We start from the raw sequence: 57671 nt of genomic DNA, 5'->3' as shown, positions 1-57671 counted from the left end.
ACTCCGGGAAGCGCGTGTGATAGGCCGTGGTGAACGGGAAGTCGTTGCGCAGGGCCCATTTGCGCGCGGCCATGCCGAGCGGGCCTTCGGTGGCGATGTGCAGGGCGTCCGGTGCGAAGTCTTCGATGCGCCGTGTCACGCGTGCGCCGGCGAAGAACGCGAGACGGATTTCCGGGTAGGTCGGGCACGGCATCGTGCGGAATTCCTGCGGCGTGAGCAGCTCGACACGATGGCCGGCCGCCTCCAACTGAGCGCGCGTGTTCTTCAACGTGCGGACCACGCCGTTGATCTGCGGATCCCAGGCGTCGGTGACGATCATGATTTTCATCGGGCGCTCCTTCGCGCACATGGCGCGCTTCGGTGACACGCGCGAACTCGCGCGTGAGGGCGCACGTACGACAGCACAGTGCCGTGCGTGCGCGGGGTAAGCGGGGTGAATTCGGGCAAGTGTCTTGGGCCAGCGTCTCGGACTGGCGTCTCCCGAGGTGTGGCGATCATGGCGGCGCGAGGCCGGCCAGGTTCACGGTGCGGGCTCAAGTGCTGACCGTCGCGGTTTTCGCGCGGGCGCGCACGTTGCGTTTTTGCGTCCAGTGGATGATGCGCAGCTCGCCCTCGGTCGTCTCGACCAGCGCTGAGAGGCTCTCCACCCAGTCGCCGTCGTTGCAGTAGAGCAAGCCGTCGATCTCGCGAATCTCGGGCTTGTGGATGTGTCCGCACACCACGCCATCGCAGCCACGGCGGCGCGCTTCGTCGGCCATCACATGCTCGAAGGCCGAAATGAAGTTCACGGCGTTTTTCACCTGGTGTTTCAGATACTGCGACAGCGACCAGTACGGGAAGCCGAAGCGCGTGCGCACACGATTGAACCAGCGGTTGAGCAGCAGGGTGAGGGTGTAGAGCGAGTCGCCCAGATACGCGAGCCACTTGGCGTGCTGAATCACGCCGTCGAACAGATCGCCGTGGGTAACCCACAGACGTTTGCCCGACAGTGTGGTGTGGAACGCCTCGTCGCGCACCGCAATGTCGCCGAACGCCAACCCGCAGAACTGACGTGCCGCTTCGTCGTGATTGCCGGGTACGTAGATCACCTGCGTACCCTTGCGTGCGCGGCGCAGCATTTTCTGCACAACGTCGTTGTGCGCCTGCGGCCAGTGCCAGCCGCGCCGCAGATGCCAGCCGTCGATGATGTCGCCGACCAGGTACAGGTAGTCGGACTCGTGATGACGCAGGAAGTCGAGCAGGTAGTCTGCCTGACACCCTTGGGTGCCGAGGTGGATGTCCGAGAGCCAGATCGTACGGAAGCGGGTGATGCCGTCGGGGGGCGGGTCGAAGGGATCGGGCGTGTCGGGCGGCAGTTCGATCGTGTCGGGCGGGCTGATGGGCGGGGCGGCGGGGCGGCCTGGCGGGGTGTCTGCGAAGTGACCGGCGCGAGCCGCAGACGTTGGGATCGGCAACTCAAAGGTGGGGGTCGTCGTCATACCGGCTCGCACGTCGCGTTGAACATGCGTGCATTGCGCCACGATTTCGTGAAGCGACGATGACAGTCACGATCATGTCGCGAAAGTGGCGTCCAACGTCGCGACGACGCGACAGCGGGACCCGCGCCAGCCAGGGACGCCTCGGATCAGACGGCGCGTGGCAATCCCTGGGCCACGCGCTCGAGCGTCTCGAGCACATGGGCGCGCGCGCGTGGATGCGTGCCCAGCGACACATGTCCGAGCCGGTCGAGCGCGATGTTGTGGGCACCGGGCAGCACGCAAGTGCGCACCGGATAGACGACGTTGTCGTGAAACGTGTAAATCGACGTGATGCGCGCGCGTTGCGTTTGCGTTTCGCGACTGGCGAGCGCCTCGAGCCATTCGCTGCCGACGCCCATCTGGCGAGCGTTGGTGCCGAGGCCATGGCGCGCATGCAGGGTGCCGAAGTGCGGCGAGCCGAGCGTGATGGTGTGAGCGACCGGCAGGGTGGGCGCGTGGCGCAGGCAGGCACGCGCCGCGAGTCCGCCCATGCTGTGGCCGATGATGACGACGGGCAGCCGGGTGCGTTCGGCAAGGGCGCGCGTGGCATTGGCAATCGTGGGGGCGTAATCGTCGATGTCGCCGAACATTGGGCCAAGATTGACGGCGTCGCAGTCGTAGCCCGCGTCGGCGAGATGGCGCGAGAAACGCAGCCAGAACGCGCGATTGCAGCCGTAACCATGCAACAGCAATACCGAGACGGGGCGCGCCGGGCCACGCGGCAGCGGCAGCCGGGCGGTGCTGAACCACGGTTGGCAGAGATCGAGCAGGAAGATCGACGCCGCGCATTCGTAGGCCCATACGGCCGCATGGGTGCCGGCGGTGGCGCGCCGCTCCGGCGACGGGTCGCCCTGGGCGGCCATGACGAAGCCGGCCGCAAGGCCGATGGCGTGGGCGACGGGCAACCATAGCACCGTCCATAACAAAGTCGTCCAGGGGCTATGCCAAACGGTCCACGTGGCGACGGCGACGATGAGCGATAGCCCGATTTCGATGCCGCCGTAGATCAGGTGGGCGCGCGAGGCGCGCGGGGCAGGGCGGGCAGCGGGGGGCGCTGTGGTCATTTGCCCAGCACGCTCACGAGACGCGTGCCGGCGAGCCGGTCATGAATGAACTGGTGATCCGGCATCACGCGCATGGCCAAGGCCCAGAGCACGATCCAGCCGGTGAGCAACGCCACGCTGCCCCAGCCCGTGATTCCGAGTCCCCAGTCGAGCGCCATGGCCGGCAGCACCCACAACCATACGAGCGCGTAACGCGCGACAGCGCGGGCAGTGCGCACCGGTTGTCCATGCGCGTCGACCAGACGGATTTTCCACGTCTTCATCGCGAGCGTCTGGCCACCGTGGGTCCAGAACCAGACGAAGTACGCGCCAAGTACAAGAAACAGCCAGGCTTGCATGGCATGCCGGTGCATCAGGCCGCTGCGCTGCTGGGTGAGGGCGCTGAACAGGTAGCCGGCAAGGAACAGCACGCCGAAGAGCAGCAGCGATTCGTAGAGCATCGAGAGCAGGCGGCGGCGTAGCGTCGGCACAGCGTAGCCATCCGGTTCGATGCCGGACGGCACGTCTGGCGAGGGTGGGGTGTCGGGCGAGCGGTGCGGCGTGGCGGGCTGGGTGGCGGAGTCGGTCATCGCGGCGTGGTCTGGGATTTTTGTCGGGTGCCTGGCGCCCGTGCCGGCATGGGGCAGTGGCGGCGGGCATGTCGCGTCCTGTGCCGCACATTATGCGCAAGAATGTGCCGGCGAGCCAGCCAGTCGGCGGGGGCGTTCGAACGCATAAAGACAAACGGCCGCCCGGGGGGGCGGCCGTTGCGGCATGACAATGGCCAGGGGCGGCTGGCGTCAGGCGTCAGTTGTGATGATAAATCTCGGCGTTGAAGACGGCGTCGCCATTCTTGTCGCCGTTTGCCGTGCCCGCGCTCGCCGGCGTCGCTCCTGGCGACGGTGCGGCAGAAGTCGGCATCGATTGCCCGGTCGCCGGTGCTGCCGCGCCCGATGCCACCGGCGCCGGCAACGCGCCATTCTTGCCCGGGGTGCCGGCCTCCTTGCGATGCACTGCAGCGTACGGATTTTTCACGCCTGGGCGGCCCGACGGCGGTGCGCTGACCACGTTCGGACGGTTGGCCTGCTTTCGGTCGTCCGCGGCAAGGCGCTTTTTCTGTTCTTCGGTGAGCTGCTGATACTGCTGCCACATCTGCGCTTTTCGCTCGGGCGGCAGCGTCTTGGCATTCTGATAACTCTCTCGCGCCAGCTTGCGTTGCTCGGGCGTCAGGCGCACCCAGTCCGCCATGCGGTCATGCAGGCGCTTGCGGCTTTCCGGTGACAGCGTATGAAAGCGCTTGGCAATCTCGATCCACTTCTCGCGCTGACGCTCGCTCATGCGATTCCAGTCCTGGGCGAGCGGCGCGAGCGCCTCTCGCTGGCCGGCCGTGAGCTTGGCCCAGTAACCGCCGGGCGATGCAATAGACGTCGCCGCAGCGCCGCTCGCGGTCGCACCGCTGGCCGTCAGATTGCCGACCGGCCCATTGGTGGGGGTGGCGCCGTCGGGGGCAGATGCGCCGGCCATGACCGGAGGCACGTCGGACACCGCTTCAGGCGCGTGCGTGTGGCGCAGCGCGGCCGTGCCGGCGATCGCGGCCGCGATCAGCGCGGCGAGCAGAAGAAATACATTGCGTCGCGTCACGGGAGGGGCTTGGGTAGGGGGGCTACTGGGCACGCTTCACATAGGCGTTGAAGCCATGGTCGGCATAGGCCGACAACGGGAGTTCGTCGCTCAATACGGCGGCATCGATGTCTGCCAAGTCCTGAATGTGTTGCTGATGCTCCCAGTACGCGAGTCCCGCCAGGCCGATCACCAATGCGGCAAGCGGCCAGAGCAGCCCGAGACGGCGCAGCTTGTCGAACGTGCGGCGCGGGCCGCCGGCTTCCGACGATGGCATGGCGCCGACACCGGCGAGCACCAGCGCCGGTTGCACGATGGCCACCGGTTCGGGCTTTTTGCGCGCGAGCGCCTCCTGACGAGCGGCGGCCAGCCGGGCCGCGATATTCGGCGACGGCGCATCGGACGCTTCGTCCAGCGCACGTCGCACGCGATGTGCGAAGCGGAGTTCCCTCGTTTCCAGATCGTGACTCATAACCTGATCCCTTTTGCCTTCAACGCCTGCGCCAACGCATGGGTGGCGCGCGAGCAGTGCGTCTTGACGCTGCCCTCCGAGCACCCCATCGTGGCGGCCGTCTCGGCAACGTCCATATCTTCCCAGTAACGCATGAGGAAGGCTTCTCGTTGACGTGTCGGCAGTTTCTGTATTTCCGCGTCGATGAGCGAGAGGATTTCGGCGCGCGAAACGGTCTCTTCGCTGCTCTCGGTCTGCACAGACCCATCCTCGGCCAATAAGGTTTCCAGAGGATCGAAGTCGTCGCGTTCGTCGTCGCCCGGGCCCGCGAGATTTGAGAATAGCGTGACCCAGGTGTTACGCACCTTTTGCCGACGGAAATAGTCGTGAATGGCGTTCTGGAGAATGCGCGTGAACAGCAGCGGCAGGTCGGCCGGCGGCTTGTCGCCGTATTTTTCGGCCAGGCGGATCATCGCATCCTGAACGATATCGAGGGCGGCCTCGTCGTCGCGTACGGCATAGACGGCCTGCTTGAAGGCGCGCCGTTCGATGCCCGCGAGAAAATCCGCCAGTTCCTTGTCAGATGCCATCCGGTGGGGTGCACGCAGCGTTGCGCGCTGCGCCTTTGAAATGCCATGTAAGCGTAAAGGCCACGTAAAGATTCATGTAGCCGGTGCGGATGCTACCAAAAACGCGCTGTGCTGTAACCGCTTTTGCTTCCGGTGGTGCCGGTTTGCGACGGCGCCGGGCTCGCCAGCTTCCTATCGTGTGAAGATTGTGCACCGGCTTGGGGCGGCGTGGGGCATGGCGTGGGGATTCTGCGAGGCCGACTTTGCAGTCATGCTGCAAATGCATAAACCTGCTTGACCATTTTGCTGCAAACCGGTAATGTTGCCAGTTCGCAATATCTGTGATTGTCTCAATATCGGCACGCCTATCCGGGGTGTCCATCATTCAGACGCGCAGCTTGAGCCCGAACCACAAGTTCGCGGGGAGAGCACCCGATCAAAATTTTTGCCGAAACTTTGAAAGGTCGACGATGAATATGCCAAGCGCGGAATTCTCCGAGGCGGAAGCTACACGCCACCAAAATACTTCCGAAGACATGATTGGCGCCGAGATTCTCGTGCGCTCGCTTCAGGAAGAAGGGGTCGAACATCTGTGGGGTTATCCCGGCGGTTCGGTTCTCTACATCTACGACGAACTCTACAAGCAGGACAAGATCCAGCACATCCTGGTGCGCCATGAGCAAGCCGCCGTGCATGCGGCCGACGCTTATTCGCGCTCCACCGACAAGGTCGGCGTGTGTCTCGTGACGTCCGGCCCCGGCGTGACCAATGCGGTCACCGGGATTGCCACGGCGTACATGGATTCGATCCCGCTCGTCATCATCACCGGGCAGGTGCCCACGGCCGCCATCGGCCAGGACGCCTTCCAGGAATGCGACACGGTCGGCATTACCCGCCCGTGCGTCAAGCACAACTTCCTCGTGAAGGATGTGCGCGACCTCGCCGCAACCATCAAGAAAGCCTTCTATATCGCCAAGACGGGCCGTCCGGGTCCGGTGCTGGTTGATATTCCGAAGGACGTGTCCAAGGCGCGCTGCCGCTTCGACTATCCGAAGTCGGTGTCGCTGCGCTCGTACAATCCGGTCACGAAGGGGCACTCGGGCCAGATCCGCAAGGCGATGAGCCTGCTGCTCTCGGCCAAGCGTCCCTATATCTATACGGGCGGCGGCATCATTCTGGCCGACGCGTCGAAGGAACTGAACCAGTTCTGCGACCTGCTCGGCTATCCGGTGACCAACACGCTCATGGGCCTCGGCGGGTATCGTGCGAGCGATCCCAAGTTCCTCGGCATGCTGGGCATGCACGGCACCTACGAAGCGAACATGGCCATGCAGCACTGCGACGTGCTCATCGCCATCGGCGCGCGCTTCGACGACCGTGTGATCGGCAATCCGGAACACTTCTCCGAGCGTGCGCGCAAGATCATTCACGTCGATATCGACCCGTCGTCGATTTCCAAGCGTGTGAAGGTCGATATCCCGATCGTCGGCGACGTGAAGGAAGTGCTGCGCGAGATGATCGAAAACCTGCAAACCGCGGAGCAGGGCCCGGACACCGGGGCGCTGGCCGACTGGTGGAAGCAGATCGAGGAATGGCGCTCGCGCGATTGCCTCGCGTTCGATCGCCAGAGCGAAATCATCAAGCCGCAACATGTGGTCGAGACGTACTGGAAGCTCACCGACGGCGAAGCCTTCGTGTGCTCGGACGTCGGCCAGCACCAGATGTGGGCGGCGCAGTATTACCGCTTCAACAAGCCGCGCCGCTGGATCAACTCGGGCGGCCTGGGCACGATGGGCTTCGGCCTGCCGGCGGCCATGGGCGTGAAGATGGCGCACCCGGATGCCGAAGTCGCCTGTATCACCGGCGAAGGCTCGATCCAGATGTGCATCCAGGAACTCTCGACGTGCCTGCAATACCGCACGCCGATCAAGATCCTGTCGCTCAACAACCGCTATCTGGGCATGGTTCGCCAGTGGCAGCAGATCGAATACAGCAAGCGCTACTCCAGTTCGTACATGGACGCGCTGCCCGACTTCGTGAAGCTTGCCGAGGCGTACGGTCATGTGGGCATTCGCATCGAGAAGTCGTCGGACGTCGAGCCCGCACTGCGCGAGGCGTTGCGCCTGAAGGATCGTACGGTATTCATGGATTTCCAAACGGATCCCACCGAAAACGTCTGGCCGATGGTCCAGGCGGGCAAGGGCATCAGCGAGATGCTGCTCGGTTCGGAAGATCTGTAAGCCGAGGCGCGCGCCGACAGTCGCCGCCGGTCAGGCCGGCGCGGGCGCGACGTCCCCACACTAGGACAATCCGGGATACACCATGAGGCATATTATTTCTGTTTTGCTCGAGAACGAGCCGGGCGCGCTGTCGCGTGTGGTCGGCCTGTTTTCGGCGCGTGGCTACAATATCGAGACCCTCACCGTCGCGCCGACCGAAGATCGGTCGCTCTCGCGCATGACGGTGGTCACGACGGGCTCCGACGACGTGATCGAACAGATCACCAAGCACCTGAACCGGCTCATCGAGGTGGTGAAGGTGGTCGATCTGACCGAAGGGGCGCATATCGAACGTGAGCTGATGCTCATCAAGGTGCGCGCCGTGGGCAAGGAGCGAGAAGAGATGAAGCGGATGTCGGATATTTTCCGCGGCCGCATCATTGACGTTACTGAAAAGACCTATACGATCGAACTGACCGGGAATTCGTCGAAACTCGACGCCTTCATCGACGGGCTCGATCGTACGGCGATTCTCGAGACGGTTCGTACCGGTGGCTCGGGCATCGGGCGCGGTGAGCGCATCCTGAAAGTCTGATCGGTAGCGGCAACGCGGTAAGCGGATTTCGATCCATTCTGATTTGAGTAATTTTTTGGCATTACGGGACAATTCCAAATGAAAGTTTTCTACGACAAAGACGCCGACCTCTCCCTCATCAAGGGCAAGCAAGTGACGATCATCGGCTATGGCTCGCAAGGCCATGCCCACGCCCAGAACCTGAAGGACAGCGGTGTGAACGTGACGGTCGGTCTGCGCAAGAATGGCGCTTCGTGGAACAAGGCGGTCGGCGCCGGCCTGAACACCAAGGAAGTGGCGGAAGCCGTGAAGTCGGCCGACATCGTCATGATGCTGCTGCCGGACGAGCAGATCGGCGACGTGTACAAGAACGAAGTGCATGGCAACATCAAGGAAGGCGCCGCCCTGGCCTTCGCGCACGGCTTCAACGTGCATTACGGCTGCGTGATTCCGCGTGCTGACCTCGACGTCATCATGATCGCCCCGAAGGCCCCGGGCCACACGGTGCGCTCGACGTACTCGCAAGGCGGCGGCGTGCCCCACCTGATCGCCGTGGCACAGGACAAGTCGGGCGCCGCGCGCGACATCGCCCTGTCGTACGCTGCCGCAAACGGCGGCGGCCGTGCCGGCATCATCGAAACGAACTTCCGCGAAGAAACGGAAACCGACCTGTTCGGCGAGCAAGCCGTGCTGTGCGGCGGTACCGTCGAGCTGATCAAGGCCGGTTTCGAAACGCTGGTCGAAGCCGGTTATGCGCCGGAAATGGCCTACTTCGAGTGCCTGCACGAACTCAAGCTGATCGTCGACCTGATCTATGAAGGCGGCATCGCCAACATGAACTACTCGATCTCGAACAACGCCGAGTACGGTGAGTACGTCACCGGCCCGCGCGTCGTGACCGAAGAGACGAAGAAGGCGATGAAGCAGTGCCTGACCGATATCCAGACCGGCGAGTACGCCAAGTCGTTCATCCTGGAAAACAAGGCGGGTGCCCCGACCCTGATCTCGCGTCGTCGCATCACGGCCGAGCACCAAATCGAGCAAGTGGGCGGCAAGCTGCGGGCAATGATGCCGTGGATCGCCAAGAACAAGCTCGTCGACCAGTCGAAGAACTAAGTACGACGCGCCGCAAGATGCGTACGCCCGGCAGCGTGTGGGCGTCCACTGGCGGCGCACGGCAGGCGGCTTGGGCGCGTCAAGCGCATCGCGCGTTTGAGCGCCGGAACCGCCGCGCCTGGCCGTCCGTTTTGCTGTAGCTGTCGCTATGGCAAGGCGGACGGCTTTTTTCGTTTCCTCTCCCCCCCGCATCGACCGTGAACTGACATCGTGGCACCTCGATGTGGCCGGCTTTGCGGTGGCGACGCCGATCGGTCGATTGGGGAAAAAGTGTCGCCGCGCCGCGCGCATTGCTACAATGCCGCCACGTCACGGTTTGGCCCAACGCAGGCCGACCCGCTCACTTAACCGTTTTACCAAGGACGCGAGTTCAATCGCATGAATTATCCTCACCCGATCATTGCCCGCGAGGGCTGGCCCTTCCTGGGTATCGCCGTCGCCGTGGCGCTCGTCGTGCACTTCATGGCCGGCGTGCTGTGGGCCGCGCCGTTCTGGGTGATCGCCCTGTTTGTCCTGCAGTTCTTCCGGGATCCGCCGCGACAGGTGCCGCAGCAGGCCGGCGCCGTACTTTCGCCCGCCGACGGACGCATCGTGGCCATCGAAACCACGCAAGATCCGTACGCTGGTCGTGAAGCGTTGAAGATCAGCGTGTTCATGAACGTTTTCAACGTGCACTCGAATCGTGCCCCGGTTGACGGCACGGTGACCAAGGTGGAATATTTCCCGGGACGTTTCTTCAACGCCGATCTCGACAAGGCATCGCTCGAAAACGAGCGCAATGCGCTGGTGATCGACGTGGGGGGGCAGATCGTCACGAGCGTGCAGGTCGCAGGACTCATTGCGCGCCGGATTTTGTGCTACGTGAAGGTGGGCGATACGCTTTCGCGCGGTCAGCGTTACGGTTTCATTCGTTTCGGTTCACGGGTCGACGTGTACCTGCCGCTGGGCTCGCGTCCGCGCGTGACCATCGGCGAGAAGGTGTCGGCCACCTCGACGATCCTCGCCGAGCTGTAAGCCACTCGAGCCCACGGACCACGGCCGTGTGCGGCGGCGCGACTTCCTGTCGTGCGTCACCGTGTCGCGGCCTGCAACGGCTTTCGCTTCTTGCGTTCCAATCGCGGTGATCCGATGCGGGATCGCCCGCTGTCATAGCATCGTCAGGGAGGTCCGCATGCCGGAAAACCATCGCGGCCGCTTGCGCAATAATGTCAGGCATCTTTCGGCGTTCAGCCGTCACAACCATTCATCCGCAGAGCCATTGATGAACGAAGACCACGACCACGGTGTGGAGGACGATCTGCCGGTGCGCCCGCGCAATCGCGGCATCTACCTGTTGCCGAACGCCTTTACGACCGCCGCGCTGTTCTGCGGCTTCTTCGCGATCGTGCAGGCCATGAACGATCGTTTCGAGCAGGCCGCCATCGCGATCTTCTTCGCCATGGTGCTCGATGGCATGGACGGGCGTGTGGCGCGTATGACCAACACGCAGAGCGCGTTCGGCGAGCAATACGATTCGCTCTCGGACATGACCTCGTTCGGCGTAGCGCCGGCGTTGGTGATGTACGAATGGATTCTCCATGAGATCGGCAAGTGGGGCTGGCTCGCCGCGTTCGTCTACGTGGCCTGCGCGGCTTTGCGGCTGGCGCGCTTCAATACGAACATCGGCGTGGTCGACAAGCGCTTCTTCCAGGGCTTGGCGAGTCCGGCGGCCGCGGCGCTTATTGCCGGTTTCGTGTGGATTACGATCGACAACAAATTACCGGTCAACGTTTTCTGGATGCCCTGGGTGGCGTTCGGGCTGACGATTTACGCGGGGATGTCGATGGTATCGAATGCGCCGTTCTATAGCGGCAAGGCGCTCGATGTGCGCCAGCGGGTGTCGTTCGGCGTGGTGCTGCTCTTCATGGTCGGCTTCATTCTCGTGTCGTCCGACCCGCCGCTGGTGCTCTTCGGCATGTTCTGCCTGTACAGCGTTTCCGGCTATGTGCTCTGGGCCTTCCGCTTTCTAAAGGGGCGCCGGCAGCGCATTTTCGGCGACGTCGACGAATAACGGTGGCAAAACAAGGGGCGTCTCGGTGCGCCCCTTGTCACATTCGCCTGTCAGGCTTGCCGGGCGATCGTTTGCGGTGCGATGTTGTAGTCTTGCGAATGCAGGCCGGAAGTTTCCCCTGGCCCGGGCAGGTCGTGGCAACGCTGAGCCGACCCGGTGCCGTTTCCATGGTTCGACGTGACGAAGGAGCAAGCATGGGCATTCTGGACTTTGTGAAAGAAGCCGGCGAGGCATTGTTGGGCGGCCAGGCGCAAGCCGCAGAGGCGCCCGCGCCGGGGCCTGACGCGGACGAAGCCAACCGCAACGCGGCCGACGCCATCGATGCGTACATCAAGACGCAGAACCTCGACGCGACCGGCCTGACCGTCACGTTCGACGGCGCATCGCGCACGGTGACGGTGTTCGGCGTGGCCCCGGATCAAGCGACCAAGGAAAAGATCCTGCTGTGCTGCGGCAACGTGAAGGGTGTCGAGAAGGTAGACGACCGGATGTCGGTGTCGACGGCGTCGGCCGAGGCGACGTTTCACACCGTGGAGAAGGGCGATACCTTGTCGGCGATCTCGAAGAAGGTCTATGGTGACGCCAACCGATACAACGCCATTTTCGAGGCCAACAAGCCGATGCTCTCCAGCCCGGACCGAATCTATCCGGGACAGGTGCTGCGCATTCCAGTGGCCTGATCGTCGTTTGTCTCGTGATATCCAGCCCGGCGCCGTGCCGGGCTGTTCATGGGGGGGAGCAGGCAGGATCGCGGGCTCGCGGGCGCCTGTCTGCATGCGGCTTGCGGCCCGCGCCGCGCGTTGCGAAATCACCCGATTGCGACTATATTGGCGCTCATGATTTCAGGCGCCACCCCGGCTTCGGACCTTCCTCTCGCACCGCCAACGCTATGCCATTCCCCCGTTCGCGGGCCGGCCATGCCTGCGCGCGTCGCGCGCTGATTTCCTCCCGGTAGTTGCCCGCCCGTCCGACGATCCGTCCGCCCGTGTTGCCTGCTGCGTGAGCACAGTGTCGTGGGCGGCCAGGCGTCCTTCGGCTTGCGACTGCGCCGCCCCCGGACATCTAGAACGAACTGAACCCTACAAGATCCCCACTGGAGAAAGTCATGGCCGACAAGCTGATCATTTTCGATACGACCTTGCGCGACGGTGAACAGTCGCCCGGCGCGTCGATGACGCGCGATGAGAAGATTCGCATCGCCCGTCAGCTGGAGCGTCTGCGCGTGGACGTGATCGAAGCCGGCTTCGCCGCCAGCTCGAACGGCGACTTCGAGGCCATCCGGGCCATTGCCGGCATCATCAAGGACAGTACCGTCTGCTCGCTTGCGCGTGCCAACGATCGCGATATCGCCCGCGCCGCCGAGGCCCTCAAGGGCGCGAACTCGTCGCGTATCCATACGTTCATCGCCACGTCGCCGCTGCACATGGAGAAGAAGCTGCGCATGAGCCCGGATCAGGTGCTCGAGCAGGCGAAACTCGCCGTGCGATATGCGCGTCAGTTCACCGACAATATCGAATTCTCACCGGAAGACGGCAGCCGCTCCGAGCTGGATTTCCTTTGCCGCGTGCTGGAAGCCGTCATCAACGAAGGCGCGACGACCATCAACGTGGCCGATACCGTGGGTTACGGCGTGCCGGAACTTTACGGCCAGCTCGTACGCACGCTGCGCGAGCGTGTGCCGAATTCGGACAAGGCGGTCTGGTCGGTGCACTGCCACAACGATCTGGGCATGGCCGTCGCGAACTCGCTGGCGGGGGTGCAGTTGGGGGGCGCGCGTCAGATCGAATGCACGATCAACGGTCTGGGCGAGCGCGCGGGCAATACGGCACTCGAAGAAGTCGTGATGGCGATCAAGACCCGCAAGGATTACTTCGGTCTGGAGCTCGGCATCGATACGACGCAAATTGTGCCGGCCTCGAAGCTCGTCTCGCAGATCACCGGCTTCAGCGTTCAGCCGAACAAGGCGGTGGTGGGCGCCAACGCGTTTGCGCACGCCTCGGGCATCCACCAGGACGGCGTGCTCAAGGCGCGCGACACCTACGAGATCATGCGGGCGGAAGATGTGGGCTGGACCGCCAACAAGATCGTGCTCGGCAAGCTCTCGGGCCGCAACGCCTTCAAGCAGCGCCTTCAGGAGCTGGGCATCGAGATGGCGTCGGAGCAGGACGTGAATGCCGCGTTCGCTCGCTTCAAGGAACTGGCTGACCAGAAGGCTGAAATCTTCGACGAGGACATTCTGGCGATCGTCTCGAATGAAGCGCAGGCCGACAGCAGCGAGCATTTCCATCTCGTGTCGATGGCGCAACATTCCGAGACGGGCGAGCGCCCGAGCGCCCGCGTGGTCTTCACCGCGCAGGGTAAGGAACTCATGGGAGACGCCGAGGGTAACGGCCCGGTCGACGCCGTGCTCAATGCCATCGAATCGCAGGTGCAAAGCGGCGCCGAGCAACTGCTGTATTCGGTGAACGCGATCACGACGGGTACGCAATCGCAGGGTGAGGTGACGGTGCGACTGTCGAAGGGCGGGCGCATCGTGAATGGCGTGGGCACAGATCCCGATATCGTCGCGGCGTCTGCCAAGGCGTATCTGTCGGCGCTCAACAAGTTGTATTCGAAGGCCGAGAAGCTCAACCCGCAACTGACGCCGTAAGCGAGGGCGCACTGGCGCCGTTGACGACCGATCCATGGCACGACACGCCCGCCTCCGGACATCCGGCAAGCGGGCGTTTTGCTGTTGGTGGGGCTCGAAATGCGATCAGAACAGGTCGTGATCGAACTTCTCGTGTAGCGGATCGGGGCTGATCTGGGTCGTCTTGACGATGCCGTCCGCATCGAAATAGAAGTTCATCATCGAGTACCAGACGTCGTCCTGCTTGAAGCGATAAGTCCAGACTTCGCGCTTCATGAGGGGGAAGTACGACGTTTCGACCGGTTCGCCGAAGTGATGCAGCACGTCGGTTTTCGTCCACTTGTCGATCTCGACCTTGTTGAACTCCGGCATCGAGAGCACTTGCGCGGTACCCAGCAGGCGGCCTTGAGCGTCGAAATCGGCGGCGATCGTCTCTTCGCCGAACGGCTTGGTCGGATAGAGCCAGCGCGTCACGTCGGGGGTGAGCGGATAGACTTCCCTGGGTTTGCCCAGCCTTGCTTGCACCTCGGCCTGCGAGGCGTTGGGGGAAATGGTTTGCCACGGGGGCGTGTAGCAGGCGCTCAGCGATAGCGCGAGTGCACCGCCCAGGAGCCAGCGCAGTGCCGCGGCGGGGCGTGAAGCGCCGGGCAAGGCGGCGGCGGTGTTCGGGGGGGCGATGCCCGCGCGCGCCCGAGTCGAATCAGTCATGAATGGCCTCGCGTCAGAGGAAGACGGCCGCAGAGCGGCATGTCGATAGCATACCGCCGTGTCGCGCGTTCCGGGGTGGGGCGGCTTGCCGGGGGCGGGTGGGGGCGTTATGATTCGCGCCGACACAGTCTCAGAGGCCTCGATGAAAGTTCATGACTTGCTGGCGCGCTTGAGCGCGGTGTTGTGCGCCGCTGGCTTGCTGGCCGCGACCAGCCTTGCCCACGCGGCACCGCCGATCCGGCTGGCGCTCATCGAGGGGATGAGCGGTCCCTTCGGCAATGCGGGCGCCATGGTCGAGCGCAATTTGCGGTTCGCGATCGAGCGCGTGAATGCGCGCGGTGGGGTGAAGTTGCGCGACGGCGCCCATCCGTTCGAGTTGACGGTGTTCGACAGCAAGGGCGGCGTCGAAGACAGCCTGGTGCAACTCAAGGCTGCCGGCGATCTGGGCATCCCATTCGTCTTCCAGGGCAACAGTTCGGCCGTTGCGTCTGCGTTGATCGATGCCATCAACAAACGCAATGCGCGCGATCCCGGGCAGCGCATGCTGTTCTTCAATTACTCGGCCGTCGACACGGCGCTCACCAACGAGCAGTGCAGTTTCTGGCATTTCGCCTTCGACGCCAATGCCGCCATGCGCATGCAGGCGTTGACCGAGGCCATCAAACAAGATCCGAGCATCCAGAAGGTCTACCTGCTCAACCAGGACTACAGCTTTGGCCGGCAGGTCGCCGGGCTCGCCCGACAGATGATTGGCGCCAAGCGCCCGGACGTGCAGATCGTGGGTGAGCAGTTCAGCCCGGTGGGGCGCGTGAAGGACTTCACGCCCTATCTTGCGCGCATTCGCGCGGCAGGTGCCGATACGGTGGTGACGGGGAGTTGGGGCAACGACCTGACCTTGCTCGTCAAGGCCGCACGCGAACAGGGGATGGAGCTCAAGTTCTACACGTTCTATGGCAACGCCCTCGGCGCGCCGGCAGCACTGGGCGAGGCCGGGGTTGGCCGCGTGTATGCCGTGGCCGAATGGCACCCGAACGTGGGCGGCGAGGCGTCGGATGCGTTCTACAAGGCGTTCCGTGCGCGTTATCCGGAGGCGCGCGACGACTATGCGCTGCTGCGCATGAGCGTGATGATCGACATGATCGCCGCGGCGCTCGAGCAGGCCGGCACCACCGATGTGACGACCGTGGCGCGGGCGCTGCAGAACCGCCGGATTCGCGAGGCGCCGGTCGACGCATGGATGCGTCCGAACGACCACCAGCTGATCGAGCCGTTGTACGTGTCGGTCATGCGCCGCGCGGGCGAGCCGGGGGTGAAGTTCGACAACGAGGGCTCGGGCTTTGGGTTCAAGACAGTGCTCGAGCTGCCCGCCAATAAGGTGGCATTGCCCAGTACTTGCCGGATGGCCCGCCAGCGGTGAATGGCCGGGAAGGGCAGAAGGGCTGGCGTGACGGGAAAAATAATTGGTCGAAATTTTCCGGATAATCCGTTGAAATTGTCCGGATTATTTGGTGGAGCGCCCGGTTTTCAGCGCTCAAGCCGTTCGCTCGGCCCCGTCTGAGGCGGCGTGGCGAGGAAAAGTATGGCATCCGGGAGGCAACTCCCGTATAATCGCGCACTTGCAGTTTTGTTTATGTGCGGCAATGCCGCGCATGTTTTTGTAAGTTCACGGCACGGCCATTCTTCCGTGACCGCGTGTATCCAAAGGAAAGCAAATGACTACCGCAATGACCAAGAAGTCGGACGTCGTGGCGCAATTCGCCCGTGCCGCTAACGATACCGGCTCCCCCGAAGTGCAAGTTGCGCTGCTCACCACGCGCATCAACGAACTGACGCCGCACTTCAAGGCGCACATGAAGGATCACCACAGCCGCCGCGGTCTGCTGCGCATGGTGAGCCGTCGCCGCAAGCTGCTCGATTACCTCAAGGGCAAGGACGCAGATCGTTACCGCGCCCTGATCGAGAAGCTGGGCCTGCGTAAGTAAGCGATTGCGATTACGACGAGATGCCTGTATCAGCGTGCTGATGCAGGCATTTTGTTTTTGGGCGCTCCCTGACGGATGTCCTGAGGATGTCCGGCCGGTCGCGTACCTCACCGTTGGGCTGGGTTCTCCCCGGTTCCAGCAGTTCCTGTAGTTCCCACTTTATGGGGCCTCGTCGATAAGCAGGGCTTGTGTCATTCCAGCGTCGCCCGAGCGATGCCAATGCCTACGCGCCAAGGTGCCGGGCAACGCTGGAATGGCATAACACTCCCCCCTGCGAGGCGTCGGGATCACCCCGGCAGCGATATCGCGCCGCTGCTGCATTCGCGCGATTCGATATAGGAGTGCAAATGTTCAATAAAGTCGTCAAGTCTTTCCAATGGGGACAAAACACGGTTCGCATGGAGACGGGTGAGATTGCTCGCCAGGCATCCGGTGCCGTGCTCGTCGACATGGACGATACGGTCGTGCTGGCCACGGTCGTGGGTGCGAAGAGCGCCAAGTCGGGGCAGGATTTCTTCCCGCTGACCGTCGACTATCTGGAAAAGACTTACGCCGCCGGCAAGATCCCGGGTGGCTTCTTCAAGCGTGAAGGCCGTCCGTCGGAAAACGAAACGCTGACGTCGCGCCTGATCGACCGCCCGATCCGCCCGCTCTTCCCGGAAGGCTTCTACAACGAAGTCCAGGTGGTTGTGCAGGTCGTTTCGCTGAACCCGGAAGTGCCGGCGGATATCCCGGCCCTGATCGGCGCATCGGCAGCGCTGTCGATCTCCGGTCTGCCGTTCAACGGCCCGGTAGGCGCCGCGCGCGTGGCCTACGTCGACGGTCAGTACGTGCTGAATCCGTCGCGTGAGCAGATCGCCCAGTCGAAGCTCGACCTCGTCGTTGCCGGTACGGAGCAAGCCGTGCTGATGGTCGAATCGGAAGCGAAAGAGCTGCCGGAAGACGTGATGCTGGGCGCCGTGGTGTTCGGTCACGATCAAATGCAAACGGCGATCAACGCCATTCACGATCTGGTGCGCGACGCAGGCAAGGCCGAGTGGGATTGGGCCCCGGCCGCGAAGAATGAAGCGCTGATCGCACAGGTGTCGGCACTGGCCGACGCCTCGCTGCGCGCCGCTTACCAGACGCGCGAAAAGCAAGCGCGTACGCAACAACTGCGCGCCGTGACCAGCGACGTGATCGCCAAGCTGGGCGAAGCGGCGAGCGCCAAGGGCGAAGCCGCGCCGGACAGTATCGAAGTGGGCAACATCCTGTTCGATCTGGAAGCCAAGATCGTGCGTAGCCAGATTCTGGCTGGCGAGCCGCGTATCGACGGCCGCGACACGCGCACCGTGCGCCCGATCTCGATCCGCACCGGCGTGCTGCCGCGTGCCCACGGTTCGGCGCTGTTCACGCGTGGCGAAACGCAGGCCCTCGTGGTGGCCACGCTCGGCACCAAGAGCGACGAGCAGATCATCGACGCGCTGCAAGGCGAGTACCGCGATCGCTTCATGCTGCACTACAACTTCCCGCCGTTCTCGACGGGTGAAACGGGTCGCGTGGGTTCGCCCAAGCGCCGCGAAATCGGTCACGGCCGTCTGGCCAAGCGCGCTTTGGTGGCGTGCCTGCCGGGCGCCGACGATTTCGGTTACACCGTGCGTGTGGTGTCGGAAATCACCGAATCGAACGGTTCGTCGTCGATGGCGTCGGTGTGCGGTGGCAGCCTCGCCATGCTGGACGCCGGTGTGCCGCTGACGGCGCCGGTCGCCGGTATCGCGATGGGCCTGATCCTCGAAGGCAACAAGTTTGCCGTGCTGACCGATATTCTCGGCGACGAAGATCACCTGGGCGACATGGACTTCAAGGTGGCGGGTACGTCGAACGGCGTCACCGCACTGCAGATGGACATCAAGATCCAGGGCATCACGAAGGAAATCATGCAGGTCGCCCTGGCGCAAGCCAAGGAAGGCCGTCTGCATATTCTCGACAAGATGGCGCAAGCGCAGTCGGGCGTGCGTACGGAACTGTCGGAATTCGCGCCGCGCATGGTCACCATCAAGATCAACCCGGAAAAGATCCGTGACGTGATCGGCAAGGGCGGTTCGGTGATCCGCGCACTGACGGAAGAAACCGGCACGAGCATCGATATCTCGGACGACGGCGTGGTGACGATTGCCAGCCCGAGCGCCGAAGGCATTGCGGAAGCGAAGCGCCGCATCGAGCTGATCACCGTGGAAGTCGAAGTGGGCCAGGTGTACGACGGTACCGTGCTGAAGCTGCTCGAGTTCGGCGCGATCGTGTCGGTGCTGCCGGGTAAGGATGGTCTGCTGCACATCTCCGAAATCGCCAACGAGCGTATCAAGGACATCAACGAGTACCTCAAGGAAGGCCAGGCGGTGCGCGTGAAGGTGATCCAGCAGGACGACAAGGGTCGTCTGCGTCTGTCGCACAAGGCGCTGACGGACGAAGAAAAGCAGGGTAGCCCGGCGCTGGTCAAGCGCGAAGGCGACGCTCAGTAATTCCGATATCGGTATGAGGCTTGGCGGCGCGCGTTGGTGCGTCGCTGTGCCAAAGAAAACGGCGACGCTTGCGCGTTGCCGTTTTTTTTATCCATCGCACGGATCGGCAAAATAATGCGGAAAAAATGCGAGAAGGGTATTTACAGAAAATGGGTTTGTCTTTAGAATCTCACTTCTCTGTTCGGGGGGTATAGCTCAGCTGGGAGAGCGCTTGCATGGCATGCAAGAGGTCAGCGGTTCGATCCCGCTTACCTCCACCACGGATTCCGAAGCTTGATTTTCAGGCGCATCGAACAAGCAAGATTCTTGCGAAAACGATGCAAATCACTTGAAAATAAAGCTTCACAATCGAAGAAATGTTGTTTAGAATAGCGTTCTTCGCGAAATGCAGTAAAGCGAAACAGACAAGATTGTGACGATTTTGTCCCCTTCGTCTAGAGGCCTAGGACATCACCCTTTCACGGTGAGTACAGGGGTTCGAATCCCCTAGGGGACGCCAGAATTGGTGCCGGTAGCGAGTCGGTATCAGTTTAAAATGCCACGCAGTTGGTGGCGTAAAGCCCGCTGGAAGTTTGGCGGGTTTTTTTGTCGGTTTTGGAGCGGTAGTTCAGTTGGTTAGAATACCGGCCTGTCACGCCGGGGGTCGCGGGTTCGAGCCCCGTCCGCTCCGCCAAACGAAGAAAGCCCAGGCTGATGCCTGGGCTTTTTTTTTATGGCTCGACGTTCATGATTTCGAGTCCTGCAACGGGGCTTTCGGGGCGTTTCGATACTATTTTCTCCCGATGGCTGTCGCCCTGAAAGTGCGTGCGGATTTTTCGCGCAATTTCTTGAAGATGTGCAAATAGTGCGCATCGATGATGGGCGTTGATCGCGCGCGGTAATCTGTCGGGCCGTGGTGATGTTCCGAGTCGGCCCGAGGCGTGTGCGTTCAGCCTTTGACGCGTACGATCCAGCGCAGATAGAGCAGCAAGCCGACGGCGGCGACCGCCAGGCTCGCGCTGTTGGCGAACCAGAATCCTGCGGCGCCATGCAGCCACGCCGGGGACAGCCCGCCGACGTCGAAGCCCAACACATAACCGCCCCCCAGTCCGACACCCCAGAGCGATACGGCATAGATGACGGTCGGGATCACCGCAACCTTCCATGCGCGCAACACGAAGACGGCACTCACCTGCAAGGCGTCGAATACGTGATAGCCGGCGACGATGGCGAGTAATGGCGTCGCGACCGCCGCGACCAGCGGATCCGACGTATAAGCTGCCAGAACCCACGGCCGGCAGAGTCCCATGACGCTCGCCAGCAACACGCCCAGCAGGCCAGCAAACTCGACGCCGCGGCGCCCGACCCGGCGCGCCAAGCGAAAGTCGCGCTTGCCGATGGCCTGTGCGGTGAGCGTCGCCGTCGCAATCGCAATCGACATCGGCAGCATATACATAAGCGCGCCGAGGTTCGCGGCAATCTGGTGACCGGCGAGCGTCACGTCGCCCAGGCGAGCAATGAAGATGGCCATGAACGAGAACGCCGTCACTTCGATCAGGTAGCTCAGTCCCATGGGTATGCCGAGCTTGAGCAGCGCACGAATCGCCGGCCAGTGCGGCCAGCAGAATCGGGAAAAGGTGGCGAAGGCACGCAACTTCGCGTGACGTGCCATCAGTGTGAGTCCGAGCGCACATGAGACCCAGTTGATGGCGGTCGTGGCAATGGCGCAGCCGGTGCTGCCGAGCGCTGGAATACCCAGCCGTTCGATGCCATAAATCAGTGCCAGATTCAGCGGGACTTTCAAGGTCAGTCCCGTGACCTGAATGGCCATGACGATGCGGGGCTGCGCCACGGCGGTGGACAGCGAGGAGTACACACGAAAGAGCAGCGCGGCGGGCAGGCCGAACGCGAGCATCTGGAGATAGGCGCTCGCGCGCGCTTCGAGTTCGGGGGATGCTTCGGAGAGTCGCAGAATGAACTGCGGATGCGATAGCAGCAGGACACCCGGCACGGCGAGAAACCCGGCGAGCCAGAACGCCTGCCGCACTTCCTCGCCGATGCTTTCGCGCTCTCCTGCCCCGAAGCGTTGCGCGGCGATCGGGGAGAGCGCCACGAGCACGCCCATCAGGCCGACATACACCGTGATGTAGATCGACCCACCGAGTGCGAGCGATGCGAGATCGAACGCCGAGGCGCGACCGACCATTGCCGTGTCCATCACCCCGAAGGCGATGACGGCCAACTGGCCGATGAGCACCGGCCAGGCCAGTTCGGCAATGCGTTTGATGTCGTGCCACATGGCGTTGCGTGAGCGTCGCTAGGGATGGGGGATGGGGTTAGCGCGGACGCGCCCCGCGCCGCCCCGGACGCTCCTGCAATACATAAAGGCGGAAGCGCTCGTCGCGGTCGGCCGCGCGGCGGCCTTCCCAGAGCTGGCGCCATTCGTAGGGCGCCAGCGACAACGGTTCGCTGTAGTCCTGCGAGTCTTGACGCAGCAGCACGTCGCAATCGTCGTTGGCCGTGCCGAAGCGCATCTTGCCGAAGTAGGCGAACGACGCGAGCTGCGCGTCGCCGACGCGAGCCGTGCGAATGCACGTGTAATCGGCGGGGAGATGGGCGGCGATCTGTGCGGCCACGTCGCGATAGGTTCTGCCGTAGTTCACGACGGGCAGCCACAGCGTCATGAGCAATACCCACATGAGGGTTGTGCCGCCAGACGACAGCACCACGCTGCGCCACAGGACTTTCGGGCTGCGCGACACGCGCCACGCCACCAGTGCGACCCAGGCGCCGGTCACGATCAGGGCGCTGATCAGCGTGACCCAGCTGAACTCGGGGGCGAAGCCCGGGACCAGGCGTCGCAGATTGCGCGCCGTGGAGGCCGGAAAACCGGTGATGCCGGCGAGCCAGACGATCCAGACGAAGCCTGCCAGCACGGTGAACGACAGCACGGCGAACCAATCGATGGCGTTGACCGTGCCGCGCTTGAGCGTGGGCAGGCCGAAGGCGGCGATGATCGACAGCGCGGGCAGCGCCAGCATGAAGAGCTGATTGCCCTGATGCGCCTGCAGCACGATCAGCACAAGAATCACGACGGCAAAGGCAAGCGCAATCGCGATGTGGGGCGCGCGTCGCATGCCGCGCCACGAGTAAAGCGACCACGCGGCAAGCGGCCATGCGGGCCAGGCAAACAGCGCCAGGTTCTTGGCGATGTAGCTCAGCGAGGCGAGCGTCGGGCCGCTGAAGGTGTCCATGCCGATATCCGTCCACTCGCCGAGCCATTGGCGTGCGCCGCTGGCAAACTTGAGCGCCGCTAGCGGCCACGTGCAGGCAATGAGCAGCGTCACCGGCGTGGAGATCAGCAGTAGCATGCGCAAGGGCAGGGCGCGGCAGACAATGGCAGCGGCAATGCCTGCGAACCAGAGCGAGAGCGTCATCAGCGGCGAGGACGCGAGCGCCATGCCGCCCAGGGCGAGGCCGAACCAGACGGCGCCCTGACGCGGCTTGTCGAGGCTGCGCACGAGGCCGTAAATCGCCATCGAGATAAGCGTGAGCTGTCCGACGGCGGCCGTTGTCTCGTGTCCACGCTCGGCCAGCCCGAAGCAGGCCAGCAGAATCAACAGGGCGCCGTCCGCGAGCGTGCGTCCATAGTCGCGCGGTTCTGGCTCGCCACCAAAGGCGTATTTGAACGGTTGCACTTCGGGGCGGCGACCGAGCAGATAGGTGCCGTACCAGATGAACGTGCAGGTCGCGTAGAAGCACAGCCCGGTGACAATGCGCGCGGCGTCGGGGGCGTCGAGCCACGAGAAGGCGCGTATGGCGAGCGCACCGAGCCACGAGACGAGCGGGCCGGTGTCGTAAATGGGTTTGCCCGCGATGTTCGGCAGCAGCCAGTCGGACAAGTGACCGTGTGCCATCGTCCACATGACGCCGAAACCTGCGGCGTCTTCGTTTTTCCACGGATCGCGACCGAACAACCCCGCCAGCACATAGATGACACAAATGGCGATCAACAGCGAACGCGGTAGCGCGCTGGTGGCGGAGGCGGTGATGCGAACTCGTTTCATAGGCCGGACGACAGGATCGGCACGGCGGCCGGATCGGGGAGACTCAGAGGGCGAGCCGGAACGGGCTCGAAGGTGAAACTCGGGGTGCTGCTCAGGGTAAAACCAAGGGAAAACTCGGGCAAATCGGAAAAGCCGACAGTATGACAGTAAGCCGTGCGGTGGCGCAGACCAGACCCAAGAAAAAAGGGCAGCCTGAGCTGCCCCTTTCCAATGCTTTCCACAACGCCGGGGTGTTGCCCCAAGGTGCTGGCCCGCCAGTCTCTGCCGGGCCCCGCAGCGCGTTGTGTGGCGCGTCGCCGATAAAACTTAGGCGATCTTGCCGCCGGCGCGGTTGCCGAACTTCTGGCGGAACTTGTCGACGCGGCCAGCCGTGTCCATGATGCGCTGTTCGCCGGTGTAGAAGTTGTGCGAAGCCGACGACGTTTCGATCTTCACGAGCGGGTAGCTCTTGCCATCCTTCTCGGCCGTTTCCTTGGTGTGGATCGTCGAGCGGGTGATGAATTCGAAGTCGACGCCGGGCGTCATGTCGCGGAACAGGACTTCGCGGTATTCGGGGTGAATGCCTTCTTTCATGATGTACCTTGGGTTAAGTCGGTAGCCAGTCTGCGCGGGAGGAGGTTCGCCCGAGGTTTGTTACCCCGGGAGGCACCCCGTTGGCCCGCTAACGCCATCGTCGTCATGCGACGGGAGGGACGTCAACCACTTTCCGGGTGAGTAAAACGCGCATTATGCCATGAAAACAATGACTTTCGCAAAGTTTTCACGGGTCGCCGGCGGGCGTGGATGCCGCTGTGCCGGGCGCGGCGTCGCCAGTGCCGGCGCTCACCGCCGGATCTTGCAGGAAATAGCGCGAGAACAGCGCGTACAAGGCGGGATAGGCGTCGCGAAAGGCCTCCGGGGCCACAAAGAACGCCTCGGCGCAGACGGCGAAGAACTCCGATTCGTGTTCGGTGGCGTAGGGGTCGAGCAGCGACGACGAGGCAAACGCTTCCCAGTGGGCATCGGGAACGTTGGACACATCGTGGCAGAACGCCTCGTACGCGGGATCGAAGACATCGCACCAGGCTTCGGGCGTGAGGTCGCCATGCACGCGCCGCAGCATCGGCGGCACGCCGTCGGCTTCGCCGCCTTCCATGTCGATCTTGTGGACGAACTCGTGAATTACCACGTTGTACGCCAGGACATCGCTCGCTTGCACATCCTGCCATGACAGAACGACAGGCCCGCCTTCCCACGCCTCGCCGCTCGCCTCCTGAGCGATGTCGTGCACGACGCCGGCTTCGTCCTGCACGGTTTTGCGAATCAGGAACTCGCCGGGATACAGCACGATGCCCGTCCAACCGCGATACAGCGCGCTCGGCAAATTGAGAATCGGCAGGCAGGCTTGCGCGGCCACCGAGACACACATCGCTTCGGTCAACGGCAGGTCGTGCGCCGTCGAAAAGTGTTTGCGGCCCAGGAAATCGGTCGCGAGGGCGCGCAGCTTGTCGAGGTCGGCCGCGCTGCGGCGTGTCAGGAATGGCAGGGCGCCGACGACTTCGCGCCAGACGGCATCGTCGATCGTGGGGCGTGTGTGGGCGCGTCGGAGGCGGGCGAGCAGGGTTCGGAGCATGAGGAGCGAAGTCGGATGATTTGACGCAGTCGCGGTGAATCTCAGGGGAGGGCCTTTGAGCACCGATGGCGTACCGATGCCAATTTAACTGCTTTTGCGCCGCCGCAACGAGCGTGCCACACAGCGCGGCGGCGGTGCTCAGTCGGGCAGCACCTTGCCCGGATTCATTAGCCCGAGCGGGTCGAAGGCCGTCTTCAGCGTGCGCATCAGTGCGAGTTCGACCGGCGACTTGTAATGCGCCGAGGCGTCGCGTTTGAGTTGCCCGAGGCCGTGCTCCGCGCTGATGGTGCCGTGATGGGCATGCACGCTGTCATGCACGGCGGCGGTGACCGCCGTCTGATGCCGATGAAGGAATTGGGCGGGATCGACGCCTTCGGGCGCCATCACGTTGTAGTGCAGATTCCCGTCGCCCAAATGGCCGAAGGTGACCATGCGGGCACCGGGCGCCACGCGCTGCACGATCGGGTCGGTGGCTTTGAGAAACGCGGGCACCCGGGATACCGGCACCGCGATGTCGTGCTTGATGTTGAGCCCCGTGGCCGACTGCGCCAGCGGAATGCTCTCGCGCAAGTGCCATAGCGCATTCGATTGCGCCAGGCTGTTCGCGACAATGGCGTCGTGCACGATACCCTGATCGACGGCCGCGTTCAGCAAGCGCTCCAGCAGATCGCGCGCATGCGCTTCACTCTCGTTGTCCGAGAGTTCAAGCAGCACGGTCTGGGCATGAGGTTGCGCGAACGGATAACGCTGCTGCGGGAAGATTTGCGCTACGAGTTGGAGGCAGAAGTGGGACATCAACTCGAAGCCCGTGAGCAGCGGACCTGCCATGCGTTGCGCCAGATTCAGAAGGGCCAGGGCGTGCGCGGGGCTTTCCAGAGCGGCGAGCGCCGTCATGCGCGCCACGGGTTGTGCGAAGAGCTTGAGTGTTGCCGCGGTAATCAGCCCGAGCGTGCCTTCCGCGCCGATGAAAAGATCGCGAAGATCGTAGCCGGTGTTGTCCTTGCGCAGCCCGCGCAAGCCCTCCCACAGTTCGCCTTGCGGCGTGACCACCTCGAGGCCGAGGCACAGTTCGCGCGTATTGCCGTATCGCAACACGGCGGTGCCGCCGGCATTCGTCGCGAGATTGCCACCGATCGTGCAACTGCCCTCGGCGGCCAGGCTCAGCGGGAAGAGGCGCTCCGCGCTGGCGGCCGCCGCCTGCACGTTCGCGAGCAGGCAGCCGGCCTCGGCAGTCAGGGTCATGTTCTCGGCATCCACCTGTCGGATGCGATCGAGACGGCGCAAGCTGATGAGCACCTGACGCCCGCTCGTGTCGGGTGTCGCGCCGCCGGCGAGGCCCGTGTTGCCGCCTTGCGGCACCATCGGCACGCCGTGCCGGACACAAAGGCGCACGAGGGCGGCGACCTGTGCGGCGTCGGCGGGGCGAAGCACGGCGAGGGCGCGTCCGGTATAGCGTTTGCGTTGATCGGTGAGGTAGGCGTCCGTGTCGGCGGCCTCGAGCAGAACGTGGTCACGGCCCAGCAGGTCACGGCACGCGGTGAGGAAGGAGGAGTCGTTCATGTCAGGGGGCGTCACACGATTTGCGCGATCCAAGGTTGGGTAACGCTGAGTCTCGAGGGCAGGCGCTAACGCGCGGCTGCGGCACGGGCTTTCGCGGCTCGCTTGAAGGGCCGCAGATAAAAGATCGTCGAGAAGAAGAAGACGACGGACAGCGCCGTCTCGATCCACGCGAGCGAGGCCGATGCCCCCGTGTCCGTCATGCCGCGCACGACGCCTTCGGCAAGAAACAGCAGGATGAACATGCTGGACCACTGCAGCGTATACAGGTTGCCGCGCAGCACGCCGCGCAGCGGCAGCAGCAACAGCAACGCCTTGAGGACCAGCCACGAGCCACCGGGACGCAGCGGCGCGAGCCATAACTCCCAGGCGAGCGACAGTGCAATCAACGCCAGCAGGCTCGTCACACTGATCAGGCGCAGCCCGCGAGCCCCGCCGGAGGCGGCGGGCATCGGCGGTGGCGTGCGTGGGGGCTGCGCGGGCGCACGCCGGGCATCGGTGTTTTGGGGCATGTCGGGCGGTGTAGCAGTCATGGGCTTGTCGTGATGGCCGGCGTTACTGCGGGAGCGCCCATCGCCACGCGCCGGGGGCGGCGTGTGGCGCGGCGCAAACCCTCATTCTGCCAGCTTGCGCGAGGCGCGGGCGAGTCGTGCGCCGAGCGCCGACGCCAACTGACGTTCGTCGGCCGAGAGCGGATTGCCGTCATGCGCGAAGTGGGTGGCGCCGTAGGGCGAGCCGCCGGTGCGTGTGCTGGAGAGCGCGGGTTCGGTATAGGGCAGCCCCATCAGCAACATGCCATGGTGCAGCAACGGGATCATCATCGACAGCAGCGTGCTTTCCTGGCCGCCATGCAGGCTGGCGCTCGACGTGAACACGCAGCCCGGTTTCCCGGCCAGGGCGCCCGAGAGCCACTGCGGCGTGGTGCCGTCGAGAAAGTATTTCAGCGCGGACGCCATGTTGCCGAAGCGGGTCGGCGACCCAAGCGCGAGTCCCGCGCATTCTTCCAGATCGCGCAATTCGACGTAGGGCGGGCCGCTGTCGGGAATGTCCGGTGCGCTCGCTTCACATACCGTGGAAACGGCGGGGACGGTGCGCACGCGCGCTTGCGCGCCGGGCACGCTGTCGATGCCGGCTGCGATGCATTGGGCGAGTTGTGCCGTGGTGCCGTGGCGGCTGTAGTACAGGACGAGGATTTCAGTCATGAAGTCGAATCGGCGGGTCGGTGGTGGCGGGCAGATCGATGTCGGGGCGTCGACTCGAGGTAGCGAGATCAAGCGGTCTGGCTGCGCGTTGTGTCGTTGCAGGTCGCCCCGGTTGTCGGGAACGCCTGCGTCAGACGTAATGCGGAAAACCTGCCCGAGCCTTGGGCCTTGGGTGAAAGCCGGGTGGAGAAGGAACAGAAAAGGAACGGAAAAGTGCGGGTATTATAGGGCGTTCCTATTGGCGTAACGGCTTAACCGCTTAACCGCGAGGCCCCGTAACGGATCGCGTGGGATGAACGGTTGCCAGCCGCGCCAGCCCTTCCCCTTAGGAGCCCGATTTGCTCAGACTGCCCCGCATCAACTGGAACAACGTTCGCCAACTGCTGAGATACGCGCTTGCGCGGGCGCAGGACGACCGGATTCCGCAAGTGGCGGCGAGCCTGACGTTTACCTCGATCCTGTCGATCGTGCCGCTGTTCGCGGTGACATTCGCGCTGTTCACCGCCTTTCCGATTTTCAATACGTTTCGCGACGCCTTGCAGGGCTTCCTGATCGAGCACCTGATGCCCGAGAGCGTCAATGCCCAGATTTTCAATTACCTGAACCAATTCGCATCGAAGGCGAAAGGCCTGACGGCGTTCGGTTTGATCGGCTTGCTGGTGACGGCCGTGCTCACGTTAATGACGATCGAGTCGGCGTTCAACGTGATCTGGCGTGTGCGACGTCCGCGACCGATCGCACAGCGTCTGCTGATTTATTGGAGTCTGCTCACGCTTGGGCCGCTGTTGATCGGAGTGAGTCTGTCGATCAGTTCGTACGTCTTCACGCAATCGATGTCGCTGGTGAGCACGCTGCCGCCCGTTGTCACCTCGTTGCTCAGCCTGATTCCGCCGGCGCTGACCAGCGTGGTGTTCATGCTGATGTATCTCTACATGCCGAATTGCAAGGTGGACTGGCGCGACGCGCTGGTTGGCGGTGTCGTGGCGGCGCTGGCGTTCGACCTGACCAAGCGGGGCTTCGGCATGTACATCCGGCAGTTTCCGACCTACACGGCCGTGTATGGCGCATTCGCGGCGGTGCCGATCTTCTTGCTCTGGATCTACCTGTCGTGGCTGGTGGCGCTGATCGGCGCGACGATCACGTCGGTCCTGCCCGCGCTGCGCCTCGGGCATTTCCAATACCCCCGCTTTCCGGGGAGCGATCTGCTGGACGGCCTGACGCTGATCCACTTGCTCAATCTGGACCGCGAAGCCGGCGGTAGCGGTCGCACGATGGCGCAACTGGCGGGTACGATGCGCACGAGCCTCGATCATGCCGGTGACCTGCTCGCTCGGCTTGAGCGCATGGGATGGGTCGGACGGTTGACGATGCAGCCACCGGTGGAGCGTTGGCTGCTGCTCGCGAACCCGCGTACGACGACCCTGGCGCCACTGGTCGCGCAGCTGGCCCTCAACGTCGACGAGCTGGCGCGTCAAATGGAGCGTCACGCGCTCGATGGCGCGCATGTTGCCGACATTCTGCGCGAAGGAAAATGGGACGTGCCCCTGGCCGACGCGCTACCGCGCGATGTCACTCCGGACGACGGCGGTGGCGACGCGTCGTGTCTTGACGTGGATCACAAGGGTCACGAGCCCGAAGCAGGCGCTAGAGCTTGATACGGCCGAGACAGATATCCCGAAACATGACCCAGTCGCCCATCAGGCTGTAGATCGGATGGCGGAAGGTGGCGGGCCGGTTCTTCTCGAAAAAGAAATGGCCGACCCACGCGAACGCGTAACCACAGACGACTGCCGCGAGCAGCCACCACGGGTTGCCTGTCAGGGCAAGCGCTGCCAGAAAGGCGATCACGCCCCATGAGCCGACGAAATGCAGACGGCGGCAGACGGCGTTGCGGTGCTCACCGAGATAGAAGGGGTAGAAGTCCGCAAACCGGTGAAACGCCGGCGACTCATCGTGCCCAGGTGTCATGGCAAACCTCCTGCATTGGGAAGTTGATGCGTTCAGTCTCGCATGAATTGCACAAGCGCATCGAGCAGCGCGTCCGGCTGTTCCGTCATGATCGCGTGGCCGGCATTGACGACCTTGACCGAAACGGGGGCACCGGCGTCGCGCAACGCATCGAGCAGGGCTTGCGCTGCGCGGGGCGGCGTCATCTGATCGCGTTGCCCCAACACGGCGAGCACCGGACATCGAACCTGCGCAGCCGCCGCCATCCCTCGATCGTAGCGATTGCACGCCTCGAAGTCGGTAAGAAACACCTTGGCGGGATTGCGTTGCGCCACGCGCTCCATCAAGCGTTGATTGACGCCCCATGTCCAGAAACCGGGGCCGGGCGCCGATGGCTTGGCGGCGATCGTGCTGTGCGACCAGGCGTTGACGAGGGCGATGGCCTCCGGCTCACGTTCGGCGGCGGCCTCGAGGAGGACATCGGAGACTTTCATCGGGTAAGCGGTGCCCACCAGGGCGATACGGGACACCCGATCGGGGTGGCGGGCGGCGGCGTCCAGCGCAATCAGCGACCCCATGCTGTGCCCGACCCAGGTCGCTTTTCCGATGCCGGCGGCATCGAGCACGGCGACCACGCGATCGGCCATCGCTTCAATGGTCGTCAATGGGGCGCCCGTGCTGCGGTGATGTCCGGGCAAATCGAGCGCGAGTACGTTCATGCCGTGATGGGCGAGGTACCGGCTCTGTAACCCCCACACGCTGTGATCGTGCTGTGCGCCATGCAGGAAGACGACCGTCGGTAGCGCGGGATCCATCGATTTGCCGGCGGTATAGGCGTAGACGTTGTTGCCGCGGATGTCGAACTTCATCGTGCTTGTCCCTTGGCCGTGGATTTGACTGCCGCCTTCAGGCCGCGTTTGAGATCCTGGATCAGGTCGTCAGGGTCTTCCAGGCCGATCGACAGGCGTACGGTGCCCTCTCCGATACCCGCCGCCGCGAGCGCCGCGGCGTCCATGCGGAAATGCGTGGTGGAGGCAGGGTGAATGACCAGGGAGCGTGCGTCGCCGACATTGGCCAGATGCGAGAAGAGCTGCAGCGATTCGATGAAACGGCGCCCGGCCTCCCGGTCGCCCTTCAGATTGAAGCTGAAGACGGCACCCGCGCCGCGCGGGAGCAGTCGCTTGGCCAGTGCGTAGTCGGGATGCGACGCCAGTTCCGGATAGGCGACGCTTGCCACCGCCTCGTGCCCCGCCAGGAACGCCACCACCCGACGTGCGTTGTCGACGTGCCGCGCCATGCGAAGTGGCAGCGTTTCGAGACCTTGCAGCAGTTGCCATGCCGCCTGCGGATGCAGGCATGCGCCAAAGTCGCGCAAGCCCTCGCGTCGCGCGCGCAACAGGAATGGCGCGACCGAGCTCTCCTCGGCGAAGACCATGCCGTGGAAGCCGTCGTACGGCTCGGTCAGTTCGGGAAATTTGCCGCTTCGCTCGAAGTCGAACGTGCCCCCGTCGATCAGAATGCCGCCGATGGTCGTGCCATGCCCTCCGAGGAACTTGGTAGCCGAGTGATAGACGATATCGGCGCCATGATCGAACGGCTGAATGAGCCACGGTGTGGTGAACGTGCTGTCGACCATCAGGGGCACGTCCGCGTCATGAGCGATCTCCGCGACTTGGGCGATGTCGAGGACGTCGAGCCCCGGATTGCCAAGCGTTTCGCCAAAGAACAGCCGGGTCTCGGGGCGCACGGCGGCGCGCCAGCCGTTCAGGTCGCCAGGGCGCACGAAGGTGGTCTCGATGCCGAAGCGGCGCAGTGTGTAATGCAGCAGATTGTGCGAACCGCCGTACAGCGCGCTGGACGCCACGATGTGCGAACCCGCGCCCATCAGGGTTGCGATGGCCAGGTGCAGCGCGGCCTGGCCGCTTGCCGTGGAAATGGCGCCGACGCCGTTTTCCAGTGCGGCCATGCGCTCTTCGAAGACGGCATTGGTCGGGTTGGAAATGCGCGAATAGACATGGCCGGCGCGTTCCATGTTGAAAAGCGCGGCTGCCTGGTCGGCATCGGAGAAGACAAACGACGTGGTCTGGTAGATCGGCGTGGCGCGAGCCCCGGTGGCGGGGTCGGGGGCGGCCCCGGCGTGCAGGGCAAGCGTGTCGAAGTGCGGGACTGACATGTCGGAGAGGGCCTCTCGGTTGGCTTGACGTTGACTTGACGGCGACTTGGCGCTGGCGTGTGATGCGGACATCACGTATGCGGCAATCCTAGCACCACCGCCATGCATCTCGACAGGCGCTGCCGCCCCCATTGGCAAAATGCCGGTGCTGTCCGATGTCTGAGGTGCGGCGATGCCCGATCGATCCCCGGAATCGGCCGAAAACCCTCGTCGCACGGACATTGGCGCGTCTTGTTCCTTTCCTTTTCAGACGCTTTCCGATAGCATCTTTCGAACATGATCTAATCACAATAACGAGGGGACAGCGGCGCGCGCGCCGGCGATCCGTCTCGAACGCCGAAGTCTGGCAAATGCGTCCGGTGGCATCGTCCTGCCGCGGTTGCCCGAGCATCTCAACGAGGAGTGTGTGCCATGCGTGTGTCTGACATCCTGAAAGTAAAGGGCAACACCCTTTTCACCGTGACCCCGGAGACGTTGCTGGCCCAGGCCGTCGACACGATGGCGGAGCATGACATTGGTTCGCTCGTCGTGATGGAGTTCGGCGATCTCGTGGGCATGCTCACGTTCCGCGAAATCATCAATACGATCAGCAAGAACGGCGGTACGGTTGGCAGTTCCACAATTCGCAAAGTCATGGACGACCATCCGCTCACCTGCACGCCGGAGACGGATGTCGACGAAGTCCGGCGCATGATGCTTGAGCGTCACGCCCGTTATTTGCCCGTCATGGACAATCGCACGCTCATGGGCGTGATTTCCTTCTACGATGTGGCGCGTGCCGTCGTCGAGGAGCAATCCTTTGAAAATCGCATGCTCAAGGCCTACATTCGCGATTGGCCGGCCGAGGAAGCGGAAAACACCAAGTGAGTGAGGCCAGCCAGCGCGGGGCACGCGGCGAGGGCCACCAATCACGACTGTTGAAAGAGCGGCGCTTTGCGCCGTTCTTCTGGACCCAGTTTCTGGGTGCGATGAACGACAACGTGTTCAAAATCGCATTCACGTCGCTCGTCACCTATCACGCATCGCTTTTTCAGAACGTCGACGGCAAGACGGCGGCGTTCCTCATCTCGGCCATCTTCATCGCGCCGTTCCTGTTGTTTTCCGCGACCAGCGGGCAAATTGCCGATAAGTGGGACAAGGCGCGCCTGATCCGTTTCGTCAAGTCGCTGGAGATCGCGATCATGGCGCTCGGCGCGGCCGGCTTCCTCTGGGCAAGCGCGCCGCTGCTGTTCGTGTGCACCTTCCTGATGGGACTCCACTCCACACTCTTTGGGCCGGTCAAGTACGCCTATCTGCCTCAGCACCTGGCCACGCGCGAACTGGTGGGGGGGAACGGTCTGGTCGAAATGGGCACGTTCGTGGCCATCCTGATCGGCACGATTGTCGGCGGCGAACTGGCTGGCGCCGGGGCGGGCTCGCTGCCGTGGATCGGCGGCGTTTGCCTCGGACTGGCCTTGTTGGGCCGGCTGGTGTCGACGTGGGTGCCGCAAACGCCCGCGGCGCAGCCGGATCTGCGCATCAATTGGAATCCGTTGACCGAGACGTGGAGAAATCTGTGCATCGCGCGTACGGACCGTGCGGTCTTCCAGAGTCTGCTCGGTATCTCGTGGCTTTGGTTTCTCGGGGCGACCTTTCTCGCGTCGTTTTTCAACTTCGCACATGACGTGCTCGGCGCCGGTCCGGGTGTCGTCACGCTGCTGCTGGCCATGTTCTCCCTGGGCATCGGGATTGGGTCGCTGTTGTGCGAGCGGCTTTCGGGCGGCAAGGTGGAAATCGGACTCGTGCCGTTCGGCTCGATCGGCATGACGGTATTCGCGGTCGATCTTTATTTTGCGAGTCGGGGCGGCGCTCACGGCGCGGCCTTGCAGACGGTGGCGCAGTTCGCTTCGCAACCGGCCCATTGGCGCGTGCTGGTGGACCTGTTCCTGCTGGCGATGTTCGGGGGCTTCTACAGCGTGCCGTTGTACGCGCTGATTCAAAGCCGTAGCGCGCCGTCGCATCGCGCACGCATCATCGCAGCGAACAATATCCTCAACGCGTTGTTCATGGTCGTGTCGGCCCTCATGGCGATGGCGCTCACGAAGGCCGGGTTCACCATCGACCAGTTGTATCTCGTCACCGGCATTCTCAACGCGCTGGTGGCTGTCTATCTATACCTGCGACTCCCGGAATTCCTGATTCGCTTCGCGATGTGGCTGCTGTTGCACACCCTCTATCGCATCGACGTCAAAGGGGCGGATCAGATTCCGGACGACGGGCCATGCCTGCTGGTCTGCAATCACGTCAGCTTTGCCGATGCCGTGGTGATCGGGGCGTCGATCCGGCGTCCGGTTCGCTTTGTGATGGACCACCGTATTTTCCGCATCCCGGTGCTGTCGTGGTTCTTTCGTACGGTCGGCGCCATTCCCATTGCCCCGGCGCACGAAGATGCAGTCGCGCTCGAGTGCGCCTACCGGCAGATCGCAGTCGCGCTGGCGGCGGGCGACGTCGTTTGCCTCTTTCCTGAGGGTAAGCTCACGGCATCCGGCGAGCTGCAGGTCTTCCGTCAGGGGGTACAGCACATTGTCGAGCGTACGCCCGTGCCGGTCGTGCCGATGGCGCTGCGCGGGCTGTGGGGAAGTTTCTTTTCGCGACATGGTGGCGCGGCAATGTCACGGCCGTTCAAGCGTGGCATTCTGAACCGGCTCGAGCTTGTCATCGGGGCGCCGGTGTCGCCTGCGCAGGCGACGCCGGAAACCCTGCGGGACAAGGTGCTCAAGCTGCGCGGCCCCTGGCCGGTGTGAGGGGGCGTCTCCTCATGAATCGCGGCCGTGGCTCGGAAGTCTCCGATGCCACGCCCCAAAAGCGCCCAAAATGCCGCCGGCCGGTCGTTTAGCGCCCTCGACCGTCGCACAGGGCGGCGCGGTGTGGCGGGATCGCTGGCATAATAGGGCCTTCCCGTCCTCCCCGAACCCGATCCCCGTATGTCTGGCAATACGCTTGGAACTCTGTTTACCGTCACCACTTTCGGCGAATCGCATGGCCCGGCCATTGGCTGCGTGATCGATGGCTGTCCGCCGGGAATGGCGCTCACGGAAGCCGACATCCAGGGGGAGCTGGATCGCCGCCGTCCTGGCACGTCGCGCCACGTTACGCAGCGCAACGAACCGGACGCCGTCGAGATTCTCTCTGGCGTGTTCGAGGGCGTGACGACGGGGACGCCCATCGCACTGCTGATCCGCAATACCGATCAACGCAGCAAAGACTACGGCAACATCGTCCAGACGTTCCGCCCCGGACATGCCGATTACACCTATCTGCAAAAGTACGGCGTGCGCGATTACCGCGGTGGCGGACGCTCGTCCGCACGTCTCACGGCGCCCGTCGTTGCCGCCGGCGCCGTCGCCAAGAAGTGGCTGGCCGAAAAATTTGGCGTGCAGGTGTACGGATGCATGACGCAACTCGGCGACATCGAGATCGCACAGACGGATTGGTCGCAGGTGTCGCAGAATCCGTTCTTCGCCGCCAACGCGGAAGTCGTCCCGCAACTGGAAGCGTATATGGATGACCTTCGCAAGGCGGGCGATTCGGTCGGGGCGAAGCTGCGCGTTGTGGCGACCGGCGTTCCGGTGGGTCTTGGAGAGCCGCTGTTCGATCGCCTGGATGCCGATATCGCCCACGCGATGATGGGCCTGAATGCCGTCAAGGGCGTGGAGATCGGTGCGGGTTTCCGCAGCGTCACGCAAAAGGGGTCGGAGCACGGCGACGAATTGACGCCGGAGGGCTTCGTCGGGAACAACGCCGGTGGCATTCTGGGCGGCATTTCGACCGGTCAGGATATCGACGTGTCGATCGCGATCAAGCCCACGTCGAGCATTCGTACACCGCGTCGCTCGATCGACGTTGCCGGTCACGCATCGACGGTGGAAACGTTCGGGCGGCATGACCCTTGCGTGGGAATTCGCGCGACGCCGATTGCCGAAGCGCTGCTCGCGCTCGTGTTGATCGATCACGCGTTGCGTCACCGCGCGCAGTGTGGCGACGTGCACGTGAACACGCCGGTTATCGCGGCGCGCGTGCCGGACTGACGAGGCGCAAGGCGAACGCCAGGCGTCGTCAGCCGGAGTGAAGGCCGCCGGGCGAACCGGCGGCGATACCGCATTACATATTCGGGTAGTTCGGCCCGCCCCCCCCTTCCGGCGTAACCCACACGATATTCTGCGTCGGGTCCTTGATGTCGCAAGTCTTGCAATGCACGCAGTTCTGCGCGTTGATTTGCAACCGCTCGGACTCGTCCTCGTTCTTCACGAACTCATACACACCTGCCGGGCAATAGCGTTGCTCAGGCCCCGCGTATTCGGACAGATTGATGCCAACCGGCACGCTGGGATCCTTGAGCGTGAGATGCGCCGGTTGGTTCTCCTCGTGGTTGGTGTTCGAGATGAAGACCGACGACAGACGATCGAACGTGAGCTTCCCATCCGGCTTGGGGTAGGCGATCGGCTGACATTGCGCGGCCGGCAGCAGGCACTCATGATCGGCCTTCTTGCGGTGAATCGTCCATGGCATCTTGCCGCCGAGCAGCTTTTGCTCAATGCCGGTCATGATCGTGGCCACGGTCAGGCCCTTCTTGAACCACTGCTTGAAGTTGCGCGCCTTGTTCAGCTCTTCGTGCAGCCACGATTGCTCGAACGCGGCCGGGTAGGCGCTGAGTTCGTCACGCTGGCGCTCGGCCACCAGCGCGTCGAAGGCGGCATCGGCTGCCATCATGCCGCTCTTGATAGCGGCGTGGCTGCCCTTGATCCGGCTGACATTGAGGAAGCCCGCTTCGCACCCAACCAGCGCACCGCCCTTGAAAACGAGCTTCGGCAGGGCCAGCAGACCGCCCGCTGTAATGGCACGTGCACCGTATGAAATGCGCTTGCCCCCTTCGAGGAAGTGACGAATCGACGGATGGGTCTTGTAACGCTGGAACTCCTCGAACGGCGACAGGTACGGATTGCCGTAGTCGAGCCCAACGATGAAACCGACCGCCACCTGATGATTCGGCAGGTGGTAGAGGAACGAGCCGCCGTAGGTTTGCGCGTTGAGCGGCCAGCCGGCCGTGTGGATGACGAGACCTTCCTTGTGCTTGGCCGGGTCGATTTCCCACAGTTCCTTGATGCCCAGGCCGTAGGCCTGCGGATCGCGGCCTTCGTCGAGATTGAACTTGCGCATCAATTGGCGACCCAGGCTGCCCCGTGCGCCTTCCGAGAAGATCGTGTACTTGGCGTGCAGTTCCATGCCCAGTTGGAAGTTCTCGGTCGGTTCGCCGTCCTTGCCGACGCCCATGTTGCCGGTCGCCACGCCCATGACCGCGCCGTTCTCGTCGTACAGGATCTCGGCGGCCGGGAAGCCCGGGAAGATTTCAACGCCCAGCGCTTCGGCTTGTTGTCCGAGCCAGCGCACGACATTGCCCAGGCTGATGACATAGTTGCCGTGATTCTGGAAGCAGGCGGGCAGCAGCCACGACGGCGTGGGGGTCGCGCCGGTCTCGTTCAGGAACAGGAAGCGATCTTCAACGACCGGGGTGTCGAGCGGTGCACCAAGGGCTTTCCAGTCGGGGATGAGTTCGGTCAGCGCTTGCGGATCCATGACCGCGCCAGACAGGATGTGCGCCCCGATTTCCGAGCCTTTTTCCAGGACACATACGGAAATCTCCTTCCCCGCCTCCTGCGCGCGCTGCTTCAAACGGATTGCCGTGGACAGGCCGGCCGGACCGCCGCCAACAACGACGACGTCATACTCCATCGACTCCCTCGGGCCGTACTGCTCAAGCAGCTTGGGATCCATTGATGCTCCTGTTATAAACGTTAGAATTCGTGGGTGCGGCCATTTTCCGGGAATGGGGGGCACCTCGCAACCGCATATTAATAGCACGATCGTTCGGTATGGTAGGTAAGCAACTCTAGCGGCACGCCATGCGGCGTCGCCGTTGTTCAATGGGTGTCCAGGCGCGAGGGAGAAGACGATGGGGCGTTCGCTGAATCTCGAAGGGAAAGTGGCGATGGTGACGGGGGCCTCGAGCGGACTTGGCATGCAGTTTGCCAAGGTGCTGGCCCAGGCCGGGGCAAAGGTCGTGCTGGCCAGCCGGCGTGTCGAGCGGCTCAAGGAATTGAGGGCGGAGATCGAGGCGCAAGGCGGTGCGGCGCACGTCGTTCCTCTCGATGTGACCGACTACGACAGCATTCGCGCCGGGGTGGCCCATGCCGAGACCGAGGCGGGGGCCATTGATATTCTGATCAACAACTCCGGTGTGTCGACCCAGCAGCGTCTGGTCGACGTTACGCCCCAGGACTACGACTACGTCCTGAACACCAACACGCGCGGCACCTTTTTCGTGGCGCAGGAAGTCGCCAAACGCATGATTCGGCGGGCAAAGGGCGACCCGCAGCGCCAGCACCGGATCATCAATGTGGCGTCGGTGGCTGGGCAGCGCGCGATTTCCATGCTCGGCGTGTACTGCGTGAGCAAGGCGGCGGTCATCCACATGACCCGTGCGATGGCACTCGAATGGGGACGTTACAACATCAATGTCAATGCGCTGTGTCCGGGCTATATCGACACCGAGATCAACCACGAGCATTGGCAGACCGACGCCGGTCGCAAGCTCGTTCAGATGCTGCCCCGCCAACGCGTCGGGGAACCGAGCGATCTGGACGGGCTGATTCTGCTTCTTGCCTCAGACGATTCCAGGTTTATCAACGGGTCGATCATGACGATCGACGATGGTCTGGCGGTCGGCTGAGCCTCGTCAGGCCTTGTGCCACGGCGATTTGGCGAATTGGGCAGGCTCGCTGCAATGCGGCAATCCGGGATTGTCCGAGGCAGTCAGCGTAGCGGCGACAAGCGCATAATTCTCGGGTGCTAATGGGGTCGTGAAGGACGTCGTGCTGACGTCGGATCCCGAAACATCTTGAGGACAACATGTTGAATCAAGGCTGGCGTGCGCTCGTCGGCGTCGCGCTCGCCCTCGCCGCAATTGCGCTGCCGGTGGCCGCGCAGCCCTACAAGGCCGAATACTCGCTGTCGATCATGCCCGATGCCGGCACGCCCTGGGGCAAAGGCACGCAACTTTGGGCGGACATGGTGCGCGAGCGTACGCGTGGGCGCATCAACATTCGACTGCACACAGGCGCCTCGCTCGTGGGTGGCGACCAGACGCGGGAATTCTCCGCATTGCGTCAGGGCGTGATCGACATGGCGGTCGGCTCGACGATCAACTGGTCGTCAGCGATACCCGAATTCAACGTTTTCTCCCTGCCATTCCTGCTGCGTGGCTGTCGTTCTCTCGACGCCCTGACGCAGGGCGACGTCGGGCGCGAGCTGTTTCGCCGCGTGGAAGAGCAGGGCGTTGTACCGCTGGCGTGGGGCGAGAATGGCTTTCGGCAACTGAGCAACTCTCGCCGTTCGATCCGTGCGCCAGAGGATATGCGCGGCCTGCGTTTCCGTGTTGTCGGGTCATTGCTGTTCAACGACATCTTCACGGCATTGGGCGCCGTGCCGACTCAGATGACGTGGAACGATGCGGTGCGCGCGCTGCGCGCACGCAAGATCGACGGCCAGGAAAATCCGATCACGGTCTTCAACAATGTGCGGCTCGATACGTTGGGACAGCGCTTCATCACGGTGTGGGATTACGTCGCCGATCCCATCGTGTTCTCCGTCAACCGACAGGTCTGGGATAGCTGGTCGCCGCAGGATCGCGACATCGTTCGCGACGCAGCGATCGAGGCGGCGCGATTCGAAGTGACGCTCGCAAGAGAAGACGCGATGCGCGGCGAGAATGCCGCGTGGGACGATCTGGCAGCGCGCGGCGTGAAGGTCACGCGACTCACGCCGGAACAACGCCAGCGCTTTGTCGACGCAACGCGTCCCGTCTATGCGAAATGGAAAGTGCTGGTCGGGCGCGATCTGGTCGACAAGGCCGAGGCCGCCGTGAGAGACGAGGCAACGATCGCCAAGACGCACGACGCCGGCGCGCGCAAGTAGTTGTGCCGGCTCGCGTCGGAAATGTCTGTGGCGCTGGTCTCACGCGATTCTGAAAAGGCTGCCGCTCGTCGCCACTCGCCGAGGGTTGGCGCACACCAAACGCTCCGACGCGCTACACTTTCTCCCCATGGTGTCCTGTCACTACGTGGCAGGGCGTCGATTTTCAATATGGGGAATTTGCAGTGTCGTCAGAATACAAAGAAGTCTTTCGGATGAGCATGCCCATTCGCTGGGGCGATATGGATGCCTTCGGGCATGTGAATAACACCGTCTACTTCCGCTACATGGAGCAGGTCCGTATCTCGTGGCTGGAGTCGCTCGACATCGCGTCGGAAGAAAGCTCGACGGGCGAGGGGCCGGTGATCATCAACGCGAACATGACGTTCTTGCGTCAGTTGCGCTATCCCGGCGATATCGATTGCCGCATGTCGGTAGGCGCGCTGGGCCGAAGCAGCGTCGATACACGTTTTGAGCTGCGCCGCGCCGATACGCCGGATGTCCTCGTCGCCGAGGGCGGTGCGAAGATCGTTTGGGTCAACTACAAAGCGGAAAAGTCGGTGCCGCTGCCGGAGGCGGTGCGCGCGTTGATGGCGTGAGGCTTGTTTCGGTGAAGCGGGAAGGGGGCGCTGCCTGCCCCCTGGCGTTCCTCAGTTGCCGAGGAGTCGCTGAACGAGTTCGGTCGCCGTGCCGGCGCCGTACTTCTGCATCAGGCGCGCGCGGTAGATGTCGACGGTACGCGGGCTGATGTCGAGAACCTTGCCGATCTGCTTGCTCGTCTTGCCCTGCACGAGTTGCGCCGCGATTTCGCGCTCGCGCGCGGTCAGTGCCACGGCGACGCGACGAGTGGCCGACATGTCCTCAAAGGTCCAGAGGCCGGCGGCGTGGGGGTCTTTCACGTCGAGCGAGCGACCCGTCACGTGGCACCAGAACAGTTCGCCGCTGGCCCGGCGCATGATGCGCTCGTCAGCATAGACGCCCTGCGCGCTCATGATCGGCGGAATGCGCTCGCCAATGCGCTCGAACTCCTTGGGGGACGGATACAGTACCTGGAACGACTGACCGATCAGGGCCTCGGGCTCGTAGCCGAAGATCTTGCCAAGCTGTCGATTGCAGTCCTCGATGATGCGCTGGCGCGAAATGACCAGGCCGACGGGAGCGATATGAAAAGCGGTCTGGTAGTCGAACGTCGGCATGGGGGAGCGGCGCGGATCCTGTCTGGGCGCGTGCCGGTGGATCGCGTGTTACGGCCCGGCGCGCAAGGAGATATGTAATTTCACGTATTGTGCCCGATTTGCCCGGCACCGTAAGCTCTATGATTGCATGAGGTGCGTGGCCACGGCGATTCGAGGGGCGGCGCAAGCCTCGCAACGCGCAAGCGCGCGACATAATTTCAATTCTCAACCGAGGGAAAGGGACACACGATGAACAAGGTATACGCCAGCGCCAAGGAGGCGCTCGCCGATGTTGTCGCAGACGGGCAAACGCTCGCTGTCGGCGGCTTCGGCCTGTGTGGCATTCCCGAGGCCCTGATCGCCGCGTTGCGCGACTCGGGCGTCAAGGGGCTCACCTGTATCAGCAACAACGCCGGCGTGGACGGCTTCGGTCTGGGATTGCTGCTCGAGACGCGTCAGATCAAGCGGATGATTTCGTCGTACGTTGGCGAGAACAAGGAGTTCGAACGCCAATATCTGGCCGGCGAACTCGAGCTCGAATTCACCCCGCAGGGCACGCTGGCCGAAAAACTGCGCGCCGGTGGCGCAGGCATTCCGGCGTTCTTCACGAAGACGGGCGTGGGTACGGTAGTCGCCGAAGGCAAGGAAATCCGTGAATTCGACGGTGAGACGTACGTCATGGAGCGCTCGCTGCGCGCCGATATCGCGCTCGTGAAGGCCGCCAAGGCGGATCGCGCGGGCAACCTCGTGTTCAATCGTACCGCCCGCAACTTCAACCCGGTGGCGGCCATGGCCGGCAAGATCACCATCGTCGAAGTCGAGGAACTGGTCGACACCGGTTCGATCGACCCGGACGACGTGCACCTGCCCGGCATCTTCGTTCAGCGCATCGTGCTGAACGCGCATCCGGAAAAACGCATTGAACAACGCACGGTTCGTGCCAAGTAAGCGCCGAGATCAAGGAGATAACCATGGCATGGAATCGTGATGAAATGGCTGCGCGCGCGGCGCGAGAGCTGGAAGACGGCTTTTACGTGAACCTCGGCATCGGTTTGCCCACGCTGGTGGCGAACCATGTGCCCGACGGCATGGAAGTCTGGCTGCAATCGGAGAATGGCCTGCTCGGTATCGGCCCGTTCCCGACGGAGGACGAAGTCGATGCAGACATGATCAACGCGGGCAAGCAAACGGTGACGACGCTACCGGGTTCGTCGATCTTCTCGTCGGCGGACTCGTTCGCGATGATCCGTGGCGGCCACATCAATCTGGCAATCCTCGGGGCGATGCAGGTCAGCGAAAAAGGCGACCTCGCGAACTGGATGATCCCGGGCAAGATGATCAAGGGCATGGGCGGCGCGATGGATCTTGTCGCCGGTGTCGGTCGCGTGGTCGTGCTCATGGAGCACGTTGCCAAGGGCGACGCCCACAAGATTCTGAAGGCCTGCGATCTGCCGCTGACCGGCCTTGGCGTGGTCAACCGCATCATCACCGACCTCGGTGTGATCGATGTGACGCCGGACGGCCTGAAGGTGGTCGAGCTCGCGCCGGGCGTGACGAAGGAAGAAATTTCGCAGAAGACCGGGGCACCGCTCGATACGAGCGCTGTCTGACGCATGGGTGACGTGGCCGTCGTCTCTTGTGGCTTGAATGCCAGGGGCGTGTGACACGCAGTATTGCTGAGGGTTGCCGTGGCCGTTGAACCCGGTGATCGATGGAAGGCGAAGCGGGCGGGGATTTCCCCGCCCGTTTTGTTTTGGCGGTGCCGGTGAGTCGGCCACGATTCGGGTTCTGCGCGACACTGAGCGCCGTGTTGCGGGCATCGCTGCAAAGGTAGACGGCAAGCGCGGTAGAATTCGGTTCTGGAAACCGATCCGATGAGTCTGTCATGTCGAGCTACGCGCCGCGCCTGTCGAACGTTCAGTGTCTGAGCCCTTCCGGGTTGCATCGTATGGCGTACACGGAATGGGGCGATCCGGAGAATCCGCGCGTTCTGTTGTGCGTGCATGGGCTGACGCGATGCGGTCGCGATTTTGATGCGCTGGCGAAGACGTTCGCAAACGACTACCGTGTCGTGTGTCCCGACGTGGTTGGGCGCGGACAGTCGTCGTGGCTGCGCAATCCCGCAGGCTATGTCGTGCCGCAATACGTCTCCGACATGGTGACGTTGATTGCGCGCCTGGGCGTGACGTCCGTGGACTGGTTCGGCACGTCGATGGGCGGGTTGATCGGCATGGGCCTCGCGGGCTTGCCCGATACGCCGATTCGCAATCTGCTGCTCAACGATGTCGGACCGCACATCGACGTCGCCGCGCTCGCACGTATCGGTCAATATGTCGGTACGCCGAAGCGTTTTGCATCGATCGACGAGGGGGCCGACTACCTCTGGTCGATCTCGTCGTCATTCGGTCCGCATACCCGGGAGGAATGGCGCGCATTGTGCGAGCCGCTGCTCAAGGCCGACGGCGATGGATATGTGTTGCGTTACGATCCGTCGCTCGGAGCGGCATTTGCCGCGATTTCGCCCGAGGCCGTAGCGGCGGGAGAGGGCGTGCTCTGGGCGTCGCTTGCGGCATTTTCCGGACGCCTGTTGATTGTGCGCGGCGAGCAGTCGGATCTGCTGTCTCGCGCGACGCTCGAACAAATGCTGGCGCTCGCGCAACACGCACGCGCCGTGGAAATACCCGGCGTGGGACATGCGCCGACGTTTGTGCATGCGGATCAGATCGAGATCGCACGCCGATTTTTTGAGGGATTTGCCGACTGACACTCGCTCCGGTGGCGGGGTGCGGCGACAAGTCCGACGTTCGAAGAACACGAGGAGTCTTTCATCATGGCAGTACAACGTTTCTACGTCGAAAAGCGCTGGTCGGACATGGCGGTGCACAACGGCACGGTTTATCTGGCAGGGCAGACGCCGGATGACCGCACGCAGGACATGGTCGGTCAGACGCGTCAGGTACTCGCGCATATCGACCGCCTGCTCGCCGAGGCGAACAGCGACAAGTCGCTGATTCTTTCCTGTCAGATCTATATTTCGGACATGAAGTATTTCGGCGAAATGAACCAGGTGTGGGACGAATGGGTGCCCGCGGGTAATGCACCTCCGCGTGCCACTGTGCAGGCGTTGCTCGCCGACCCTGCCATGCTTGTAGAAATCGTGGTCGTGGCGGCTCAGCGCGAAGGCTGAGTCTCACGACCCGTATCATCAGGGGCGCGCGTCGCCCCATGTTCCGACATGAACCAACATCAAGCACCGACCTCCGCTGGCACGAATTCGACAACGGCGCCGGACGCCCGGAATTCGACCCCGGGCGTGGGTGATGTGCCTCTGCCCGCCACGCTCGACAACGCGCTCGCGTTCGCCACCACCCTGTGCGGCGAGCATGTGCTCTCGTCCGGCGAGCCAATCATGGCGCACGCACGGGGCATGCTCGCGATTCTCGATACGCTGCGCGTGGACGAGGCAACGCATCAGGCCGCGGCGCTCTTCTCCGCCGTCGAGTTCCTGCCGGATCCCCAAACCACGTTGACCCAAACCTTCGGCGCCGAAGTGGCGGCGCTCGTGATCGACGTGCGCAAGTTGCAGCGGCTCTCGGGCGCGGGCTCGCGTGCCGCGCAGGCCATGCCGACCGACGGGCGCGATCGCGACGCCGCGGCAGAACGCAAGTCGCAGGTCGAAGGGCTGCGCAAGATGCTGCTCGCGTTTGCGCAAGACATCCGTGTGGTGATGATCCGGCTGGCGTCGCGTCTGCAATCGCTGCGCTGGTATGCGGCACAGAAGAAGACACCCCCTGAGGAGATGCCGCATGAGGTGCTCGAGATCTATGCGCCGCTTGCGAACCGCCTCGGCATCTGGCAACTGAAGTGGGAGCTCGAAGACCTCGCGTTCCGCTTCCTGGAGCCGGTCACTTACAAGCAGATTGCCAAGCTGCTCGAAGAGAAGCGCGTCGAGCGTCAGACGTTCATCGAAGGCGCGATCCAGCGACTTCAGGACGAACTGGCGCGCGCGGGTGTCAGGGCCGAAGTGTCCGGGCGGCCGAAGCACATCTACAGTATCTGGAAGAAGATGCGCGGCAAGGCGGTCGATTTCGCCGAACTGTACGACGTGCGCGCGTTTCGCGTGATCGTCGACGACATCAAGGATTGCTACACGGTGCTGGGCATTGTCCACAACCTGTGGCAGCCGATTCCGAAAGAGTTCGACGATTACATCTCGCGTCCGAAGCCCAATGGCTACAAGTCGCTGCACACCGTGGTGATCGGCGATGACGGGCGGGCATTCGAAGTGCAGATACGCACGAATGAGATGCATCACTTTGCCGAGTATGGCATCGCGGCCCACTGGCGCTACAAGGAAGCGGGGCAGCGCGGCTACGGCGGCGCGTTTGCGGCGAACGAGGCCTACGACGAGAAGATCGCCTGGCTGCGCCAGTTGCTCGCGTGGAAAGACGATGTGGCCGATACGGTGGGCGCCGAGGGGGCCGCGCAGCCGTGGGCGCAGCTCAAGCGCGCGACGATCGATGATCATATCTACGTGCTCACGCCGCAGGCACGCGTGATCGCGTTGCCGCAGGGGGCGACGCCGGTCGATTTTGCGTATCACCTGCACTCGGAGCTGGGGCATCGTTGCCGTGGCGCGCGTGTCGACGGCGCGATGGTACCGCTCAATACGCCGCTGCAGAACGGGCAGACGGTCGAAATCGTGACGGTCAAGCAGGGCGGCCCGTCGCGCGATTGGCTCAACACGCAGTTGGGGTATTTGCAGAGTCACCGGGCACGCCAGAAGGTGCGTCAGTGGTTCAATACCATCGATCTCGAAGAAACGATTGCCCATGGCCGAACGCTGATCGACAAGACGTTGCAGCGCGAGGGCAAGACGTCGGTCAATCTGGAGGATCTGGCGGCTCGGCTCGGATTCCGGACGCCGGACGACCTTTACGCGTCGATTGCCAAGGATGAGTTCAGCCTGCGCCATGTCGAGCAGGCGCTGTCGGGCAACCTGCCGGGGCCGGAGCCGCGCGACGAGGACACGCTCGTCGCGAAGAAGAGCCTCGACACCAGCGTCACGCAGGGGGCCAAGAGCGGCGTGCTGGTCGTGGGCGTCGGCGCGTTGCTCACGCAACTGGCCAAGTGCTGCCGTCCGGCGCCGCCGGATCCGATCGTGGGGTTTGTCACACGCGGCAAGGGGGTATCGATCCACCGTCAGGATTGCACGAGCTTTCACGCCATGAAGGCGCGGGCGCCGGAGCGGGTCATTCAGACCGCGTGGTCGGCCGATGTGCTCGAAGGGCGGGGCGTGGCGGCGTATCCGGTGGATATCCAGATCGAGGCGACCGACCGTCAGGGATTGCTGCGCGACATCTCCGAAGTGTTCTCGCGGGAAAAGCTCAACGTCACCGGTGTCAGCACGCAGTCGCGGGGCGCGCAGGCGTTCATGCAGTTCACCGTGGAAGTGCGCGATGGCGGGCAGTTGCAGCGCGCGCTGGCGCAACTGGGCGGGGTGGCGGGGGTGATGTCGTCGCGGCGGCGGTGATCGGCATTTGCGGCAGGCACAATATTCGCTTGGCGACTCGCTGAAATATTGCTAGAATCTCGTTCTCTTGTAGTAGGCTCGTAGCTCAGCTGGTTAGAGCACCACCTTGACATGGTGGGGGTCGTTGGTTCGAGTCCAATCGAGCCTACCAACGAATTTGATGCATGACAGTCCGCGAGACCCCGCAGACACAGACGCTGGAAAACACTCATGTTGAAGACGGCCCGAACTTTCACAGTGGTGAAGGTGCGACGTTAAGTCGAGGGTGTTTTTCGTCTGGATGCAAGGAATGAAGAGACGGCCTCGACGACAGTCGAGGCCGTTTTTTTTCGTGGTTTTGCCGCGTGGCGTTGGCCGCGCGTGATGCTTTTGCGCATGGGAGTGCGACATGATTTCGGTACGTTTGCCTGACGGCTCGCAACGCCAGTACGAAGGCCCGCTCACGGTGGCGCAAGTCGCCGGCTCGATCGGCACGGGGCTGGCCAAGGCTGCCCTGGCCGGCCGCGTCGACGGCAAGCTGGTCGATACGTCCTATCTGATCGAGCGCGATGTGAGTCTCGCCATCGTCACGGACAAGGACGCCGATGGCCTCGACGTCATTCGTCACTCGACGGCTCACTTGCTGGCCTACGCCGTCAAGGAGTTGTTCCCTGAAGCGCAGGTCACGATCGGCCCGGTCATCGAAAACGGCTTCTATTACGACTTCGCGTTCCACCGCGCCTTCACGCCGGAAGATCTCGATGCCATCGAGAAGAAGATGCACGAGCTGGCCAGGAAAGACGAGCCGGTCACGCGCGAAGTGCTCTCGCGCGACGACGCCGTGCGTCTGTTCCTGTCGATGGGGGAGAAGTACAAGGCCGAGATCATCGAATCGATTCCGGCGACGGACGAGATCGGCCTGTATCGCGAAGGCAAGTTCGTCGATCTTTGCCGGGGACCGCACGTGCCGTCGACGGGCAAGCTCAAAGTCTTCAAGCTGATGAAGGTCGCGGGTGCCTACTGGCGCGGCGACGCCAAGAACGAGCAGCTTCAGCGCATTTACGGCACGGCCTGGACGAAAAAGGAAGACCAGGATGCCTATCTGCACATGCTCGAAGAGGCGGAAAAGCGCGATCACCGCAAGCTCGGCCGTGCGCTGGACTTCTTCCACATGCAGGAGGAGGCGCCTGGCCTCGTCTTCTGGCACCCGAAGGGCTGGACGCTCTGGCAGCAGGTTGAGCAATACATGCGCCGCGTCTATCGCAATCACGGCTATCAGGAAGTGAAGGGTCCGCAGATTCTCGACCGTGCGCTCTGGGAGAAGTCGGGCCACTGGGAGAACTACAAGGACAACATGTTCACGACGGAATCGGAAAATCGCGCGTATGCGCTCAAGCCGATGAACTGTCCGGGCCATGTGCTGATTTTCAACTCGGCGCTGCACAGCTATCGCGATTTGCCGCTGCGCTACGGCGAGTTCGGTCAATGTCACCGCAACGAGCCGTCGGGCGGCCTGCACGGGCTGATGCGCGTGCGCGGCTTCACGCAGGACGACGGTCACATTTTCTGTACGGAAGACCAGATTCTTGACGAGTGCGTGAATTACACGGCGCTGCTGCATGCCGTGTACAAGGATTTCGGCTTCACGGACATGATCTACAAGGTCGCGACGCGCCCTGAGCATCGTGTGGGTTCGGACGAGAACTGGGACAAGGCTGAATTTGCGCTGATGGAGTCGCTGCGTCGTTCGAACTGCGAATTCGTGATCGCGGAGGGCGACGGGGCGTTTTACGGCCCGAAGATCGAATACACGCTCAAGGACGCGCTTGGCCGTCAGTGGCAGTGCGGCACGATGCAGGTCGATTTCTCGATGCCGGAGCGCCTGGATGCCGAATATGTGGCGGAGGACAACAGCCGCCGCCGTCCGGTCATGCTGCACCGGGCCATCCTGGGGTCGCTCGAGCGGTTTATCGGTATTTTGATCGAGCACCATGCTGGTGCAATGCCGGTTTGGCTCGCGCCGGAACAGGTCATTGTGCTGAATGTGTCCGAAAAAACGGCCGATTATGCCCAGGCAGTGACGAAAAAGTTGAAAGAACAAGGGCTTAGGGCTCGCAGCGATTTGCGCAACGAGAAAATTAGCTATAAAATACGCGAGCATTCCTTGCAGAAGGTTCCTTACCTTGTTGTTGTAGGGGATAAAGAGCAGGAAGCGAATACGGTAGCCGTGCGTGCCCGTGGCGGCGTGGATCTGGGTGTGATGCCCGTTGACGCGCTCATCGAACGTCTGGCGCAGGAATGCGCAACGTTCCAATAACGCCTGTCGGACCGCGCGGCTAAATTTTTTGTTTTTTTCGAGGATAAGCAACATCGCTACCGATAAAGCGCATCGCATCAATGGCGAAATCACTGCGCCTGAAGTGCGTCTAACCGGGGTCGACGGGGAACAGCTCGGCATCTTGAAACTCGCCGAGGCTTTCCGTCTGTCCGAAGAGGCCGACGTCGATCTGGTGGAAATCGCGCCGCAGGCGCAGCCGCCGGTGTGCCGCCTGATGGACTATGGCAAGTTCAAGTATCAGGAACAGAAGAAAGCGCACGAGAACAAGCTGAAGCAGAAGGTTGTTCAGATCAAGGAAGTCAAATTCCGGCCTGGCACCGACGACGGCGACTACAACGTCAAGTTGCGCAATTTGAAGCGGTTCCTCGAAGAAGGCGACAAGACCAAGATCACGCTGCGGTTCCGCGGCCGTGAGATGGCTCACCAGGAAATCGGCGCGCGTATGCTGGAACGTCTGAAGTCCGATCTCGAAGAGGTTGGCCAGCCGGAACAGATGCCGAAGATGGAAGGCCGTCAGATGATCATGGTCATCGCGCCGAAGAAGAAGTAACGCCGTGGCGGTATCGATCGATACCGCCGGGCTGCAAGGAATTGCCGCCGTGGCCCGCAAGGCCATGGCAGTGATGCAGGGTGCTGTCTGACCCTGAATACAAGTGGTCTCGGGTTCTACAAGGGGCGCGATTTTGGCGTCACACCTGTGATCATGTTAAAAACTCGGAGTTTTTCATGCCTAAGATGAAAACCAAGAGCGGTGCCAAGAAGCGCTTTCGCGTGCGTCCTGGCGGTACCGTTAAGCGTGGTCAGGCTTTCAAGCGTCACATTTTGACGAAGAAGACCACCAAGAATAAGCGTCACCTGCGCGGTGCCGTCGGCGTTCATGAGTCTGATCTGAACTCCGTACGCGCAATGCTGCCCTTCGCTTAAACCCCGACTTAGATAGGAGAGAAACATGCCTCGAGTCAAACGTGGGGTCACCGCACGGGCCCGCCATAAGAAAGTCATCGCTGCTGCCAAGGGTTTCCGCGGCCGCCGCAATAACGTCTTCCGCATCGCCAAGCAAGCGGTCATGCGCGCTGGGCAGTACGCCTATCGCGATCGCCGTAACAAGAAGCGCGTGTTTCGCGCCTTGTGGATTGCGCGTATCAATGCAGGTGTGCGTCAGCACGGTATGACCTACAGCGTGTTCATCGCTGGTCTGAAAAAGGCCTCGATCGAACTCGACCGCAAGGTGCTGTCCGACATGGCCATCAACGACAAGCCGGCGTTTGCCGCGATTGTCGCCCAGGTGAAAGCCGCCGTCGCAGCCTAAGCTGTAGTTAGCGTATCGCGCGCTTTACCGCGCGCCATTCGCCAGGAGGGGGCTCTCATCGGAGCCCCCTTTTGTTTTTCGCATGCCTTTTCGCTGGTTTTTTCGCTGGCATCTGCGGCCATTCCGACCGCCTAACTTGAGTCTGTAGCATATGGATCTGGAACTTATCGTCAGCGAAGCGCAGCGTGCGTTCGCCGCCGCTCCCGACGCCGCCGCGCTGGAAAACGAGAAGGCCCGCTTTCTCGGCAAGACCGGCCAACTGACCGAGTTGCTCAAGGGCCTCGGCAAGCTTGATCCCGACGCGCGCAAGCATGAAGGCGCACGGATCAACGCGGCCAAGCAACAGATCGAAGGCGCCCTGCAGGCGCGCCGCCAGGCCATGGCCGACGCGCTGCTCGACGCGCGCTTGTCGGCCGAGGCCGTCGACGTCACGCTGCCCGGCCGAGGCCTGGGCGCTGGCAGCCTGCACCCCGTGCTCACCACCTGGGAGCGCGTTGAACAGATTTTCCGTTCCATTGGTTTCGACGTGGCCGACGGCCCCGAAATCGAAACCGACTGGTTCAACTTCACGGCACTGAACAGCCCGGAGAACCACCCCGCCCGCTCGATGCAAGACACGTTCTACATCGAAGGGAACGACGACGCCGGCAAGCCGCTGCTGCTGCGCACGCACACGAGCCCGATGCAGGTGCGTTACGCGCGCATGAACAAGCCGCCGATCAAGGTGATCGCGCCGGGCCGCACGTATCGCGTGGACTCGGATGCCACGCACTCGCCGATGTTTCATCAGGTCGAGGGCCTGTGGATTGCCGAAGACATCAGCTTCGCCGACCTGAAGGGCGTGTACACCGATTTCCTGCGCAAGTTCTTCGAACGCGACGACATTCAGGTGCGTTTCCGCCCGTCGTATTTCCCGTTCACTGAGCCGTCCGCCGAAATCGACATGCAGTTCGAAACGGGCAAGAACGCCGGCAAGTGGCTGGAAATCTCGGGGTCCGGGCAAGTGCATCCGACGGTCGTGCGCAACATGGGACTCGACCCGGAGCGTTATATCGGCTTCGCGTTCGGTTCGGGTCTGGAGCGTCTGACGATGCTGCGCTACGGTGTGCAGGATCTGCGACTGTTCTACGAGAACGACCTGCGCTTCCTGCGCCAATTCATGTAATCGATGCCGACGGCCCCGGACGGGCGCGCGAAGCCGCTGCCGCCGGGCTCTCGGAAGTGAAGACTTAACTGCGAGCGAACTGATCCATGCAATTCTCTGAATCGTGGCTGCGTACCCTGGTCGACCCGGATTTGTCGACGGACGCGTTGGCGCATGCCCTGACGATGTCCGGGCTCGAAGTCGAGGAAACCGACCCGGTCGCCCCGCCGTTTACCGGTGTGGTCGTGGCCAAGGTGCTCGACGTCGCCCGGCATCCGGACGCTGACCGTCTGAACGTCTGCCAGGTCGACGCCGGTACCGGCGAGACGCTCACCATCGTGTGTGGCGCCCCCAACGTGGCGCCGGGCATCAAGGTGCCGTGCGCGACCGTGGGTGCGGCATTGCCCCCGGCCGAGGCCGGCGGCACCCCGTTCCAGATCAAGATCGGCAAGCTGCGCGGCGTGCAGAGTTTCGGCATGCTGTGCTCGGCGCGCGAACTGAAGCTCTCGGAAGACCACGGCGGTCTGATGATCCTGCCGGACGACGCGCCGGTCGGCATGAGCATCCGCGAGTATCTCGATCTCGACGACACGGTGTTCGTCGTCAAGCTCACGCCGAACAAAGCGGATTGCCTGTCGCTGCTGGGCATCGCCCGCGAAGTGGCCGCCATCACCGGCGCGCCGCTCAAGGACTTGCCGGGGCAGGGCGCTCAGCCCGCGACGATCGCCGACACGCTGCCGGTACGCATCAGCTCGCCGGAAGGTTGCGGGCGCTTCGGCGGCCGAATCATCCGCAACGTGAACGCTGCCGCAGCGTCGCCGCGCTGGATGGTCGAGCGCCTTGAGCGCGCCGGTCAGCGCAGCATCTCCGCGCTGGTCGACATCACCAACTACGTGATGCTCGAATTGGGCCAGCCGCTGCACGTCTACGACCTGAACCGCCTGCAAGGGGGGATCGACGTGCGCTTCGGGCGGGCGGGCGAAACGCTCAAGCTGCTCAACGAACAGACCGTCACGCTCGACGAGAACGTGCTCGCCATCACCGACGCCAGCGGTCCGATTGGACTTGCCGGCATCATGGGCGGCGACTCGACCAAGGCGGGCCTGGACACGCAAAACATCTTCCTCGAAGGCGCGTTCTTCTTTCCGCAGGCGATTCAGGGCCGGGCACGCAAGTACAACTTCACAAGCGATGCCTCGCACCGCTTCGAGCGCGGCGTCGACTTCGCCGGCAATGGGCGTGCCCTCGAGCGGGCCACGCAACTGGTGCTGGACATCTGCGGCGGCCAGGCCGGTCCGCTTGAAGACCAGATCGCACAGTTGCCCGAGCGTCGGCCCGTGACCCTGCGTGTCGCGCGTGCCATCAAGATTCTGGGCGTGCCGGTTTCCGAGGCGGAGATGAGCGAGATCTTCACGCGCCTGGGTCTGCCTTTCACCTTGCAGAATGGCGTGTTCAGCGTCACGCCGCCGTCGTATCGTTTCGACATCGAAATCGAAGAAGATCTGATCGAAGAGATTGCACGTATCTACGGTTTCGATCGCATTCCGGCCAATCCGCCGGTCGCCGCAAGCGAAATGCGCCCGACGCAGGAAGGCCGCCGCTCGCAACACGCGTTGCGTCACGCCGTGGCGGCGCGCGATTATCACGAGACGGTTGGCTTCAGCTTCGTCGACGTGGAGTGGGAAGCCGATTTCGCCGGCAACGATCACCCCATCAAGCTGCTCAATCCGATCGCCAGCCACCTGGCGGTGATGCGCTCGACGCTTATCGGCAGCCTGATCGCGAGCACGCGCTACAACCTGAATCGCAAGGCGTCGCGTGTACGCGTATTCGAAATTGGCCGCACTTACCATCGCGACAATACGGTCGCCTCGGGCGAGTTGAGCGTTGGCGGTTACCGTCAGCCGCTCACGGTCGCGGCGCTGGCCTATGGCCCGGTGCTCGACGAGCAATGGGGCGCGGCAACGCGTCAGGTCGATTTCTTCGACGTGAAGGGCGATCTCGAAGCACTGTTGTCCCCGCGCACGGCACGCTTCGTGAAGGCCGAACACCCGGCGTTGCACCCGGGACGCAGCGCGGCGATCGAAGTCGATGGCAAGCGTGTCGGCATCATCGGCGAGCTGCATCCGCGCTGGCAACAGAAGTACGACCTGCCGCATGCGCCGGTGTTGTTCGAGATCGAGGCGCAAGCGCTGCTGGTGCGCGACGTCGCGAGCTACGAGGACATCTCGAAGTTCCCGCCGGTCACGCGCGACATCGCGCTGGTGGTGGATCAGGCGCAGCCGGTGCAAGGGCTGATCGACGCCATGCTGGCGGCGCGTCACGACGATCCGGCATGCAGCGTCGTGCAATCGGTTCGCCTGTTCGACGAGTTCCGTCCGAAGGCCGGTGCAGCCTCGGGCTCGCTGGGGGCTCAGGACAAAAGCGTGGCGTTTCGTGTTACTCTGCAGGACCCCTCGGGTACGTTGCAAGACGAGACGGTCCAGGGCGCCATCAACGCACTGGTACAACGGGTAGAAGGGTTCGGCGCACGTTTGCGCGCCTGAAACTCAGTCAACATCCGCTTGCGAGTTGGTTATCGCACTGTCATCGCCATCGCGTGGGACGTATGAACGAAATGAATCCTGGTGAATTTGAAGCCATGCTCGCGGCGCAGCGCATCGCGCTGGGTCGCAGCGACACGAACGAGGTCTCGACCGAAGCACCGACGCTGACCAAGGCCGAACTGGCCGAGTTGCTGTTCGAGCAAGTCGGTCTGAACAAGCGCGAAGCGAAGGATATGGTCGAGGCCTTCTTTGAATCGATCCGCGATGCGCTTGAGTCTGGCGACAGCGTCAAGCTCTCCGGCTTCGGCAATTTCCAGTTGCGCGACAAACCGCAACGACCGGGCCGCAATCCGAAAACCGGCCAGGCGATTCCGATCGCCGCGCGTCGGGTGGTGACCTTCCACGCCAGCCAGAAACTCAAGTCGATGGTGGAATCAGGCGTGCTGGGCAAGTGATTCCCGGCCGCCGCTTTCTGTGGCGGCCGTTGGTTTTTCCTCCGCTGTTTAACCGTCGTCCCATTCCGCTAACGCCGCGATGGATCACGTTGCCTTGCCGCCGATTCCCGCAAAGCGTTACTTCACCATTGGTGAGGTGAGTGAGCTGTGTGGCGTCAAGCCGCATGTACTGCGCTATTGGGAGCAGGAGTTCACGCAACTGCGCCCCGTCAAGCGGCGCGGTAATCGACGGTACTACCAACACCATGAAGTCCTGTTGATCCGGCGTATCCGGGAGTTGCTCTATGAGCAGGGCTTCACCATCAATGGTGCGCGCAATCGCCTCGATGCCGACACGCCGCGTGGCGCCCGCGCGGCTGCGGGGCACGGGGGCGAGTCGGCCGCATTGACCGAACCCGAGACGACCCTCGACGTGGCTGACTTACGCCATCGTCTGGAGGCGGTCATCGATCTGCTCAAGTCCTGAACAAGGCGTACGCATCGGTGGTGGCGGTCCTCGTGCGCTTGCACTGTCTTCGCTTTTGCCGTCAATGCCTGAAGCCACGCGATAGCGAGTGCTTGTGACGCATCCCGTGGCATTCGGCTGCTGGGGCGCGCCTCGAACCGTGCCTCGAACTTCGGGATTCTCCTAGTGCGGCGGTGGCCGAAATATCCGTAATCCGACATATGGCACGCCGTGGGGTGGGGCGGTGCTCGCGCCCACCCCGTCCCCCTGCCGGAACGCGGAAACGCCAAACGACTTCCGGGGGCGCCGCGATTGCCTTACACTTGCCGGAAACCATGGCGTCCGTTGGCGACGACCGCTGGATCCTATTGACGACCGGGCCAACACCGATCTTTGCGCGTTTTGGCACAAAGGCTGAGAGGATCTCCACCTATGGCGGAACCGAGCACAACGGGAGCGCGACACGGGCGTTGGATGACGCCCCATCGCTCGATCGCCGCGATTCTGATTTTCGGTCTCCTGATTCTGATCCTCGTCTGGACGGCGGTGCTATGGCGCATCGCCATCGAGCGTCAGGCAATTCTGCGCGACGCCGCGGCCTCGGCGTCGACCGTGACGACCGCACTCGAGCAGCATACGTTGCGGGCCATCCGTCAGGTCGATCAACTGACGCGTTTCGTGAAATACGAATTCGAGCGACGTCACGGACACTTCGATCTGAAGCAAGCGCTCGCCGAAGGAACGGTCAAAGATCCCTTCATGGTGCAGGTCAGTTTGGCCGATGCGAGCGGCAACATCGTGGCCACGACGATCGCCGGCGGCGTTGGGATCAGCATCGCCGACCGCGAGCACTTCCGGGTGCATCAGGAACTCTCGAACGACAACCTGTTCATCAGTCATCCGGTGCTCGGGCGCGTGTCGCGCAAGTGGGTGCTTCAGTTCACCCGGCGGCTCAATCATCCCGATGGTAGCTTCGCCGGTGTGGTGATCGTGTCGCAGGCGCCAGACTACTTCACCACGGACTTCTACACGAACGCCGTGCTGGGCCAATACGGCGAGGTCGCCGTCATTGCCGACGACAACGCCATGCTCGCGCGCAGCACCGGCGCCGGCGTTGCCATCGCCGGCACGGGGGAATTGCCGCCGTTCTCGGCAGCGCAACGCCGTTCAGGTATCCAGCGTGATCCCATCGATGGCATCGAACGTATCGTGGCATACCGCCATCTGCGGGACTATCCGCTCGCCGTTCAGGTCGGACTGTCGCTGGATGAAGCGCTGACCGAGCATCGGCATGTCGCGCGGGTTTATTTAACGATGGCCACCTTCGTGTCGGTTGCGCTCATCGTGTTCTTCGTGCTTATCGCCTACCTGATGCAGCGGCTGATCGGACGGGATCAGCAGCTCACGCGACTGATTTCGTTCGACGCGCTCACCGGACTTCCCAATCGCTATGCGCTCATGGAGGCGTTGCGGCGTGCGCTGTCCGTGCCCGACCAGGTCGGCAAGGTGGCGCTGCTGCACATCGACCTCGATAATTTCAAGAGCGTGAACGACACGTTGGGTCATACGCAGGGTGACGAGATCATCCGGCAGGTGGCCGAGCGCTTTGCCCCGCGCATGCCACCAGAGGCCATGCTGGCGCGCTTTGCCGGCGATGAATTCATGGTGCTGCTCACAGGCAACGGCGCAACCGACGCCGCCGAGCCGCTGGGCGAGACGTTGCTCGCCACCCTCAAGTCGCCGATGGTGGCGGACGGCACGTCGTTCGCGCTTCACGCGAGTATTGGGGTGACCTTCTGGTCCAAACCGGAGGAAACCGAAGCCGACCTCATCAAGAAGGCCGATCTCGCCATGTACTCCGCGAAGGAGGCCGGCAAGAGCGTGGTGCGCGTCTATACGCAGCAGATGACGTATCAGGCGCATCAGCTCGTCGTGTGGGAGCGGCAAATGGAGCAGGCGTTGGTCAACGGCGAGTTTTTCCTCGCCTATCAACCCATCGTCGCGCTCGAGTCCGATTGCGTGCGCGGCATGGAGGCGTTGATTCGTTGGCGTCACCCGGAACGCGGCGTGCTGAGCGCGGGCGAGTTCATTCCCCTGGCGGAGACGACCGGACAGATCGTGGCCATCGGCGAGTTCGTGCTGACGCAGGCGTGCCGTCAACTGGCGGCATGGCGAGGCACGCCGATGGCGTCGCTGCGACTGGCCGTCAATGTCTCGTCGGTGCAGTTCTGGCGCGGCGACATTGGCGAGCTGGTCGAGCGTCTCATGAGGGCGTACGCCGTCGAACCGAATCGACTTGAGCTGGAAGTCACCGAGTCGGTCATGGTCAAGAATCCGGCGCTCGTGGAGATGAAGATCAAGCAATTCAAGCGCGCCGGGGTGCGCATTGCGCTTGACGATTTCGGTACCGGATACTCGTCGTTGTCCTACTTGACACGTTTTCCTGTCGACACGCTCAAGGTCGATCGCTCGTTCGTGGAGTCGATTCCCGATTCGTCACGTTCTTGCCTGATGATCTCGAACATCGTCAACATTGCGCGTTCGCTGGGTATCGAGCTGATTGTCGAGGGCGTCGAGAATGCGCGGCAACTGGATTGGCTGCGTCATTTCGTGCCACTGTGCGCACAGGGTTACCTATTCTCCCGTCCGGTGGAAATCGAAGAGATTGATTCGGTCATCGCGCGTTTGGGGATTTGCGAATAAAGCGGACCCATTGACCAATGCGAACAAGCGACGTATTCGGCTAATTAATAGATTAAATCGGTGATCGTAATAAATTCGTGATTTGATGTTTGGCGGTACGAGTTCATCGTTGGCGTGCGATAAAATCAGTCGTAGTCGTGATGAAGTCGGGCGGCATGAGCGGGTGGCCGTGCGCCGCGCACTGCGCTGGAGAGCGGGGGCGGCTGCCGTTGTCGGGGTGGGCAATGCGGAGCAGCCAGGGTCCGGAGGCGCGTGGCGCGACACGCCGTGGATCGCAAAAAAGGGGGAAAAGGGGGAACGAGTTCGACGCGCAGACCAGAATTGGCGGCAATTCGCTGGCACTCAGAATGTCAGCCGCGACCAGGGCTTCTGTCCGGGGAAATGACAGAAGCGCAACACGAATGCAGTGGATACGTCGCCAACGTAAGAAGTGAATAATATTAGAACGAGCGTTTGATTTTCGGATGAGGATTAGACATTGGCTTTATGCCGCCAGCGTCTCGGTTGGCGTGCTGGTCGCCTGC

At 63.0% G+C, this 57671-nt stretch carries 51 protein-coding genes, 4 tRNA genes and 1 pseudogene (2 of these 56 only partly in view); 36 read left to right on the top strand and 20 right to left on the bottom strand.

What is annotated here, in order from left to right:
• From BGP02_RS03750 to BGP02_RS03720, 7 genes and pseudogenes are all read right to left on the bottom strand, one after another.
• A protein-coding gene (locus BGP02_RS03750) for a glycosyltransferase family 4 protein (RefSeq protein ID WP_261938413.1) crosses the window boundary here: on the bottom strand, positions 1–328 show its 5' end (the start). Its footprint begins 707 nt before the window's first position; the window shows 328 of its 1035 coding nt (coding positions 1–328); it begins with the start codon at positions 326–328; its stop codon lies beyond the left edge, outside the window.
• Between the two features lie 205 nt (positions 329–533).
• Positions 534–1304: pseudogene (locus tag BGP02_RS03745) on the bottom strand (UDP-2,3-diacylglucosamine diphosphatase); the annotation flags it as partial.
• Between the two features lie 320 nt (positions 1305–1624).
• Positions 1625–2581, bottom strand: a complete 957-nt coding sequence (locus BGP02_RS03740) for an esterase/lipase family protein (protein WP_268566460.1) — start codon at positions 2579–2581, stop codon at positions 1625–1627.
• Positions 2578–3150, bottom strand: coding sequence for an RDD family protein (locus tag BGP02_RS03735; protein ID WP_268566459.1), 573 nt, complete (start codon positions 3148–3150; stop codon positions 2578–2580). Before BGP02_RS03735 ends, BGP02_RS03740 begins: the two co-directional genes overlap by 4 nt.
• A 217-nt stretch (positions 3151–3367) precedes the next feature.
• On the bottom strand, positions 3368–4201 hold the full coding sequence (locus BGP02_RS03730) for a DUF3106 domain-containing protein (RefSeq protein ID WP_268566458.1): 834 nt from the start codon (positions 4199–4201) through the stop codon (positions 3368–3370).
• Positions 4202–4223: 22 nt separating this feature from the next.
• Complete coding sequence (locus BGP02_RS03725; RefSeq protein ID WP_017233283.1) at positions 4224–4652, bottom strand: DUF3619 family protein; 429 nt, start codon at positions 4650–4652, stop codon at positions 4224–4226.
• A complete protein-coding gene (locus BGP02_RS03720; RefSeq protein ID WP_017233284.1) occupies positions 4649–5221 on the bottom strand; it encodes an RNA polymerase sigma factor in 573 nt (190 codons plus the stop codon). The genes BGP02_RS03725 and BGP02_RS03720 overlap by 4 nt, the downstream gene beginning before the upstream one ends.
• A 449-nt stretch (positions 5222–5670) precedes the next feature.
• Here BGP02_RS03720 and BGP02_RS03715 point away from each other — a divergent pair, with 449 nt between their 5' ends.
• The 7 genes from BGP02_RS03715 (at position 5671) to BGP02_RS03685 (ending at position 13809) form a co-directional block, all read left to right on the top strand.
• Positions 5671–7440: an acetolactate synthase 3 catalytic subunit gene (locus BGP02_RS03715; RefSeq protein WP_017233285.1), complete on the top strand. Its 1770-nt coding sequence runs from the start codon at positions 5671–5673 to the stop codon at positions 7438–7440.
• An 82-nt stretch (positions 7441–7522) separates the two neighbouring features.
• On the top strand, positions 7523–8014 hold the full coding sequence (gene ilvN / locus BGP02_RS03710; protein ID WP_026131822.1) for an acetolactate synthase small subunit: 492 nt from the start codon (positions 7523–7525) through the stop codon (positions 8012–8014).
• Between the two features lie 78 nt (positions 8015–8092).
• The gene (gene ilvC / locus BGP02_RS03705; protein WP_017233287.1) at positions 8093–9109 is read left to right on the top strand and encodes a ketol-acid reductoisomerase; all 1017 of its coding nucleotides are present in this window, start codon (positions 8093–8095) and stop codon (positions 9107–9109) included.
• 378 nt (positions 9110–9487) lie between these two features.
• Complete coding sequence (locus BGP02_RS03700) at positions 9488–10123, top strand: phosphatidylserine decarboxylase (RefSeq protein WP_026131823.1); 636 nt, start codon at positions 9488–9490, stop codon at positions 10121–10123.
• A 157-nt stretch (positions 10124–10280) separates the two neighbouring features.
• A complete protein-coding gene (pssA, locus tag BGP02_RS03695) occupies positions 10281–11159 on the top strand; it encodes a CDP-diacylglycerol--serine O-phosphatidyltransferase (RefSeq protein WP_017233289.1) in 879 nt (292 codons plus the stop codon).
• Positions 11160–11353: 194 nt separating this feature from the next.
• Positions 11354–11839, top strand: coding sequence for a peptidoglycan-binding protein LysM (gene lysM, locus BGP02_RS03690; protein WP_286797797.1), 486 nt, complete (start codon positions 11354–11356; stop codon positions 11837–11839).
• 425 nt (positions 11840–12264) lie between these two features.
• Positions 12265–13809 (top strand): 2-isopropylmalate synthase, encoded by a 1545-nt coding sequence (locus BGP02_RS03685; RefSeq protein WP_017233291.1) that lies wholly within the window; start codon positions 12265–12267, stop codon positions 13807–13809.
• Positions 13810–13914: 105 nt separating this feature from the next.
• Here BGP02_RS03685 and BGP02_RS03680 read toward each other — a convergent pair whose 3' ends face one another.
• Positions 13915–14496: a hypothetical protein gene (locus BGP02_RS03680; RefSeq protein ID WP_286797795.1), complete on the bottom strand. Its 582-nt coding sequence runs from the start codon at positions 14494–14496 to the stop codon at positions 13915–13917.
• Positions 14497–14638: 142 nt separating this feature from the next.
• Here BGP02_RS03680 and BGP02_RS03675 point away from each other — a divergent pair, with 142 nt between their 5' ends.
• The 6 genes from BGP02_RS03675 to BGP02_RS03650 all read left to right on the top strand — a co-directional run bounded on the left by BGP02_RS03675 (position 14639) and on the right by BGP02_RS03650 (position 19649).
• On the top strand, positions 14639–15913 hold the full coding sequence (locus tag BGP02_RS03675; RefSeq protein ID WP_261938418.1) for a branched-chain amino acid ABC transporter substrate-binding protein: 1275 nt from the start codon (positions 14639–14641) through the stop codon (positions 15911–15913).
• Positions 15914–16208: 295 nt separating this feature from the next.
• The gene (gene rpsO, locus BGP02_RS03670) at positions 16209–16478 is read left to right on the top strand and encodes a 30S ribosomal protein S15 (RefSeq protein WP_017233294.1); all 270 of its coding nucleotides are present in this window, start codon (positions 16209–16211) and stop codon (positions 16476–16478) included.
• Between the two features lie 341 nt (positions 16479–16819).
• Entirely contained in the window at positions 16820–18976 is a 2157-nt protein-coding gene (gene pnp, locus BGP02_RS03665; RefSeq protein ID WP_026131825.1) for a polyribonucleotide nucleotidyltransferase, read from the top strand.
• Between the two features lie 184 nt (positions 18977–19160).
• Positions 19161–19236, top strand: a tRNA-Ala gene (locus tag BGP02_RS03660).
• 163 nt (positions 19237–19399) lie between these two features.
• Positions 19400–19475: transfer RNA gene (locus BGP02_RS03655), tRNA-Glu, on the top strand.
• Positions 19476–19572: 97 nt separating this feature from the next.
• Positions 19573–19649 (top strand) — tRNA-Asp (locus BGP02_RS03650).
• Between the two features lie 255 nt (positions 19650–19904).
• Here the strand turns inward: BGP02_RS03650 and BGP02_RS03645 are convergent.
• The 7 genes from BGP02_RS03645 to wrbA form a co-directional block, all read right to left on the bottom strand.
• Positions 19905–21254 (bottom strand): MATE family efflux transporter, encoded by a 1350-nt coding sequence (locus tag BGP02_RS03645; RefSeq protein ID WP_261938419.1) that lies wholly within the window; start codon positions 21252–21254, stop codon positions 19905–19907.
• Between the two features lie 37 nt (positions 21255–21291).
• Positions 21292–23022 carry an ArnT family glycosyltransferase gene (locus BGP02_RS03640; RefSeq protein WP_017233298.1) on the bottom strand — a complete coding sequence of 577 codons (1731 nt, stop codon included), beginning with the start codon at positions 23020–23022 and terminating at the stop codon, positions 21292–21294.
• A 306-nt stretch (positions 23023–23328) separates the two neighbouring features.
• Positions 23329–23595 carry a type B 50S ribosomal protein L31 gene (locus BGP02_RS03635; RefSeq protein WP_017233299.1) on the bottom strand — a complete coding sequence of 89 codons (267 nt, stop codon included), beginning with the start codon at positions 23593–23595 and terminating at the stop codon, positions 23329–23331.
• 187 nt (positions 23596–23782) lie between these two features.
• Positions 23783–24634 (bottom strand): M90 family metallopeptidase, encoded by an 852-nt coding sequence (locus tag BGP02_RS03630; RefSeq protein ID WP_017233300.1) that lies wholly within the window; start codon positions 24632–24634, stop codon positions 23783–23785.
• Between the two features lie 138 nt (positions 24635–24772).
• The gene (locus tag BGP02_RS03625) at positions 24773–26194 is read right to left on the bottom strand and encodes an FAD-binding oxidoreductase (RefSeq protein ID WP_150564570.1); all 1422 of its coding nucleotides are present in this window, start codon (positions 26192–26194) and stop codon (positions 24773–24775) included.
• Between the two features lie 65 nt (positions 26195–26259).
• Complete coding sequence (locus tag BGP02_RS03620; protein ID WP_150564575.1) at positions 26260–26643, bottom strand: DUF2069 domain-containing protein; 384 nt, start codon at positions 26641–26643, stop codon at positions 26260–26262.
• Positions 26644–26805: 162 nt separating this feature from the next.
• Positions 26806–27393, bottom strand: coding sequence for an NAD(P)H:quinone oxidoreductase (gene wrbA / locus BGP02_RS03615; protein ID WP_286797788.1), 588 nt, complete (start codon positions 27391–27393; stop codon positions 26806–26808).
• A 338-nt stretch (positions 27394–27731) separates the two neighbouring features.
• On the opposite strand from wrbA, the gene BGP02_RS03610 reads away from it, so the two are divergent.
• Positions 27732–29048, top strand: a complete 1317-nt coding sequence (locus tag BGP02_RS03610; protein ID WP_017233303.1) for a YihY family inner membrane protein — start codon at positions 27732–27734, stop codon at positions 29046–29048.
• Here the strand turns inward: BGP02_RS03610 and BGP02_RS03605 are convergent.
• The 3 genes from BGP02_RS03605 to BGP02_RS03595 are packed head-to-tail and all read right to left on the bottom strand — an operon-like array spanning position 29038 to position 31513.
• Positions 29038–29361: an Mpo1-like protein gene (locus BGP02_RS03605; protein ID WP_017233304.1), complete on the bottom strand. Its 324-nt coding sequence runs from the start codon at positions 29359–29361 to the stop codon at positions 29038–29040. The genes BGP02_RS03610 and BGP02_RS03605 overlap by 11 nt on opposite strands.
• 32 nt (positions 29362–29393) lie before the next feature.
• Complete coding sequence (locus BGP02_RS03600; RefSeq protein WP_017233305.1) at positions 29394–30209, bottom strand: alpha/beta fold hydrolase; 816 nt, start codon at positions 30207–30209, stop codon at positions 29394–29396.
• A complete protein-coding gene (locus BGP02_RS03595; protein WP_017233306.1) occupies positions 30206–31513 on the bottom strand; it encodes an O-acetylhomoserine aminocarboxypropyltransferase in 1308 nt (435 codons plus the stop codon). The genes BGP02_RS03600 and BGP02_RS03595 overlap by 4 nt, the downstream gene beginning before the upstream one ends.
• 411 nt (positions 31514–31924) lie before the next feature.
• Between BGP02_RS03595 and BGP02_RS03590 the strand changes: the two genes are divergently transcribed.
• The 3 genes from BGP02_RS03590 to aroC all read left to right on the top strand — a co-directional run bounded on the left by BGP02_RS03590 (position 31925) and on the right by aroC (position 35580).
• On the top strand, positions 31925–32380 hold the full coding sequence (locus BGP02_RS03590; RefSeq protein ID WP_017233307.1) for a CBS domain-containing protein: 456 nt from the start codon (positions 31925–31927) through the stop codon (positions 32378–32380).
• Positions 32377–34296 (top strand): MFS transporter, encoded by a 1920-nt coding sequence (locus BGP02_RS03585; protein WP_286797784.1) that lies wholly within the window; start codon positions 32377–32379, stop codon positions 34294–34296. Before BGP02_RS03590 ends, BGP02_RS03585 begins: the two co-directional genes overlap by 4 nt.
• Positions 34297–34476: 180 nt before the next feature.
• Positions 34477–35580, top strand: coding sequence for a chorismate synthase (aroC, locus tag BGP02_RS03580; RefSeq protein ID WP_286797782.1), 1104 nt, complete (start codon positions 34477–34479; stop codon positions 35578–35580).
• A 73-nt stretch (positions 35581–35653) separates the two neighbouring features.
• Here the strand turns inward: aroC and BGP02_RS03575 are convergent, their stop codons facing one another.
• Positions 35654–37324, bottom strand: coding sequence for an electron transfer flavoprotein-ubiquinone oxidoreductase (locus BGP02_RS03575; RefSeq protein ID WP_017233310.1), 1671 nt, complete (start codon positions 37322–37324; stop codon positions 35654–35656).
• A gap of 178 nt (positions 37325–37502) precedes the next feature.
• Here BGP02_RS03575 and BGP02_RS03570 point away from each other — a divergent pair, with 178 nt between their 5' ends.
• The 3 genes from BGP02_RS03570 to BGP02_RS03560 all read left to right on the top strand — a co-directional run bounded on the left by BGP02_RS03570 (position 37503) and on the right by BGP02_RS03560 (position 40119).
• The gene (locus BGP02_RS03570) at positions 37503–38279 is read left to right on the top strand and encodes an SDR family oxidoreductase (protein ID WP_130026272.1); all 777 of its coding nucleotides are present in this window, start codon (positions 37503–37505) and stop codon (positions 38277–38279) included.
• A 179-nt stretch (positions 38280–38458) separates the two neighbouring features.
• Positions 38459–39523, top strand: a complete 1065-nt coding sequence (gene dctP / locus BGP02_RS03565) for a TRAP transporter substrate-binding protein DctP (RefSeq protein WP_017233312.1) — start codon at positions 38459–38461, stop codon at positions 39521–39523.
• A gap of 182 nt (positions 39524–39705) precedes the next feature.
• Positions 39706–40119, top strand: coding sequence for an acyl-CoA thioesterase (locus BGP02_RS03560; protein ID WP_255349099.1), 414 nt, complete (start codon positions 39706–39708; stop codon positions 40117–40119).
• 51 nt (positions 40120–40170) lie between these two features.
• Here the strand turns inward: BGP02_RS03560 and BGP02_RS03555 are convergent, their stop codons facing one another.
• Positions 40171–40716: a PAS and helix-turn-helix domain-containing protein gene (locus BGP02_RS03555; RefSeq protein WP_017233314.1), complete on the bottom strand. Its 546-nt coding sequence runs from the start codon at positions 40714–40716 to the stop codon at positions 40171–40173.
• A 228-nt stretch (positions 40717–40944) separates the two neighbouring features.
• Here BGP02_RS03555 and BGP02_RS03550 point away from each other — a divergent pair, with 228 nt between their 5' ends.
• The 16 genes from BGP02_RS03550 to BGP02_RS03475 all read left to right on the top strand — a co-directional run.
• Positions 40945–41643: a CoA transferase subunit A gene (locus tag BGP02_RS03550; protein WP_017233315.1), complete on the top strand. Its 699-nt coding sequence runs from the start codon at positions 40945–40947 to the stop codon at positions 41641–41643.
• A gap of 23 nt (positions 41644–41666) precedes the next feature.
• Positions 41667–42305 carry a CoA transferase subunit B gene (locus BGP02_RS03545; RefSeq protein WP_017233316.1) on the top strand — a complete coding sequence of 213 codons (639 nt, stop codon included), beginning with the start codon at positions 41667–41669 and terminating at the stop codon, positions 42303–42305.
• Positions 42306–42580: 275 nt separating this feature from the next.
• The gene (locus BGP02_RS03540; RefSeq protein WP_286797776.1) at positions 42581–43459 is read left to right on the top strand and encodes an alpha/beta fold hydrolase; all 879 of its coding nucleotides are present in this window, start codon (positions 42581–42583) and stop codon (positions 43457–43459) included.
• Positions 43460–43525: 66 nt separating this feature from the next.
• Positions 43526–43882 (top strand): RidA family protein, encoded by a 357-nt coding sequence (locus tag BGP02_RS03535; RefSeq protein WP_017233318.1) that lies wholly within the window; start codon positions 43526–43528, stop codon positions 43880–43882.
• A 48-nt stretch (positions 43883–43930) separates the two neighbouring features.
• Positions 43931–46228 (top strand): RelA/SpoT family protein, encoded by a 2298-nt coding sequence (locus tag BGP02_RS03530; protein ID WP_083902260.1) that lies wholly within the window; start codon positions 43931–43933, stop codon positions 46226–46228.
• A gap of 74 nt (positions 46229–46302) precedes the next feature.
• A tRNA-Val gene (locus tag BGP02_RS03525) sits at positions 46303–46379 on the top strand.
• A 237-nt stretch (positions 46380–46616) separates the two neighbouring features.
• The gene (gene thrS, locus BGP02_RS03520; RefSeq protein WP_017233320.1) at positions 46617–48524 is read left to right on the top strand and encodes a threonine--tRNA ligase; all 1908 of its coding nucleotides are present in this window, start codon (positions 46617–46619) and stop codon (positions 48522–48524) included.
• 28 nt (positions 48525–48552) lie between these two features.
• Positions 48553–49095, top strand: coding sequence for a translation initiation factor IF-3 (gene infC / locus BGP02_RS03515; RefSeq protein WP_017233321.1), 543 nt, complete (start codon positions 48553–48555; stop codon positions 49093–49095).
• Between the two features lie 176 nt (positions 49096–49271).
• Positions 49272–49469: a 50S ribosomal protein L35 gene (rpmI, locus tag BGP02_RS03510; protein ID WP_010806049.1), complete on the top strand. Its 198-nt coding sequence runs from the start codon at positions 49272–49274 to the stop codon at positions 49467–49469.
• Positions 49470–49494: 25 nt separating this feature from the next.
• Positions 49495–49854: a 50S ribosomal protein L20 gene (rplT, locus tag BGP02_RS03505; protein WP_010806048.1), complete on the top strand. Its 360-nt coding sequence runs from the start codon at positions 49495–49497 to the stop codon at positions 49852–49854.
• Positions 49855–50005: 151 nt separating this feature from the next.
• The gene (gene pheS, locus BGP02_RS03500; RefSeq protein ID WP_017233323.1) at positions 50006–51019 is read left to right on the top strand and encodes a phenylalanine--tRNA ligase subunit alpha; all 1014 of its coding nucleotides are present in this window, start codon (positions 50006–50008) and stop codon (positions 51017–51019) included.
• A gap of 86 nt (positions 51020–51105) precedes the next feature.
• On the top strand, positions 51106–53544 hold the full coding sequence (gene pheT / locus BGP02_RS03495) for a phenylalanine--tRNA ligase subunit beta (protein WP_261938425.1): 2439 nt from the start codon (positions 51106–51108) through the stop codon (positions 53542–53544).
• 62 nt (positions 53545–53606) lie between these two features.
• Complete coding sequence (locus BGP02_RS03490; protein WP_017233325.1) at positions 53607–53999, top strand: integration host factor subunit alpha; 393 nt, start codon at positions 53607–53609, stop codon at positions 53997–53999.
• A 79-nt stretch (positions 54000–54078) separates the two neighbouring features.
• Positions 54079–54465, top strand: a complete 387-nt coding sequence (locus BGP02_RS03485; RefSeq protein ID WP_017233326.1) for a MerR family transcriptional regulator — start codon at positions 54079–54081, stop codon at positions 54463–54465.
• A gap of 453 nt (positions 54466–54918) precedes the next feature.
• A complete protein-coding gene (locus BGP02_RS03480; RefSeq protein ID WP_017233327.1) occupies positions 54919–57147 on the top strand; it encodes a bifunctional diguanylate cyclase/phosphodiesterase in 2229 nt (742 codons plus the stop codon).
• Positions 57148–57611: 464 nt separating this feature from the next.
• A protein-coding gene (locus tag BGP02_RS03475; RefSeq protein ID WP_083902261.1) for a sensor domain-containing diguanylate cyclase crosses the window boundary here: on the top strand, positions 57612–57671 show its start. The gene runs 1524 nt beyond the window's last position; the window shows 60 of its 1584 coding nt (coding positions 1–60); it begins with the start codon at positions 57612–57614; its stop codon lies off the right edge, out of view.

This window comes from Pandoraea sp. 64-18 (assembly GCF_001899225.1).
In the GTDB taxonomy this organism is placed as follows: domain Bacteria; phylum Pseudomonadota; class Gammaproteobacteria; order Burkholderiales; family Burkholderiaceae; genus Pandoraea; species Pandoraea cepalis.
This window is presented reverse-complemented; position numbering and strand designations above follow the sequence as displayed.

Coding starts and splice junctions, on each gene's coding strand:
- BGP02_RS03740 (WP_268566460.1), bottom strand. CDS start 2,581: ATGACCACAGCGCCCCCCGCTGCCCGCCCTGCCCCGCGCGCCTCGCGC.
- BGP02_RS03735 (WP_268566459.1), bottom strand. CDS start 3,150: ATGACCGACTCCGCCACCCAGCCCGCCACGCCGCACCGCTCGCCCGAC.
- BGP02_RS03725 (WP_017233283.1), bottom strand. CDS start 4,652: ATGAGTCACGATCTGGAAACGAGGGAACTCCGCTTCGCACATCGCGTG.
- BGP02_RS03720 (WP_017233284.1), bottom strand. CDS start 5,221: ATGGCATCTGACAAGGAACTGGCGGATTTTCTCGCGGGCATCGAACGG.
- BGP02_RS03715 (WP_017233285.1), top strand. CDS start 5,671: ATGAATATGCCAAGCGCGGAATTCTCCGAGGCGGAAGCTACACGCCAC.
- ilvN (WP_026131822.1), top strand. CDS start 7,523: ATGAGGCATATTATTTCTGTTTTGCTCGAGAACGAGCCGGGCGCGCTG.
- ilvC (WP_017233287.1), top strand. CDS start 8,093: ATGAAAGTTTTCTACGACAAAGACGCCGACCTCTCCCTCATCAAGGGC.
- BGP02_RS03700 (WP_026131823.1), top strand. CDS start 9,488: ATGAATTATCCTCACCCGATCATTGCCCGCGAGGGCTGGCCCTTCCTG.
- pssA (WP_017233289.1), top strand. CDS start 10,281: ATGCCGGAAAACCATCGCGGCCGCTTGCGCAATAATGTCAGGCATCTT.
- lysM (WP_286797797.1), top strand. CDS start 11,354: ATGGGCATTCTGGACTTTGTGAAAGAAGCCGGCGAGGCATTGTTGGGC.
- BGP02_RS03685 (WP_017233291.1), top strand. CDS start 12,265: ATGGCCGACAAGCTGATCATTTTCGATACGACCTTGCGCGACGGTGAA.
- BGP02_RS03680 (WP_286797795.1), bottom strand. CDS start 14,496: ATGACTGATTCGACTCGGGCGCGCGCGGGCATCGCCCCCCCGAACACC.
- BGP02_RS03675 (WP_261938418.1), top strand. CDS start 14,639: ATGAAAGTTCATGACTTGCTGGCGCGCTTGAGCGCGGTGTTGTGCGCC.
- rpsO (WP_017233294.1), top strand. CDS start 16,209: ATGACTACCGCAATGACCAAGAAGTCGGACGTCGTGGCGCAATTCGCC.
- BGP02_RS03645 (WP_261938419.1), bottom strand. CDS start 21,254: ATGTGGCACGACATCAAACGCATTGCCGAACTGGCCTGGCCGGTGCTC.
- BGP02_RS03640 (WP_017233298.1), bottom strand. CDS start 23,022: ATGAAACGAGTTCGCATCACCGCCTCCGCCACCAGCGCGCTACCGCGT.
- BGP02_RS03635 (WP_017233299.1), bottom strand. CDS start 23,595: ATGAAAGAAGGCATTCACCCCGAATACCGCGAAGTCCTGTTCCGCGAC.
- BGP02_RS03630 (WP_017233300.1), bottom strand. CDS start 24,634: ATGCTCCGAACCCTGCTCGCCCGCCTCCGACGCGCCCACACACGCCCC.
- BGP02_RS03625 (WP_150564570.1), bottom strand. CDS start 26,194: ATGAACGACTCCTCCTTCCTCACCGCGTGCCGTGACCTGCTGGGCCGT.
- BGP02_RS03620 (WP_150564575.1), bottom strand. CDS start 26,643: ATGCCCGCCGCCTCCGGCGGGGCTCGCGGGCTGCGCCTGATCAGTGTG.
- wrbA (WP_286797788.1), bottom strand. CDS start 27,393: ATGACTGAAATCCTCGTCCTGTACTACAGCCGCCACGGCACCACGGCA.
- BGP02_RS03605 (WP_017233304.1), bottom strand. CDS start 29,361: ATGACACCTGGGCACGATGAGTCGCCGGCGTTTCACCGGTTTGCGGAC.
- BGP02_RS03600 (WP_017233305.1), bottom strand. CDS start 30,209: ATGAAGTTCGACATCCGCGGCAACAACGTCTACGCCTATACCGCCGGC.
- BGP02_RS03595 (WP_017233306.1), bottom strand. CDS start 31,513: ATGTCAGTCCCGCACTTCGACACGCTTGCCCTGCACGCCGGGGCCGCC.
- BGP02_RS03590 (WP_017233307.1), top strand. CDS start 31,925: ATGCGTGTGTCTGACATCCTGAAAGTAAAGGGCAACACCCTTTTCACC.
- aroC (WP_286797782.1), top strand. CDS start 34,477: ATGTCTGGCAATACGCTTGGAACTCTGTTTACCGTCACCACTTTCGGC.
- BGP02_RS03575 (WP_017233310.1), bottom strand. CDS start 37,324: ATGGATCCCAAGCTGCTTGAGCAGTACGGCCCGAGGGAGTCGATGGAG.
- BGP02_RS03570 (WP_130026272.1), top strand. CDS start 37,503: ATGGGGCGTTCGCTGAATCTCGAAGGGAAAGTGGCGATGGTGACGGGG.
- dctP (WP_017233312.1), top strand. CDS start 38,459: ATGTTGAATCAAGGCTGGCGTGCGCTCGTCGGCGTCGCGCTCGCCCTC.
- BGP02_RS03555 (WP_017233314.1), bottom strand. CDS start 40,716: ATGCCGACGTTCGACTACCAGACCGCTTTTCATATCGCTCCCGTCGGC.
- BGP02_RS03550 (WP_017233315.1), top strand. CDS start 40,945: ATGAACAAGGTATACGCCAGCGCCAAGGAGGCGCTCGCCGATGTTGTC.
- BGP02_RS03545 (WP_017233316.1), top strand. CDS start 41,667: ATGGCATGGAATCGTGATGAAATGGCTGCGCGCGCGGCGCGAGAGCTG.
- BGP02_RS03540 (WP_286797776.1), top strand. CDS start 42,581: ATGTCGAGCTACGCGCCGCGCCTGTCGAACGTTCAGTGTCTGAGCCCT.
- BGP02_RS03535 (WP_017233318.1), top strand. CDS start 43,526: ATGGCAGTACAACGTTTCTACGTCGAAAAGCGCTGGTCGGACATGGCG.
- BGP02_RS03530 (WP_083902260.1), top strand. CDS start 43,931: ATGAACCAACATCAAGCACCGACCTCCGCTGGCACGAATTCGACAACG.
- thrS (WP_017233320.1), top strand. CDS start 46,617: ATGATTTCGGTACGTTTGCCTGACGGCTCGCAACGCCAGTACGAAGGC.
- rpmI (WP_010806049.1), top strand. CDS start 49,272: ATGCCTAAGATGAAAACCAAGAGCGGTGCCAAGAAGCGCTTTCGCGTG.
- rplT (WP_010806048.1), top strand. CDS start 49,495: ATGCCTCGAGTCAAACGTGGGGTCACCGCACGGGCCCGCCATAAGAAA.
- pheS (WP_017233323.1), top strand. CDS start 50,006: ATGGATCTGGAACTTATCGTCAGCGAAGCGCAGCGTGCGTTCGCCGCC.
- pheT (WP_261938425.1), top strand. CDS start 51,106: ATGCAATTCTCTGAATCGTGGCTGCGTACCCTGGTCGACCCGGATTTG.
- BGP02_RS03490 (WP_017233325.1), top strand. CDS start 53,607: ATGAACGAAATGAATCCTGGTGAATTTGAAGCCATGCTCGCGGCGCAG.
- BGP02_RS03485 (WP_017233326.1), top strand. CDS start 54,079: ATGGATCACGTTGCCTTGCCGCCGATTCCCGCAAAGCGTTACTTCACC.
- BGP02_RS03480 (WP_017233327.1), top strand. CDS start 54,919: ATGACGCCCCATCGCTCGATCGCCGCGATTCTGATTTTCGGTCTCCTG.